Origin of the sequence: Sunxiuqinia elliptica, assembly GCF_900113005.1 — a bacterium.
Taxonomy (GTDB): domain Bacteria; phylum Bacteroidota; class Bacteroidia; order Bacteroidales; family Prolixibacteraceae; genus Sunxiuqinia; species Sunxiuqinia elliptica.
Window position 1 is genome coordinate 230,686 of sequence record NZ_FONW01000001.1, and the last position, 57,671, is coordinate 288,356.

Genomic DNA, 57,671 nt, shown 5'->3' on the forward strand with positions numbered 1-57,671 from the left:
AATAATATTCATGAAGTCGTCAGTGATTTTGATGAGCTGGTCAAAGTCGTCCCCTGTCACCTCGATGTTTACATCAGCTCCAACTGGCGGTCCCTGATCTTCGCGCTCCACAAAAATCTTCGCACCAACAAAGCCCGACAAGTTAGCTGTTAGCTCCTTCATGATATCCGAGGTATTGATATCCCCGCGCAACTTGTATTCTTCGAACGAAATGGAGGTCAACGATTTGTTCGGACTTTGCTCATTCTCAAACATGCCTCCTTTTCCGTTCCCCACCGAAGTGGTAATCGATTTTACAATCCCCATGTACGGCTCCATCGTTGTATTGATGATGCTTTCGACCTTCCGGGATACTTCATCGGTTCTATCAATTGCTGTTCCCAGGGGCAATTCCAAGGTTACATAAATGGTTTGCGGATCGGTTTCTGGAAAGAAAACCACACTCGGCTGGCGCACACTGTAGAACCAGATTGACACAATCAATAGAATAAAGGTTCCACTAAAATAAAGGATCGGTTTCCATCCGGTTAATGCTCGTCGCAACTGACGCTCATAAAGATTCTCTAACCACACCAAGAAACGCAACTGGAACCAGCGTGCTGTTGGTCGAAAAATCAAGACATTCAATACCATCAACAGAGCCACTGTCATCAGAATATTTCCAAGCAGATAAACTCCGATCAAATAGAACACTGCAGCAATAGCAGTCAGAATCCCGGCATTCTTAAATGATTTCTTCCAATCTACTTTCTGCCGGATATCATCAACTTTCATAAAGCGTGCAATAAACGGCGGATTCAGCACCAGCGCAACAAATAACGATGAAGCCAGCACCACGATCAGTGTTTGTGGCAAAATACTCATGAACTCACCAACAATGCCTTCCCAAAACATCAGTGGAAAGAAAGCTGCCAAAGTCGTCAATGTGGATGAGATAATCGGGAACGCGATTTCGCTCACCCCTTTCTTCGTTGCCTTTAAGGTTGAATAGCCCAACACATGCAGGCGGTAAACATTTTCAACCACTACAATGGCATTGTCAACCAACATCCCTAGCGCCAGGATTAATCCATATAACACCATGGAGTTCAGGGTCACCCCAGCTTGCTCCAGGATAATGAATGATAAGAACATTGACATAGGAATGGCCAAGCCGGAGAACAGGGCATTCCGGAATCCCAAGAAGAGGAAAAGCACAAAGATCACCAAGATCATCCCCAAGATGATGCTGTTTTCCAGCGTTGCAATTTCATTCTTCACATAGGTTGACATATCATCAGTGACGGTGATTTCCAGATTTTGAGGCAAATAACCTCGCTCCACTTGTTCTTCCAGTATCTGGTTCACCTTAGCCGTTGCTTCCAATATGTTGGCGCCACTTTTTTTGGTTACCGCCAAGGTAACTACGGGCTTATTGTCCAATCGCGAAATAGTCGACTTCTCCTTGTACCCATCAACAACATCGGCCACATCGCGAATGTAAACCGGCTTCCCGCCATTCAGTTTAATGATGGTATTCCGAATCTGATCCATGTTGGTGTAATCCGCCTCCGTACGCACTACGCGACGAGTCTCGTCAGCGGTAAACTCACCGGCACCAATGGTCACATTCTCTAGCTGAAGCGCCAACGCAATGTCTTCGTAGGTCATTCCACGAGCCTCCAATTTGTGCGGATCAACGTTTACTTGAATCTCGCGATCATCAATCCCTCGGATAGTCGCCTCCGAAATTTCGGACAGACTTTCAAATTCGTCCTGAAGAATCTCGGCATAGTCTTTCAACTCCCGCATACTAAAGTCACCCGAGATGTTGACGTTCAAAATCGGGAATTCCGAGAAGTCCAGATCCAGCACCAACGGATCATTCTCCAAGTCCCCCGGCAAGTCAGAGCGTGCTTTGTCCACGTTATCTTTGGTATCCTGCAGGGCTTGTTTAATTTCAACATTGGTGTTGAATTCCACGACTATAGTACTCACATCCTGGTAGGAAGCAGAAGAGACTTTTTTCACCCCGTCCATTCCTTTAAGCTCTTGCTCAATGGGGCGGGTAATCAGGTTCTCAATATCAACCGGCGAGTTTCCCGGATAAATTGTCTGCACAAAAATGTAGGGCACGACAATTTCGGGGAATGACTCCCGCGGCATTTGGTTGTACGAAAACAAACCAAAGATCACCAGCATCAGCGTAAGAATATAAACAGTCGTTTTATTCTTCAGGGCCAGGTAGACAGGTTTAAATTTTCGTGTTATGTTTTGCGTATTCTCGCTAACTTTTTCTTTGTCCATGTTTCTGTTTTTTCAGCTAAATGACTCTGAACATTTTAATTTGCCTGAAGCAAGCTTCCATCAACCACCTGGCTAAATCCTTCAGCAATCACTTGTTCTCCAGCTTTCAAACCACTTCTCACTTCGGTCATGTTGTTATCGGTTACCCCAGTTTCAACATAAACTTTCCGGGCACGGAGCTTTCCACCTTCGGACTCAGCAACAAAAGTATATGTGCCTTTAAAATCTTCTTTGATCAGCAAAGAAGGAATAACGATCGCTTCATCAGCCACGTAGTCACGCAAGGTAACCACCGCATCCATATTGGGTTTGATGAGTTTATCCTGATTTTGAAGGTCCATCCGAATCCGGAAAGTCCGGTTGTTTGGATCGATGTAGTTTCCAATCATCAACACATCTGTTTTCCGGTCTCTTTCGATTGCCGGAAAACTGATCAATACATCATCTCCTTCTTTAATCTTCGTCAGATATGATTCAGCCACATCAGCATAAACTTTAATTTTCTGGATATTAACCAATTTGGCAAAAGGCATTTGAGCACTGGCAATTTGTCCTTGCTTTTGATAAATGACATCGATGGTTCCATCCACAGGAGCTTTAACTACCGACAGGTCTTTTTGGGCTTTGAGGCTTTCTAATTGTTTCTCCAATGCTTCTTTTGTTGACTTTGCCTGTAAGAATTGTAGCTCCGAACCAATGTTTTGCTCCCACAGGTTCTTTTGCCGATCGAAGGTTGTTTGAGCCAGTTCTAAGCTAATTTTTACTTCCTCGATGTTCCGGTCAATCGTTTCTGAATTTAGAATTGCCAATACCGTTCCTTTTCGAACGCGCTGACCTTCTTTCACGGTGATTTCAAGGATTTTCCCTGAAGCTTCCGGGCTGACATTTACTTCTTGGTCAGCCTCAACACTTCCGGTAACATCGATAAAGTGTTCAAATTTTTGAGTTTGCAATTCCTGTAAAACTACCTGCACTTTGTCAACTGTAGCATCTGCTTTCAGTTCTTTTTCCAGCGCTGCAATTTTCATTTCCAGATCATGCACCTCTTGTTTATATGCTTTAAGTTGAGCCTCCTTCGCTTTATTATCGTTCTCGGCATTTCCGGCTGAGCAGGCAGCCAGAATAACAATCATGACAATCGCTGCCAGTTGATTGATCCGTTTTCTTTCGATTTGAGTCTTCTTCATCGTTTAATTGTTTATAGTTTTCCAATCGCTTTGTCCAGGTTAATTTTTGAATTCAGTAGCTGAATGACCGAAGCCACCCAAGCACCCTGGGCCTGAATGTACTGTGTTTCTGTTTGCGACAACTCGACACTACTGCTGATCCCGTTGTTGTATTTTACGGTTGTTTTGTCGTAAATCCGCTTGGCAAGCTGCTTGTTGTCAACATCATTCTCGAACTGATCAACGGCACTTTCGATGTCGGCAATAGCTGACAAATAATCTTTTTGCAGGGTTTGCTCTGCCAGTCGTTGATCATTCTCAGACTGCTGATAAGCCAGTCGTGCCTGTTGCACCTTGGCATGCTGTTGCCCCGACGTAAAAATCGGGAGTGAGAGCGTCAATCCCCACATCGAAGACTTAAACCAGGGGACGCTGTTTTTAAACAAGTTTGCTTTGTCTCCATAAGCTGTTTTCGACCAGTTGTAGAAACCTGTAAGCCTCGGCAAATAAGCAGACTGTTCCAACTTTAGCTCCTTCATTTTCAATTGACGCTGAGTTTCCAGCATCCGAAAATCAATGTGCGAGGTGTAGTCAAAACCTGCAATATGCTCATTCTTTGCCAACAATGGATCGAGGAAAGAATCCAACGACTGGGCTAATTCAATCGTTTCATCAACATCAATGCCCATCGTGTATTTCAACACAATTCGTGCAACCCGGATTTCCCTTTCAACTTTAAGGATCTCATTTTCGGCTTTTTGAACCAACAGCTTCATTTGATCCACATCCTGCTCTTCGGAGAATCCATTGTTGTATAAAGCACGCGTATCACTCTCCAATTTTTGAGAGTTAGTCAGATTTTCCCTCATGACTTTGAGGTTTTCCTCCGCCGTCAGGACCATGAAATAAGACTGAGCAACGGCATGTTTAATGTCAATCTCTGTTTTCTCTTTGGTTTGACTTGCCATTTGCAGGTAAATCTTAGCCGAGCCAATTCCCACAATGTAGGATCCATCAAAAATTAGCTGGTTCACAGTAAAGCCAAAGTCTGAGTTGTAATCCTGACCAAATTTTACGGGAACGTAAGTTCCCTCATCTTCTCCAAAGAATTGCCCCGGGATAAGTGATACCGGCAGATTTAAGAAGTTTGTGTAGTTTGCTTCACCCGTTACCTGTGGCAAACCAATGGCAATGGTTTCCCACACTTTTTTTCGGGCCGCATCTACATCAAGTCCGCTGTTTTGAATCACATAAGAATTCTTTAGCGCATAAGCTTGAGCTTCCGCTAAAGTAAACTTCAGATCATCTTGCGCTTGCCCATAGCCAGCAAGCAACAAAAACAGCAGCAAGGTAAATAGCTGTTTCGTTTTAGTTTTCATTCTGAACGTTGTTTAATTGTTGTTTGTAGTATTTCAAGCCTGTTTCTGTACAAATTGCATGCATGTGGTAATCCATCATCAAGTCAAACAACCGAATGTCCCTCACCTCTTCATTGCTAAACACCTCATTATCCGGATTGAAAACGAACAGCAAACGTCCTACTGCCAGCCGGGCGACAAAATCGCTATCCAGCTCCTTCCTAAAAAATCCATCTCGTTTCCCGCGTTCTATAATGTCAAGATTATCTGTATAAATCCACTTTCGTTTATAATTGATAATTTTCCGATAAACTTTAGGATATCCTTTCTTTAAATCATATTCGAGGTTGTTATGAACCATCTTGAGCATCTTAACGATGTGCTCCCGGATCCAAAAAAAACGATCAATTGCATTCAACTTCTCCCGCTCTTCACAAATAAAGACCTCATCCCGCATAAAAACATCGGTTACTACTTGATCCACTAGATCCGCCTTATCTTTAAAGAACTGATACAAGGTTTTTTTGGAGACTCCTACCTCAGCGGCTACATCATCCATTGTTACACTTCGGATGCCATGTCGCATGTACAGTTGCCCAACCTGTCCCAGGATATACGCTTTTTTATCTTCTGCCATAACAACAAATATAGAACTTGAATTACCCTCTGGAAACTAAAAAGATGTAAAAAGTTTCCATCGTTTACAAAAAATTAACACACCACATGTTTATTCTTCCGACATGCAAAGCTATTTCATCATCAAATTTTATTGATACAAGAATCGGTGAACACCGAAATAAGTCGAGGAATGGAGAAAAAAGAAATATGAAAAAACGGTCTGGGAAAGTCTTGTTCTACCTAACATTCTGTCTTTAAGAACATCTCAGCAATTTTCAAATCTACCGGAGTCGTAATTTTTATATTTTCTTGGTTTCCATCTACCAAGCAAATGGTATTTCCGGCTGCTTCATAAACCGAGGCATCATCTGTAAAAAAATCACTTTCAGGTTGTTGATAGGCCTTTTGAATACCAGAAACCACAAACGTTTGTGGTGTTTGTACCAAGCGAAACTGGTTCCGATCAATATGTTGTGAGCCCGAAGTAGTAACTTTTCGTAACGATTCAACCACAGAAAAAACCGGTAAAGCATTCCCTTGCTCCATAGCTGAATTAAAACAATTCTCAAGGGTTGCTTTTGAAACCAGTGGGCGAACACCGTCATGTATAAAAACAATGCCTTCTCCGCTGATTGAATCCAATCCATTTTTAACCGATTGAAAGCGGGTAGCTCCCCCCTCAACTAACCGAACAGGCAACTTGAAGTTGTACTCCTGACAAAGGGCTTTCCATACCTCAAACTGATCGGCCGGCAAGACCAAAACAAGCTCAACCTCGGGATCAAACTTGGTAAAACATTCAGTGGTCCACATCAAAACTGGCTTTCCGGCCAAAGCAATAAATTGCTTCGGAACTTCGGCTCCCATGCGCAATCCTCGACCACCTGCTACGATTAATGCAATTTTTCTCATCTCTTTAAAATTGTTTATTGAGCTTGCATTCAAAGCCTACCTGCTCTTCAGACAGGGAACTATCGATGAATTTTCATTCCCTTTTCTAGTAACACAAAAGTAGCATTCAAAATCCAAATCCGGTGCGATGTTTTCAAAAACATTCCCTATCTTCAACAAACTGGATTTACAAATCCAAAAGATACTTGTATCTCCTATTTTGCTAACAAAGGAGAATGTCTCACTCATCCATTGAAAACAAAAACAAATTAAATCGATGAAAACAATTATCTCTTTTCTGAAAGATCTTCAAAAAAATAACAACAAAGAGTGGTTTGATGCCAATCGCGATCGCTACCAAGAAAGCAAAGAACACATGCTTTTCTTTACAGAACTACTTATTCAGGAAATCCACAAAATTGATCCGGAAATCCCATTGTTGTCTCCAAAAGATTGTTTATTCCGTATATTCCGAGACGTTCGTTTTTCAAACGATAAAACCCCCTACAAAACCCATATGGGCAGTTTTATTGCCCGCGGTGGACGCAAAAGCAAACGGGCAGGCTACTATGTTCATATTGAACCTGGCAACTCATTTTTGGGAGGTGGAATTTGGTGTCCCGAACCACCGGAACTCAAGGCTATTCGCTCTGAAATATTTGAACATCCCGAAGACTTTAAGGATATTATTGAAGCACCTGGATTCAAAAAATACTTTCCTGAAATTCAAGGCGAAAAGCTGAAAACAGCCCCCAAAGGGTTTCCGAAAGATTTTGAAGAGATCGAGCTGCTCCGCCCCAAATCTTACGCATTTGGTTTCCAAGTGAATGATCAAAAAGTACTCGGAGAAGATTTTGTTGGGCTAATTGTCGACGCTTTTCAGGAATTAGCTCGCGTAAATCAGTATTTAAACGCCAGTTTGGACAAAAACTAATGAACAATATATTTTCGTTCGTTGTGTCAGAAGGGGGGTTTATCACGAAAAACGTTCAGTTCATACAATTCTCAAGAAATTTGGGTTACATTTTTACCTGAGCCTGAATTAACTAATAGAATAGTTTCTTCCCAATCAACCCATTTTATAATAGAAATGCCGGATTTTACATCCGGCATTTCTTCATTTTAAGAGGTATATAAATATCGTTTGATGTTCCGCTTGGGTGTTTTCTCAAATTCTTCCTCAACAATTTCAATCTGCGAAACCTGACTGTACTTGGGCAGTTCCTTATTCACAACCCTTCGGTTGTGGTCCATCAGCTTTTTCACAGCCTCCTCATCCATTTGCTCTGCATCAACAAGCTCAGAATCAGGAAAAACTAAAGCAACCAATTTGCCATCACGCTCAACCACAACATTCTCCAGAACTCCAGACATATTGCCCAACTTAGCCTCTATTTCCTCTGGATAGATGTTTTGTCCGGATGGCCCCAGCAGCATATTCTTGCTACGCCCTTTGATAAAAATGTAGTTTTGAGAATCAATCAGCCCCAGATCACCGGTTCTCAGCCAACCGTCTTCAGTAAAAGCTTGCTCCGTGGCTTCCTCATTCTTATAATAACCCAGCATGGTATTCATCCCTTTCACCTGAATTTCGCCTACTTGGCGATAAGGATCATCAGAATCAATCCGAACTTGCATCCGATCAACCAATTTTCCGGCTGACGAAGGCTGCGTTGTTTGCCACGCATCATACGAAATCAGAGGACCGCACTCAGTCATTCCGTAACCGATTGTAAAAGGAAATTTAATTTTGCGAAAGAACACCTCAACTTCCTTACTTAGAGGAGCTCCCCCGATCACTATCTCGTGAAAACAACCACCAAAGGTTTCAACCAGCTTTTCGCGAACTTTCTTCCGAATAACCGAAGACAGAATCGGTACCTTAAGCAGAAACTTCATGCTTGGTTTTTCGATCGCTGGCTGAATCCGCTTCTTATAAATTTTCTCAATCACCAAAGGCACCGACAGAATTAGGCGCGGCTTAATTTCAGCAAATGCCTTAATAATTACTTGTGGCGTTGGAGCCTTGGTTAAAAATGTAATGTGACAGCCCAAGGTTGCCGGGAACAAAAACTCAAATAAAAGTCCAAAGACATGCGCCATCGGCAGAAAAGAAACAATTCTGTCGCCCGATTTTAAAGGCATATGCTCACGGGCAAATACAATATTGGATAACAGGCTTCGAACGGGCACCATCACTCCTTTGGTAAATCCAGACGTCCCACTAGTGTATGAAATGACGCAAGCATCCTCGAGTGCTAACTCTTCCAGTTGAAACTCAGTTGGAGAAATTGGCTGAACACTTCCTTCTCTCAAACTTTGACTCCAAGCATCCTTCAACGCCTTCTTCGGAGTTCCTCCAAGCTCAAAGGTGTTTAGCCGAATAATGCCTCTCAAGTCGCCCATTGCCTCAAGATCCAGTTTCTCTAAAAGAGCATCCGTTACAAACAGTAAACTAGATTCCGAATGATTGACAATGTGGTGTACATCGGATGGATTGAAGTCCGGCAATACTGGAACAGCGACAGCTCCATACCCCAATGTTGCTAAAAAAACAATGCCCCAGTTGGAGGAGTTCCTTCCAAGAAGAGCAATTTTATCGCCTTTTTGAATTCCACTTGCTTTGTAGAAAAGGTGAATTTGATGGATTTTTTGAGCTACTTCGCCATACTGGTAACTGATTCCATCGTAATCAGAAAACAAAGGTAAATCCCAATTTTGAAGTAGTGATTCCTGGTAAAGCTTGATCAAGCTTTCAGGAGTAATTTGTTGGTCCATAAGATATTTCTCCATGAATTCTGTCAGCCAGAATTTCTTTTCATTAATCGCATCATGCGTTCAACAGTATCATCAACATATACTGTCTTTTCCATGCCAATCGTCATCGCATGGATGTTTTTACTTTGGCAAGCAAATTTAAGTGATTTTTCACGAAGTTCCTCTTTGGTCAAATCACCAGCCCCATATATCTTCATTCCAATAATCCCTTTTCCATTATTTTTGGCTGTTTTCAGAATATCCATTATTTCTTCCGGAGTTCCATCCATTTTTGCCTGAGCTGGATTAATTCGCGCCAGGATGATGTCGGTCCACGGATCGGTTGCCGCCACCCGAAGCGCATCAATATTATGACAGGAAACTCCAACCTTCCCTACCTGTTTTCGAAGCTTGGCTTCACTCAGCTGCTCCCGGAAAGCTTCTTTCTCCGTTATCCATTGTCCATTGGTCATGCAGTGCAACAGGACAATGTCAAAATAATCTGTTCCCAGCTCTTTCTCAAAACGTCCCAGCGTTTGATCAACCGAAGCAACCGTATTCCAATCGTTATTTTCAGTCCAAATTTTGGTCATCAACTGGAAGTTTTCGCGTGGAACTTCTTCAAACAAGTTCCGAACAAAGCTGTGTGTGCCGTAAAGGTCTGCGGTATCGATAAAAGTGACACCCCGTTCATGAGCATGTCTGGCAACTTTTAAAAACTGACTCAAGCCAGCACGGGTAAATACTGACTTTCGGGCCCAGCTATTGGTTCCACAACCTAAGGCAAGTCGCGAAACCTGCATATTTGTTTCGCCCAGAAGAACCTGATCAACAGTCTCTGAACCTACTCCCTGAAAACCTGGCAAAAGCATTCCTGCAGAAACCGCAGTCACACCAGCAATCCCTTCACAAACAAATTTACGTCTATCAATTTTTCTCATCGGCTTCAGTTTTTTGTTTCAAACAAACCCACAGCACAAAACAAATGCTCTTTCGAGCTCATTCATCCTAATCAAAATTCAACTACCCTTGACACTTGTTAAGATTGTTTATTAATTAAGATAAATCTCATCAAAAAAATAATTTATATCCCCTGTTCAGAGCAAACTGATTCTAAAAAAGATTGATTCCGAAAAATCTGAATTCCAACCAAATACAAAATCAGATATTTAAGTCCTCAATATAAAACAATACTATGAGAATACAAAATGCTCATTGCTAAGTGGTTTAAAGCAATTTTACCTGCTTGTTTTTTATTATTTTAGCGCCTCCTATTTTTCAAAAATTTAAATTAAAACTAAAATGAAGAAACTTTTACTCGCTCTGTTTGTAAGCATGCTTGCCCTGGGTGCTTCTGCTCAGAATGTTCAGACTCATTACGACATGGGAAAAGATCGTGGTTACTTAACCACTACTGTTGAGATGTTCCGACCAGACAGCTGGGGTAGTACTTTTTTCTTTATTGATATGGATTATGGCGTTGGCGACGTTGAAGGTGTTAGCCTTGCTTACTGGGAAATTGCCCGTGCAATTAAGCTTGGTGATCTTCCAGTTGCAGCACACGTTGAATACAACGGTGGTTTTGGCCAATGGAAAGCCGGAGAGTTTGGTGGTGCCTACCAAATCAACGACTCTTGGCTAGCTGGTGTTGAACGCTCATGGAATGCTGCTGATTTTTCAAGAGGGTTCACCCTTCAGGCCATGTACAAAAACATCCGTGGAAAAAACGATGCTTCTTTCCAAATAACCGGAGTATGGTATGTAAACTTTGCAGGCGGTAAAATGTCTTTCACCGGATTTGCTGACTTCTGGCGTGAAGACAATGTATTTGGTACCAACGAAACTGATTTCGTATTCTTATCTGAGCCACAATTGTGGTACAATGTATGCAAAAACTTTGCATTCGGTAGTGAAGTTGAAATAAGTAGTAACTTTGGTGGAATGGAAGGCTTTAATGTAATGCCAACCGTTGCAGCCAAGTGGACTTTCTAATCCTAAACTTCATTTATCATGCAAAATTTCTTTAAGCTAAAAGAAAACAATACCACCGTAAAAACAGAGGTTTTAGCGGGAATCACCACCTTCATGACCATGGCTTATATTCTAGCGGTTAACCCTAGTATCTTAAGCGCCACGGGCATGGATAAAAACGCACTTTTTACAGCGACTGCTCTTTCAGCCGTTGTTGCCACCTTGGTTATGGCTTTGGTAGCTCGCCTACCTTTTGCTTTGGCTCCAGGAATGGGCTTGAATGCCTTTTTTGCTTTTACCGTTGTTCTGGGAATGGGCTACACTTGGCAGTTTGCACTTACAGCGGTCTTCCTTGAAGGACTCATTTTCATTCTGCTAACGGCTTTCAACATTCGGGAATTGATCGTCAACGCGATCCCCTTATCGATGAAGCATGCCGTGTCTGCAGGTATCGGTTTGTTTATTGCCTTTATTGGCTTGCAAGGAGCCGGTGTTATTATTAATAACGATGCCGTTTTGGTTGGTCTTGGCGATATGGGTTCTCCAAGCGTACTCGTTGCATTGGGTGGTGTATTGCTAACCGGAGTGCTGTTGGCCCTGAAAGTAAAAGGAGCCTTGCTCATTGGAATTTTTGCCTCTACAGTTGCAGGTATCCCTTTTGGCGTGACTCAACTACCAGAAGGACACTTGGTATCTTTACCTCCTTCTGTTGAGCCAATCTTCTTCAAATTTGATTTCCACCAAATCTTCACCATCGACATGTTGATCGTTCTGTTTACATTCTTATTTGTAGACATGTTCGATACCGTAGGAACACTGGTTGGTGTATCCTCTAAAGCTGACATGTTAACTGAAGATGGAAAAGTGCCTCGTGCTAAGCAAGCACTATTTGCTGATGCCGTCGGAACTACTTTTGGTTCAATGATCGGTACGAGTACTGTTACAACTTATGTTGAAAGTGCTTCGGGAGTTGCTGAAGGTGGACGAACTGGCTTAACCTCATTGACCGTTGCCGGTTTATTCTTTATCGCTTTGTTTTTCGCTCCATTGTTTATCATGATTCCAGCGGCTGCAACTGCTCCTGCTCTTATTTTGGTAGGGCTGTTTATGCTGTCTCCAATTCTGAAAATAAACATGGATGATTTCACTGAATCAATTCCTGCATTCTTAACCATCATTATGATGCCATTAACTTACAGTATTGCTGAAGGTATTGTATTTGGAATGTTGGCTTTTGTTTTGCTGAAGCTATTTACAGGAAAACACAAAGAAATTTCTCCAATCATGTATGTATTAGCGGTCTTGTTTGTGATCAAGTTTATCATCTAACAAGAGCGACAAACGAATAAAAGAAAAGCTCCATGATTTGATCATGGAGCTTTTTTATGAGGTAATTTTCTTGATTCCTAGTTCAACTTAGCGAAGAGTGCCTTAAAGCTAACTTCATTGGCAATCATGCCTTTCAAATCAGCAATTGCAACACGCTCCTGCTTCATCGTATCGCGGTAACGGATAGTCACAGTCGCATCCTCGAGGGTTTGATGGTCAACCGTTACACAGAAAGGTGTTCCAACGGCATCCTGGCGACGATAGCGTTTTCCGATAGAGTCTTTCTCATCATACTGACATTTGAAATCAAATTTCAAGTCATCAATAATCTCACGTGCTTTTTCGGGCAAACCATCTTTTTTCACCAAAGGCATTACAGCCAGCTTAATTGGAGCCAAGGCAGCGGGTAATCTCAACACCACGCGCGTATCTTTCTTGCCATTGGCAGCTTCAAGTTCTTCTTCATTGTAAGAAGCAGCCATGATCTGCAAAAACATCCGGTCTACACCAATTGAGGTTTCCACAACATAAGGCACATATGATTTGCCTAATTCTGGATCGTAATATTGAATTTTCTTCCCTGAGAACTCTTGGTGTTGTGACAAGTCAAAATCAGTTCTGGAGTGAATTCCTTCAACTTCTTTAAAACCAAATGGGAATTTGTATTCCACATCAACAGCTGCGTTGGCATAGTGCGCCAGTTTTTCGTGCACATGGAAACGGTAATTATCATCGCCAAAACCAAGGGCACGGTGCCATTTCATCCGGGTTTCTTTCCATTGATCAAACCAGTCGAGCTCCGATCCTGGGCGAACGAAGAATTGCATCTCCATTTGCTCAAATTCCCGCATTCGGAAAATAAACTGACGAGCTACGATCTCATTTCGGAAGGCTTTACCTATTTGCGCAATTCCAAAGGGAATCTTCATCCGGCCGGTTTTCTGAACATTCAGGTAATTCACAAAAATTCCCTGTGCCGTTTCCGGACGTAAATAGACCTTCAACGCACCATCAGAAGTCGAGCCCATTTCGGTACCAAACATCAGGTTAAACTGACGAACATCGGTCCAATTACGGGTTCCACTAATCGGGCAAGCAATTTCCTGATCAACAATGATCTGTTTCAATTCAGCCAGGTCATTATCATTCAAGGCTTTTGAAAAGCGGGCATGCAAATCATTCCATTTCTGTTGATTCGCCAATACGCGAGGATTTGTTTCACGAAATTGCGTCTCATCAAAAGCATCGCCAAAACGCTTTTTGGCTTTCGCAACTTCTTTGTTCATCTTTTCCTCAAACTTAGCCAACTGATCTTCGATCAACACATCAGCCCGATAACGTTTTTTCGAGTCTTTATTATCAATTAATGGGTCATTAAACGCATCAACGTGCCCGGAAGCTTTCCAGATTGTTGGGTGCATAAAAATGGCTGAATCCAAGCCAACCACGTTCTCATGCAGCATCACCATGCTGTCCCACCAGTATTTTTTGATGTTATTTTTTAATTCGACTCCATTCTGTCCATAATCATAAACAGCACCAAGCCCATCGTAAATTTCACTTGACTGAAATACAAAACCATACTCCTTACAATGAGCTACCAGCTTCTTAAAAATATCTTCCTGAGCCATAATGTCCTTATTATATATCTGTTTTGAAATTAATCGACTTCTTCAAAATCAACATATTCACCTTCGTCTTTCGGTATTCGCCCTCCGCGTGATCCGTTACTTTCAACCGTAACATCACCCTCAGGCCTTCTTTGACGTTGCTGTTGTTGTTGAAAATTCCGTTGTTGATTTGGCTGACTTATAAACAAAGGGAAAATATACTTTTTCAGAAATTTAAAAAGGTAATAAATCACCACAATAATCAGGATTGTTCTAAACAACCCGGGACCTAAAAATAATATCACATTCAATTGTATCATATCTCTTGAAAATCAGCGGCCGTAAAATTAGCAATTAATTATGAAAGAAAAATCCGTTGCTTTCAATATTCCCGTAGCGATAAGATTCAGATAATACGAGTTGTTAGAATATTTTTACCTTTGCTGCAAATTGAAAAAAAGATGGCTACCTATAAACGTATTCTTTTAAAATTGAGTGGTGAATCACTCATGGGCGATCAGGCGTATGGTATCGACCAAACACGCTTGAGCGATTACGCTGAACAAATCAAAGAAGCGACCGCCTTAGGCGTTCAAATCGGAATTGTTATTGGTGGTGGAAATATTTTCCGCGGACTAAGCGGAGCCGCCAACGGATTTGACCGGGTAAAAGGTGACCAAATGGGAATGCTCGCTACCGTTATCAATAGTTTAGCCCTAAACTCGGCATTAAACGCTTTAGGCGTTAAATCGCGCGTGCTGACAGCTATCCGGATGGAGCCAATCGGAGAGTTCTATTCCAAAGACAAGGCCATCGAATCGCTCGAAAAAGGAGAAGTAGTCATTCTCTCAGCCGGAACAGGAAACCCCTATTTCACAACCGATACGGGCTCATCATTACGAGGCATTGAGATCAATGCAGATGCAATGTTGAAAGGAACCCGTGTGGATGGTGTTTACACTGCTGACCCCGAAAAAGACCCTGCTGCCACAAAATTTGACCGAATTTCATTTGACGACATCTACAATAAAGGGTTAAAGGTTATGGACCTGACGGCCACAACCATGTGCAAAGAAAATGACCTGCCAATTGTGGTATTCAATATGGATCAAAAAGGAAATCTGTTAAAAGTGCTTTCAGGAGAGAATATCGGAACGGTCGTTCATGCCTAAACCTGTTTTTAAAGCATATTTTGATTTAAAAAGTTAAGAAATTTCAAAATTATTTAATTTTTTCTATATTTGCTCACAGCACAAAAATGAACTGATTGCTCAAACATGGAAGAAGAATTAGAACTGATATTAGGAGTTTGTAACGAAAAGATGGAAGCTGCCATTGATCACTTAGAAAGTGAATTGGTTCATATCCGTGCAGGCAAAGCTTCAACAAGAATGTTAGATGGTGTCACTGTAGATTACTACGGTAGTGCAACCCCTATCAATCAAGTTTCGAACCTCAGTACTCCTGATGCTCGAACAATTGCTATTCAACCTTGGGAGAAATCAATGATTGCTCCTATTGAAAAAGCAATCTTAAATGCAAACTTGGGCTTTAACCCCGAAAATAACGGAGAAATTATTCGCATCAATGTTCCACCTTTAACTGAAGAAAGACGTAGAGATCTTTCGAAACAAGTTAACCAGGAAGGCGAAAAAGCTCGTATTAGTATTCGTAGTGCACGAAAAGAAGCCAATGAAGGATTGAAAAAACTCCTGAAAGATGGCTTATCCGAAGACCGCCAAAAAGATGCCGAAGCAGACGTTCAAAAAATGACCGATGGCTTTGGGAAAAAGGTGGAAGGATTACTTGAAGATAAAAATCAAGAGATTTTAACGATATAATTGTTTCTAGTTTTCTGTTTTCTGAACATTGTTTAATTGTTTTCATGGCTTTGAGGCAGCTTGTTGAAGCTGCCTTTTTTTTGTCTATTTTTTTAGATTGACAAAGCACATTAAACAATTCATTCTCAGTAGAAGACATTCAACACAGCCCTCAAAACTCCCTTTCCTAGCCAAGCACGAATCACTCATTCATTTTTATATTCGTCGACTTTAACTAATTTTAGAAAGATAAATTTAAAAGACAATTTCTGTCACACCGGTCGGTGATTTCACATCAAGTCTCGGATCGAAAGAACCTAAGAATCAACACCCCCCGGAATAAGCAGACAAAAGAATTAAACCTATGAAAAACATCTTCTTGGTGGCTTTAATGTTCGTGAGTACCATCGCTTTTGGACAAAAAAAGATCAACAAACTCAGCAAACAAGAAAAGAAAGATGGCTGGGAATTACTTTTCAACGGACGTAACTTCGATGGGTGGCGCGCGTTTAAAGGAGATAAAATCAGTGGTTGGAAAGTAATCGACGGCGTTTTGAATAACTCTGGCGTTGGAAGCGACCATGGAGGCGACATTATAACAACAAAAAAATACCAAGACTTTGAACTATATGTGGAGTGGAAAATAACAGCTGAAAGCAACAGCGGGATCTTTTTCCACGCCGATGAAGACAAAGGGAAAGCCATTTACGAGACAGCACCTGAATACCAGCTTTTAGATGATAAAGGATGGCCAACCGAGTTTGCTGATCATCAGTATTCAGGTGCCAACTACGCCATGCACGTGCCACAAAATGCCAAGGTTAAACCACTCGACAAGTGGAATACAACCAAAATTGTTGTAAAAGGCTCTCACGTTCAACACTATTTGAATGGTAAACTCGTTGTAGAATATGAATTGTGGAGCGACGACTGGAAAGCACGTAAAGCAAAAGGCAAATGGAAAAACTACCCCAATTATGGGATGTCAAAAACAGGGTACATTGGCCTACAGGATTACGGAGGTCTGACCCAGTTCAGAAATATTAAAATTAAAGAATTATAGATCATGCTAGGATTGGTAGACTACCACATGCACAGCATTCTCTCGGATGGCAAACAGACCTACGAAGAAATGATAAAAAAGGCCATTGAAATTGGTCTTGAGGAAGTTGGATTTAGTGATCATGTTTGCTTAAAAACAGTCGAATGGGCAGTCTCTCCAATCGATATTCCGGTAATGACTGAACAAATCCTGGAACTTCGGGAAAAATTCCAGGATCAAATTACCGTCCGCTACGGTATTGAAATGGACTATTTCCCCGGAAAAGAAAAAGAAATTCAGGAGATCATCAGCCAATTACCCTTAGATTATGTCATTGGGTCAGTTCATTTTATTGGTGACTGGAACTTCGATACCGATAAGTCACTTTATGGGAAGTGGTCCAATGACGAATTATACCACATGTACTACGAGCTTATCCAGCAAGCTGTAAAATCCGGCTTGTTCGACACGATTGGTCACCTTGATATCATCAAGAAATTTAGAGTTTATCCCGAAAATGACCAGTCACAACTCATTGAAGACACCTTGAAAGTCATTAAACAAAACGGACTGGTTGTTGAACTCAACACCGGAGGACTCGATCGACCATGTGCTGAACTCACGCCTAGCCCGGAGATTGTTGAGCAATGTTACTTTCACCATATACCGATGACTATTTCGTCCGACGCCCACAGTACAGCCCAATTGGCACGCCACTACGAAACAGCCCTCAACCTGATGAAAAAAATTGGTTTTGAAGAGATTGTTACTTTTGAAAACCGAACCCGTAAAATGACTCACATCTAAACCAAAATAATCCAAATGCTTAATAACAACTTAAGCCTCTAAGCGCAATAACTATTTATTGAAGGCAATAAGTCACAGAAGTTGTATATTTGAGCCCTAATTTTTTTTCATGGACGAATCTGTGGGAAGCATATTGAAAAGCATTAACAGTCCGGCGGACTTAAGACAGTTACCTACTGAGCAACTGACAGCATTGTGTGATGAACTACGACAGTTTATCATTGATGAGGTATCCTCCAATCCTGGTCACCTGGGTGCCAGCTTGGGAGTAGTTGAGTTAACCGTAGCCTTGCACTATGTGTACAATACTCCTTACGATCAATTAATCTGGGATGTTGGGCACCAGGCTTACGGGCACAAAATTTTGACTGGAAGAAGAGATCAATTCCACACCAACCGGAAATATGAAGGAATTAGTGGTTTTCCAAAACCTTCGGAAAGCGAATACGATGCCTTTGGTGTTGGACATGCCAGCACCTCGATTTCGGCTGCACTGGGCATGGCTCTGGCAACATCGATAAAGAAAGAAGATGATCGAAAAGTTGTAGCAGTTATAGGTGATGGCTCCATGACCGGTGGAATGGCCTTTGAAGGATTAAACAATGCAGCTTCCAGCAACTCCGATGTGTTAATCATCCTGAATGACAACAACATGGCCATCGACCCAAACGTTGGAGGTGTAAGTAACTACCTGCTAAATATTTCCAAGTCAAAGCCTTACAATAAACTCAAAAATGAAGTTTGGGAAGCTTTGGGCAAACTCAATGGTTTTGGGCCTAAAGCGCGTCGTTTGGTTCAAAAGACTGAAGGAGCATTAAAATCGTACCTGCTTAAAGAATCGAATCTATTCGAGAGCTTGGGAATTCGCTATTTCGGACCGATTGATGGTCACGATGTCGAATATTTATCCAAAGTTTTACGAGACTTGAGAAATATTAAAGGGCCAAAGCTTCTTCATATTATCACCAAGAAAGGAAAAGGCTTTAAAGTGGCCGAATTGAACCAAACGGTTTACCACGCCCCTGGAAAGTTTGATAAGAATACCGGTGAAATTATTGGTTGCGAGTGCGACTTAAATAAACCGCCTAAGTTTCAAAATGTATTTGGCAACACCATTGTTGAGCTTGCTGAGCAAAACCCCAAAATTGTAGGGGTTACCCCTGCCATGCCTACTGGAAGTTCGCTCAATATTATGATGGAAAAAATGCCGGATCGAGCTTTTGATGTAGGCATTGCAGAACCACATGCAGTAACTTTTTCTGCAGGCATGGCCATTCAAGGCTTGGTTCCTTATTGCAACATCTACTCGACGTTCATGCAACGGGCTTACGATCAAATCATTCATGATGTCGCCATTCAAAAACTAAACGTCATATTCTGTCTCGACCGCGGAGGCTTGGTTGGCGCCGATGGAGCCACTCACCATGGCGTTTTCGATCTGGCTTATATGCGCAACATCCCAAACATGATTGTATCAGCCCCGATGGATGAAATCGAACTGCGCAACCTCATGTTTACAGCACAACAAGATAACATGGGACCTTTCTCTATTCGCTACCCACGAGGCTGTGGCTGCAAGGTCGAATGGCGACAGCCATTTGAACAAATACCTATTGGCAAAGGACGACAAATTAGCGAAGGAAAAGACCTAGCCATCCTGACCATCGGCACTACCGGAATTCATGCCACAAGAGCCGTAAAATCGCTTGCAAACAAAGAAATCACAGCAGCCCATTACGACATGCGATTTGTCAAGCCACTAGACGAGGAACTGCTTCACGAAATCTTCCAAAAATTCGATCGGGTTATTACGGTTGAAGATGGCGTCATTCAAGGCGGATTTGGATCAGCTGTTCTTGAGTTCATGGCTACACACGGCTGCAAATCCAAGCTAGTTCGTTTGGGGGTTCCCGATCGGTTTATTGAGCACGGCACACCCGAAGAGCTCCAACGAGATTGTGGATTTGATCAGAAAGGAATCTATCAGGCAGCTCTTGAAATCCTTCAGGGATAGTTGTAAATTCACCAAGTAATCATACTTTTTAACCTGATGATTCGTTTAGCATGCAGAACTAATCTCAATAATCTTGGAACTCTATTTTAAAAAACGACGTTGGAAGTTTCTGCTATTATTAGCAGCCATCCTGATAGGAGCTGGCTCCCTTTTGTATACCAATTGGCTCGTCAGGCAAATGTCAGTTCAGGAAAGAAAGAGTGTCGAGCTGTGGGCTGAAGCAATGAAACGCATCGCCGACACTGAAAACACCTCCAATCAAGACCTTACTTTTCTGCAGACGATTATCGAAAACAACACATCAATTCCAATCATCTGGACCTCTGCAAGTGGAGAGGTTATGGGGGATCGAAACATTGCATACAACGAGAAAAAAAGAGACATTGCTTTACGGAACGAGCTGGAGAAGATGAAGGAGCAGAAAACTCCCATCGCCCTAATTATTTCTGAAGATATTACCCAATACCTTTATTACCGCGACTCGAAACTACTCCAGAACCTGCGCTATTTTCCAATTGCCCAGTTTGGCGTTATCATGCTATTTATCGTAGTTTCCTATTTGGCATTCAGCTCCTCCCGAAAAGCCGAACAAAACCAGGTTTGGGTTGGAATGTCCAAAGAAACAGCCCACCAACTGGGGACTCCAATTTCCTCCCTGATGGCGTGGGTCGAACTTCTAAAAATGAAAGACATTGATTCAAACACAGTTTCTGAAATTGAAAAGGATGTATCCAGGCTGGAAAAAATTACCGAACGCTTTTCCAAAATTGGCTCAGCCCCTGAGCTACTAAATGACGATTTAAAGAAAGTACTAAAATCCTCGATTAGTTATCTCGAAAACCGCTCCTCGAAAAAGGTAAAATTCATTCTGGACCTGGATGAAAACACTAACTACTACGTTCCACACAACGCTGCACTTTTTAGTTGGGTCATCGAAAACCTTTGTAAGAACGCAATTGATGCCATCGAATCAGATGGAGTGATTCTGCTCCAGCTATCGCAAAAAAATAAACACCTGATTCTCGACATCTCCGACAATGGCAAGGGAATTCCTAAATCGCAATTCAAAACCATCTTCGAACCCGGATACACCACCAAAAAACGAGGTTGGGGACTGGGACTCTCTCTTGTAAAACGAATTATCGAAAATTACCATCGTGGAAAAATCTTCATTAAACACTCTGAATTGGGGAAAGGAACGACCTTCCGGATAACCCTCCAAACCGCTTGATTTTTCAACATTTTAGCTCAGCTTAATAGCTTGAAGCAAAGAAATTTGGATAAAAGGGGCGAATCATTGTTAAAAAAATCAGATAATTTTCTTGGTTTGTTTATTTTTTATACTTTTGCAACACTTTTTTCTGGGCAATGGCAAATTTGAAAGCATACAACATTGCACTCAAAGGACTTGGGGTCGGGAAGCATGAGTTTGACTATGAGGTAGGACAAACGTTCTTTGAGTATTTCGACGGAGGAATCGCCGAAAACGGGCATGTTGATGTCAAGCTGGAGCTTGAAAAACAAAGTGCGTTACTGGTTCTTAATTTTCATGTAAAAGGAACTGTACAAATACAATGCGACCGCTGTTTAGACCTGTTTGACCAACCGGTTGAAAATGAAAACACGGTTTTTGTAAAGTATGGTGAGGAGAAGTTTGAGGAAGGTGATGATGTCATTTGGATCACTCCAAATGAAACTCATTTAAATGTAGCCAAGCTCATTTATGACTTCATCCTTTTAGCAATTCCGATTAAACATGTTCATCCGGAAGATGAAGCTGGCAACAGCCAATGCAACCCCGAGATGTTGGAACGATTGAATCAATTTACAGCACATGAACCATCCGAAGAGGAAACGCCGGAAACGGATTCCAGATGGGATGAATTGAAAAAATTATTAGATAACAAATAAAGACTTTTTAAAATGGCACATCCAAAACACAAAACATCAAAATCCAGAAGGGATAAGAGAAGAACACACTATAAAGCAACGCCAACAACATTGGCAACGTGTTCAAATTGTGGAGCTACTGTAAAATACCACACTGTTTGTTCAGAATGTGGATACTACAGAGGTAAGCTTGCAATCGAAAAAGACGTAACAGTTTAATCCTCTATTATACGATCAGAAGACAAGCTCTTCTGATCTTTTTTTGCCCTTTCGCCAAACTTTTCGACCGTTTTAATTGATTGTTTTAAAACGACTTACAGGGGATTCTTTTGTCCTTTTTTCTTTGCCATTAGATTTTTTCACCCTATCTTTCGCGATTATTTTTTAATTAGTTTTTGTTACTCCATTACAACTGCCTTTCATTCAGTTAATGAAAGCGCTATTTGATTGATCTAAAGTTTACATTTATGCGAGAGATTCGTGCTGCAATCACAGGCATTGGAGCCTACTTACCTGAGTACCGGCTTACCAATGAAGAAATAAGCACTATGGTTGATACCACCGATGAATGGATCATGCAACGCATCGGAATTAAGGAAAGACGTATCCTGAAAGAAAAAGGCAAAGCCACATCAGATATGGGTGTTGAAGCAGTGAAAGAGCTGCTCGAAAAAACCAATACCCACCCCGATGAGATTGACTTGCTCATCTGTGCAACGATCACACCCGATCGTCCATTTCCAGCTACAGCAAATATTATTAGCCGAAAAGCGCGTTTAACCAACGCATGGAGTTTCGACATCAGTGCTGCTTGCTCTGGTTTCGTATTTGCACTAACCACAGGGGCTCAGTTCATTCAAAGTGGTCAGTACAAAAAAGTCGTTATCGTTGGTGCCGACATGATGTCAGCAATAACAGACTACACTGATCGTACAACTTGTCCGCTTTTTGGAGATGGTGCTTCGGCAGTGCTGTTGGAACCAACAACAGAAGATGTCGGTGTTATTGACCACCTCAATCATACCGACGGAAAAGGACGCCACTACCTCCGCATGAAGGCAGGAGGCTCTAAGCTTCCGGCATCTGTTGAAACGGTTGAAAAAAGAATGCACTACGTACACCAAGACGGACAGACCGTTTTTAAGTACGCCGTTTCGCGTATGGCTGATGTTGCTGTCGACATTATGAACAAGAATGACATTACGCCGGAAAATCTAGCTTGGCTGGTACCTCATCAGGCTAACATGCGTATTATTGATGCGGTTGCCCGCCGAATGAAAATAAGCCCGGATCAGGTGATGATCAACATCCAGAAGTACGGAAATACGACAGCGGCCACCATTCCGCTATGCCTTTATGATTACGAAAAACAGCTGAAGAAGGGGGACAATATTATTCTGGCAGCTTTTGGAGCCGGATTCACTTGGGGCTCAATTTACCTCAAGTGGGCCTACGACACCGATAAATAACTATTTACCAAATATTAAAGACACATTCTCATGAGCAGACTGTTAATTCAAAGCCACCAGGAATTTGAGCAATACCTGGGCAAAAAGTTAGGCTCTTCAGAGTACCATACGGTTACTCAGGAACAAATTAATCAATTTGCCGATGCTACCATCGACCATCAGTGGATTCACACTGATCCGGAACGAGCAAAAGCCGAAGGAGCTTTTGGAAGCACCATCGCTCATGGCTACCTAACCCTTTCTTTGCTGCCATACATGTGGGAGCAAGTGATTGAGGTTACGAATTACAAAATGTTGGTTAACTACGGTATTGATCAATTAAAATTTGGAGCCCCCGTATTAGTTAACAGCCGAATTCGCACACATGTATGGTTGGAAGAATGTACCAACCTTCGCGGAATTAGCCGGGTAAAACTTAAAGTTAAGATGGAAATTGAAGGAAATAAGAAACCAGCTTTCGATGGTTTCATCACCTTCCTTTATCATTTCAACAACTAGTTGAAATTTCATCTGAACCGAACAGAATAAAACCCGAATCCTTGCGTTAGACACGATAAGGACTCGGGTTTTTCAGTACCAACGGGAGCGGCCGGCAACAGCCAGCACAGTTGAAGTAAAAGTTATTTTCACCCATGGTTCAAGACACGATCCCCAAGGAATAATGAGTTTAACCAGTTTCTTTTAGTATATTTGATGCTCCTCAAAAAATCGAAAAGCATGGCAAAGACGAATAATGAGATTGATTCCCAAGGAATTAACTTAGTAGGTAAAGGCACGCAGATTACCGGTGATATTAACTCTGACGGAGATATCAGAATTGACGGTGAACTAACGGGAAACCTCAATTGTTCAGGAAGAGTCGTGATTGGAATTACAGGGAAAGTGACTGGTGAGGTTAGCTGCAAAAACTCTGAGATTTCTGGCTATCAAAAGGGGAAACTTCAGATTGAACAGCATTTAAGTCTGAAAGCTTCATGCAAAGTGTATGGAGAAATCAGCACGGGTAAATTAAGCATTGAACCTGGAGCAGTATTTTCGGGCTCGTGTGCGATGGGTGAACAAGCAAACCATGATAAACCCAAAGAACTTAAAAAAACCTAGAAAAAAGTTCGATCATTTTATTCGCTACTCCAGCCTAGCATTTGAAATGGTTGCAATTATGGCTTTGGGCGTTTTTGCCGGCTATAAAATCGACCATTGGCTAGACCTATCTTTTCCTGCGTTCACGTTTGGGCTAATGATCCTATCGGTCATCGGCGCCATATATCATGCAATTAAAAATTTTTTGAAATGAATGCATTAATGAAGCGGTTCTTAATCCGCTCTACATTGCTCGCAATTGTCTTTTTCCTAATTGGTTGGGTTATCTCCCCACAAGTTGCTCCTCAATACCAACTGGATATTTTTCCTTTTATCCTGATTTTTTTCTTTTTAGCAACAAACCTTGTGCACGCTTATTTGTTAAGAATTGCCGGAAAAGACATTGCAAAGTTCTCAACTCGATACATGGCAACAAGCATGCTAAAAATGCTCTTTTACCTGCTCGTTGCTGTTGCATACATGATGATTGGCCAAGAACAGCTCAAACTGTTCCTGATTAATTATTTAATCATGTACGCCGGGTTTACAATTTTAGAAGTCGCTGAAATCAGCCGTGTCGTTAAAATGAAGAATTAGCTTGAAGCGATTGATTTTTTTAGTAATTTGGGAAGAACTTTTTTTAAAGTGACTATTCAGAATGATATTAACTTTATGAAAGCACAAAAAAGCCAACAATTCGCCGCTTTTATTTTATTTTTTCTTTTGACTTTTAGCCTCGCCTCCGGAACTGTTTTCGCCGACGACAAAGCCAATGACCATCAAAATACCGTACCCACCGAAAAGACATTTGATCCGGGAGAATTCGTTATGCATCACGTTTCCGATGCTTTTGAATGGCACATTGCAACATTTGGAGAGACGCATGTAAGTATCCCTCTTCCAATTATTTTACACAGCGAAAATAGTGGATGGCATTGCTTTTGGTCCTCCAAATTCCATCATGGAGAGTCAACCTACAAGAATTTTCGGATTGCCCACCATGGTGAAAATGCCGGAAAAATAGAAGAAGTCAATGAACAGGGTGAAGTCATCGGACTACCGATTGACCTTTCAATTACCAAAGCTGTAGCAGGTGCGATGTTTAGCGTCGTTCTCCTGCTTTGGATTTTCCTATCGGTGGCCAAACGTTCGCAGCAAAATCCAGATCAAGCGCCACGCGGTATTCAGAATTTGGTTGAACCCATCATCCTGTTTATCCGTGACGAGGTTGCAAAACCAGCCATCGGAGAGCATAAGTATGAAAAGTTCATGCCGTTCCTGTTGACCCTCTTTTTCTTTATTTTAATCAACAACTTCATGGGGCTAATCCCCATTTTCCCGTTTGGGGCCAACGTAACAGGAAATATTGCTGTAACCATGGTTTTAGCTCTTTTTACTTTTTCAGTTACAAACCTGAAAGCAAATAAGCATTATTGGAAAGAAATCTATAACCCTGACGTTCCATGGTGGCTCAAATTTCCAATTCCTTTGATGCCCATCGTTGAACTATCAGGTGTAATCACCAAACCATTTGTATTGATGGTTCGTCTTTTTGCCAACATGATGGCCGGACACATGATTGTGACCGTGTTTATTAGCCTGATTTTCATATTTGCCCAACTAATGGGGCCAGTTGCCGGATTTGCAATTAGCCCTGTATCTATGGCATTTTCGGTATTCATCTTGCTTTTAGACATTTTGGTCTCATTTATTCAGGCTTATGTTTTTACCTTGTTGTCAGCTCTTTATTTTGGCATGGCAAATTCAGAACATCACTAGTTTTTAAACAAATAAATTCAAGCTTATGTTAACAGTAATTTTGACAGTGATTTTGCAAGCAGCTTCCGGTGCAGCTATCGGAAAACTGGGTGCTGCATTAGGAGCAGGAATTGCAGCTCTTAGTGCTGGAATGGGAATTGGTCGTATTGGCGACAGCGCTATGCAAGCAATTGCACGTCAACCAGAAGCTGCAGGCGACATTCGTTCAAACATGATTGTGTCTGCTGCATTGATTGAAGGTGTAGCTTTTTTTGCTGTAATTACCTGTGCTCTTGTAATTTTCATTTAAAGGAAATTCAATTACCTGTCGTCCGCTCCCGGGATTGCCGGGAGGCTGGATGACAAAATTTTTAAAAACAAGCATTATGGGATTTGTTACTCCGGATTACGGAACCTTGTTTTGGATGGTTATTGTTTTCGGAATCGTATTAGTCATTCTGAAAAAATTTGCGTGGAAACCAATCCTGAAGGCATTAAAAGACCGGGAAAACTCGATTGCCAATGCTCTCTCATCGGCTGATAAAGCACGCCAAGAGGTAAAAGGACTCAAAGCCGACCACGAAAGGATCATTGCAGAGGCTCGCCGTGAAAAAGAAGACATGCTGAAAGAGGCGAACGCAATCAAAGAAAAACTGCTTATAGAGGCCAAAGGTCGAGCAGAAGTTGAAGGACAGAAGATTATTGAATCGGCACGTCAGCAAATTGAAACAGAGAAAAAAGCAGCCATTGCAGAGATGAAAAAGCAAGTGGCCGAGCTATCTGTTTTAGTCGCTGAAAAAGTCATTCAAAAAGAACTGAAAGACAAGAATGCCCAAGAAACCATGGTCGAAGACCTTCTGAAAGATATAAAACTGAAGTAATCCTATGGATCAAAGTAAAATAAACGTTCGCTACGCCAAAGCCTTTTTTAGTCTGGCCAAAGAAAAGCAGTTGCTTGACGGGCTAAAAAAAGATGTGGACCTGGTTCTTCAGCTAACCAAAGACAGCAAAGAGTTTCAACTCTTGCTCGAAAGTCCGGTGGTTAAAACAGCGCAAAAGAAAAAGCTGATAAGCCAGATTTTTCAGAATCAGTTAAGCGAACTGACCATCCAATTTTTAATACTGATTACACAAAACAAGCGTGAGGCATATATCCCTGGAATTTGCCGTAATTTCATTGACCTGTATCGCAAAGACCAAGGCATAAGAACAGCAACAATTACCAGTGCTATGCCTCTGCAAAAAGATATTCTTACCCAAATTCAGCAAAAGCTCGCAAGTGAGCTCAATGCTAAAATTGAACTCAGCGAACGGGTAAACAGTGACCTAATCGGTGGTTTTGTTCTTCGCGTAGACGACCGCCAGGTAGATGCCAGCGTATCAACCCAGCTGCGCAAGGTCAAAGAGAAACTTTTACAAACTGAAAACAATAAGTAAAAAAGATAAACAATGGCTGATATTAAACCCGCTGAAGTATCCGCGATTCTAAAACAACAACTTGAAGGCTTTAAGTCGGAGACCGAACTGGAAGAAGTTGGAACAGTACTCCAAGTAGGCGATGGTATTGCCCGCATCTACGGGCTTTCGAATGTCGAAGCAAACGAAATGATTGAGTTTGCAGACGGCATGAAGGGAATTGTTTTGAACCTTGAAGAAGACAATGTTGGAGCAGTACTTCTAGGCCCTTCCGAAAACATTAAGGAAGGAGACACAGTCAAACGGCTGCAACGCATTGCCTCAATTGATGTTGGCGAAGGTTTGCTCGGACGTGTTGTTAACACGATTGGCGAACCCATTGATGGAAAAGGAGCTATTCAGGGTGAAAAATTTGAAATGCCCTTGGAACGAAAAGCTCCCGGAGTTATTTACCGCCAGCCTGTAAACCAGCCATTACAAACGGGGCTTAAAGCCATCGATGCCATGATCCCGATTGGTCGTGGACAGCGTGAGCTGATTATCGGTGACCGCCAAACAGGAAAAACAGCTGTTGCCATTGACACCATTATCAACCAGCGCGAAAATTTTGAAGCAGGCAATCCGGTCTACTGTATTTATGTTGCTATTGGTCAAAAAGGATCAACGGTAGCTAACATTGCTTCTACATTAGAAAAACATGGCGCCATGGACTATACGGTTATTGTATCAGCTACAGCTGCTTATCCAGCAGCATTACAGTACTACGCACCATACGCCGGAGCCTCTATTGGTGAATACTTCCGGGATACCGGACGCGATGCTCTGATCATCTATGATGACTTGTCTAAGCAAGCCGTATCCTACCGTGAAGTATCCTTGCTGCTTCGTCGTCCACCAGGTCGTGAAGCTTACCCTGGGGATGTATTCTATTTGCACAGCCGCTTATTGGAGCGTGCCGCTAAGATCATCGCTTCTGATGAAATTGCAGCACAAATGAACGATTTGCCCGAGTGCTTAAAAGATAAAGTAAAAGGAGGCGGTTCGCTAACAGCACTCCCGATTATTGAAACGCAGGCCAGTGACGTTTCAGCCTACATTCCGACCAACGTTATTTCAATTACCGATGGTCAGATTTTCCTGGAATCAAACTTGTTTAACTCAGGAGTTCGGCCAGCAATTAACGTTGGTATTTCCGTATCGCGTGTAGGAGGTAATGCCCAAGTAAAAGCGATGAAAAAAATTGCAGGTACCTTGAAACTCGACCAGGCCCAGTTCCGTGAGCTGGAAGCATTCTCGAAGTTTGGGTCCGATTTGGATGCTGCAACCATGCGCGTACTTGATAAAGGACGCAAGAACGTTGAAATCCTGAAACAAGGGCAATATGCACCAGTAAAAGTTGAGCACCAGATTGCAATCATCTACTGCGGAACAAAAGAACTGTTGCGCGAAGTACCTGTAGAGAAAGTTAAAGATTTTGAGAAAGATTTCATTGAATTGCTGGAGCTACAGCATCGTCCAACGCTGGATCAACTGCGCAAAGGAATTTTGAACGACAAAATTTCCGGTGTATTGGAAACTGTTGCCAAAGAAGTAGCAGAGCGCTTTAAATAAGCACTGAAATCTGAAATGCTGCCCCGTCAGCATTGTCATTCAATTACATTGAAAAATGACTAGTTTAAAAGAAATACGAACCCGAATCTCATCGGTAAAAACCACAAGACAGGTTACCAGTGCCATGAAAATGGTCTCGGCAGCTAAGCTAAAAAAAGCCCAGGACTCGATCCTGCAGATTCGCCCTTACGCGGATAAGCTGCACGAAATACTAACAACACTTAGTGCCAGCCTTGAGAATAGTGAAGATTCGGCATTTACAGAACAACGGTCTCCTGAAAAAGTCCTGATTGTCCTAATCAGTTCAAACCGGGGATTGTGTGGAGCTTTTAACTCAAGCATTGCAAAAACAGCCTACGAGCTGGCTATTAACAAATACAATCGTCAACTGAAGGAAGGGAATTTGGAGTTTCTGGTCATTGGAAAGCAAGGAGAAAAATACCTGAAATCGCGCAAAATGCCGATTGCTGGCGAGGCCAACGACTTATTTGACAAACTAAGCTTTGAGGAGAGTTCAGTTATCGCCTCTTCGCTGATGCAAGATTTCATTGTTAAAAAATACGACCGGATTGAACTCGTATACAACCAATTTAAAAATGCAGCGGTTCAGCTTTGTTCTGCTGAGCAGTTTTTACCAGTTGAAGTTAACGATGAAATTGATGAGCTACATCATTCCAGTTACCACTTCATTTATGAACCATCCAAAGAGGAAATTGTGAAAGAATTAATTCCTCGCTCCTTGAGAATTCAGTTTTACAAAGCTCTGCTTGACTCAAACGCAGCAGAACACGGCGCTCGAATGACGGCCATGCACAAGGCAACCGACAATGCAACCGACTTGATTAAAGAGTTAACGCTAACCTTCAATAAAGCTCGTCAAGCTGCCATTACCAACGAAATTTTGGAGGTTACCAATGGAGCTGAGGCTTTGAATGGCTAATCTCCCAAAAAGCTTTAAAATCGCTTAAAACGACTATTTCAGATAGATCCAAAAAAAGAGAAAGGGCTCAACAAAAATGTTGAGCCCTTCTTCGTATCTCAGTTTATTTCTTAGTCTGAAAAACGAGCTTTCAAGAACTCACGATTCAATCGAGAGATATTTGAAATAGAAATGTTCTTAGGACATTCTACTTCGCAAGCTCCGGTATTTGTACAACCTCCAAAGCCTAACTCGTCCATTTTAGCAACCATTGCCTTTGCACGGCGCTTAGCTTCTACTTTACCTTGTGGTAACAAAGCCAGCTGGCTAACCTTAGCCGATACAAACAACATAGCTGATGAGTTTTTACAAGCTGCAACACACGCACCACAACCAATACAAGAAGCAGCATCCATTGCTTCGTCAGCAGCTACTTTTGCAATTGGAATAGCGTTAGCATCAGGAATACCTCCCGTATTAACTGAAACATATCCACCTGCTGCGATGATTGTATCAAAAGCGGTACGATCAACGATCAAGTCTTTGATAATTGGGAAAGCAGCAGCACGCCATGGTTCAATGGTTACTGTCTCGCCATCTTTAAACTTACGCATGTGCAACTGGCAAGTGGTAATATCTTCGTCTGGTCCGTGTGGACGGCCGTTAATGTATAGCGAACACATTCCGCAGATTCCTTCACGACAGTCGTGATCGAAAGCAATTGGCTCCTTGTTTTCGCTAATTAACTGCTCATTCAAAATATCCATCATCTCCAGAAACGAGCTATCAGTAGAGATGTTGCTAACTTGATAGGTTTCGAACCGGCCTTTCTCTTTGGGACCGTTCTGACGCCAAACCTTAAGCGTGAGATTTATTGTTTTTTCCATGATTGATCTCCTTTTAAAAGCCGTTATTTATAATTACGTTGAAGCATTTCTACATACTCGTATACCAAATCTTCCTTGTCCATCTTAGGTTCTTTTTCAGTACCTTGATACTCCCAACAAGAAACATAGGCAAATTTATCATCCTGACGTAAAGCTTCTCCTTCGCCGGTTTGGTACTCTTCACGGAAGTGACCACCGCAAGATTCTTCACGGTTCAACGCATCATGCGCCATCAATTCACCAATTTCAATGAAATCGGCCAAACGGCTGGCTTTCTCCAATTCAATGTTCATTCCTTCTTTGTTTCCAGGAATGCGAACATTCGTCCAGAACTCTTTCTTAACCTTAGCGATTTTTTCGATGGCTCCCTGCAAACCTTCTTTGTTACGGGCCATTCCAACGAAATCCCACATCACCAATCCAAGTTCTTTATGAATGCTATCAACTGAACGATTTCCTTTGATGCTCAACAATTTTTCGAAGCGATCTTTCACTGATTTCTCAGCTTCAACAAATTCTTTCTCTTCAGTTGTCATTCTTGGTGTACGAATATCGTCAGCCAAGTAGTTCTGAATGGTATAAGGCAATACGAAATAACCATCAGCCAATCCCTGCATCAAAGCTGATGCTCCCAAACGGTTAGCACCGTGATCAGAGAAGTTAGCTTCACCAGCAGCAAACAATCCAGGAATGTTCGTTTGCAATTCATAATCAACCCAAAGTCCACCCATAGTATAGTGGATCGCTGGATAAATCATCATTGGTGTTTCGTATGGATTTTCGTCAACGATTTTTTCGTACATCTGGAACAAGTTACCGTAACGAGCTTCAATAGCATCGCGTCCTAAACGGTCGATTGCCGATTTGAAATCCAGGTAAACCGCCAATCCGGTACCAACACCAAAACCTGCATCGCAACGTTCTTTGGCAGCACGTGAAGCAACGTCACGAGGTACCAAGTTTCCGAATGCTGGGTAACGACGCTCCAAGTAGTAGTCACGATCGTCTTCTGCAATTTGTGTTGGCTTCAATTTTCCAGCGCGAATTGCTTCAGCATCTTCTTTCTTTTTAGGAACCCAGATACGTCCATCGTTACGCAACGACTCAGACATCAAGGTCAATTTACTTTGGAATTCACCGTGAACAGGAATACATGTTGGGTGAATTTGAGCCATACATGGGTTGGCAAACAAAGCACCTTTGTGGTATGCTTTAACAGCAGCCGAACCATTTGATCCCATCGCATTTGTTGATAGGAAGAAGGTGTTTCCGTAGCCTCCGGTTGCCAATACAACAGCATGTCCAAAGTGGCGTTGTAGTTCGCCGGTTACCAAATCGCGGGTAATAATACCACGAGCTTTTCCATCGACAACAACAATTTCAACCAACTCGTTACGCGTGTACATGGTTACGCTACCTTTGTTCACCTGACGCATCAAAGCTTGGTAAGCTCCCAACAACAACTGCTGTCCGGTTTGGCCTTTAGCGTAGAATGTACGGCTAACCTGAGCACCACCGAAAGAACGGTTGTCCAACAAGCCACCATATTCGCGTGCAAAAGGAACACCTTGAGCAACACATTGGTCGATGATGCTGTTACTCACCTCTGCCAAACGGTAAACGTTTGCTTCGCGAGCACGGTAGTCACCACCTTTAATTGTATCGTAGAACAAACGGTAAACCGAGTCACCGTCGTTTGGATAGTTTTTCGCAGCATTGATTCCTCCTTGAGCAGCAATCGAGTGTGCACGACGAGGAGAATCCTGGATGGTAAAGTTCTTTACATTGAAACCCATTTCACCAAGCGAAGCAGCAGCTGACGCTCCAGCCAAACCTGTTCCTACAATGATGACATCCAGTTTACGTTTATTTGAAGGGTTCACCAATTTTTGGTGATTCTTATAATTTGTCCACTTCTGGGCCAATGGCCCTTCAGGAATTTTTGAATTTATTACGCTCATAATTTCGTGTCTTTTCAATTAAAACTTAATCTGGAAATACAATGGGATAACTGAAAATCCAATAGCAATAATGATTGCAAATACAGCTCCTACTACCTTTAATCTTTTCAGCCAAATTTGATTGGCAAATCCAATGGTTTGGAAAGCTGACCAAAACCCATGTACTAAGTGCATTCCTAACAAAATAGCACCAACAACATAAGCAATACTGTAAAGCAGGCTCTCTTTAAACAAAGTCGCTACCAAAGCGTAAGTGTTTTCCATTTCTTCGCCGCCAACCGTTACATGTTGCAACAGCGGGTCGCCTGTTACCTTAATTTTCCAAAAGAACTGAATGATGTGCATTACCAGGAATACAAAAATCAATGCTCCCAAAATCAGCATGTTGCGTGAAGCCCAAGAACTTGATTGCGAGTTGTTCAGTTGTTTGTACCCAATTGGACGCGCTTTCATGTTTTGTAAACTAACAACCAACGACCAAATAATGTGAACCAAAAAGCCTAATGCCAAAACTGGTTCCATAATTTTGATAGCCGGATTAGTAGCCATAAAATGTGCCCCTTGGTTGAAAAGGTCACCACTATCATCGAAAATCAATAACAAGTTGATGGTCAGGTGAACCATAATAAACATCATCAGGAAAAGTCCTGTGACGCTCATTAAGAACTTTCTTCCAATAGAGGTAGTCAGAAAATTGCTCATAGGATTATCGTTTTATTTAAAAATTAATGAATCTGTTAAAGTCCACAAAAGTAGAGTTAAGTGGAGTCATCAGCAATAAAAGCATCATCAAAAATAGTTAATTTAAAACGTTTCTAAGAAAAAACAAGCAACTATAATAACAAGAGACTATTAACCACCGAATTACATAATAACTTGCTGTGAACTTTAAGTTAACGGAAAACCGAATTATGGGGTAATGTCAATGTCCAAGAGCTCAGTTTAAAACAAAAACCAAAAGGTGATCCTCGTAGCGCTTCTTAGGTTCCTCTTTATAGCGCTCAATTTCGTTTTTGATTCCTAAGGCTTTTTCCTATTTTTGCAAAGCTTTTACAAAAGGCTATCCTTTAAAAGCATGGTCCCGTAGTTCAACGGATAGAATAGCAGTTTCCTAAACTGTAGATATGGGTTCGATTCCCGTCGGGACTACAAAGCCCTGTCGTAAATTCACGGCAGGGCTTTTTGATTTAATAGATGTCAACAAAGAAGACCGCTTCAGGAAGCATCTCCTAAAGCGGTCTTTTATAATATTAGATAACCTTTGGCCCGACTGGCACAAGTCAGGCATCAAACAGGCCTTCCCAGGCCAACGGCACCAATTCGGCAGCTGCCGGCAGGGCTTGAATATTCATTGAAATAATCTTTCCCTTGGTAAACACCGAACCAAAAGCTTGCGGATTATGCAAGATTTCTTTGGCTTTATCGATGCCTTTATCCTCGCGAATGGCCGACTTGATTGCACCTTTCTGGTAATAATAACGGGTCACAATTTCATCGGTCAACATTTCTTTAACTTCTTCTTTGAAAGACTCAAGATCTTTATCCAGTTCGTGTCCAATTTTCACTTTGAGCGCTTCAAACTCGCCTTCAGCAACATCATAGTAACGTTCCTCCTTTGCTGTTTCAAGCAGTTTCTTAAACATCTCTTCGGTTTCCGATTGGTAGGAGAACTTACGCTCTTTCACAAAAGTCTTAAAATCATTGAAAATAGCATCGGTGATTTCGAACTCTTCTGGTGCCGCAATTGACTCATGCTCATTCGCAAATTTGGTCGCATAATCGAAAAACATAAAATCACGCACCAGGTTAATGCTTAAGCTACTCAATCGGTCAAGGTCAATTTTTTGGTCAGGTACAATTCCACCACCATCGTAAACTTTGCGCCCTTTCTTGGTTGTAAACTCAGTAATTAACGAATCTGGAATTGTTCCCACACTGCCATCTTCATTCCGATGAGAGTAATCCAACGCTTGAATACAGCGTCCGCTTGGAATGTAATATTTGGCGGTTGTTACCTTCAACTTCGTATTGTAGCTCAAATCACGAGTTGTTTGAACCAACCCTTTCCCAAAAGTGCGGGTTCCAATAATAACTGCCCGATCTAAGTCTTGCAGAGCTCCGGCAACAATCTCCGAAGCCGACGCCGATCCCCGATTCACCAATACAGCCATCGGCATAACGGTATCAATTGGGTTTTCGGTAGCTTTATACGTCTTATCCCATTGTTTAACCTTTCCTTTGGTACTTACAACTTCTGAGCCCTTAGGGACAAACAGGTTAACGATTTTCACCGACTCCATCAACAAACCTCCAGGGTTCGACCGCAAATCAAGCACTAAAGACTTCGCTCCCTTTTGCTCTTTTAACTCAACAAATGCCTTTTTAACCTCATCACCACAATCCTTGGTGAAATTAGACAAGCGAATATATCCGGTTTCATTATCCAGCATACCATAATAAGGCACCGCATCAATCTGAATTTTTTCACGAAGAATATCAATCTCCAGGTTCTTCTTTTTCCCCGGACGCTCTACCTTTACGCGCACCACCTTATTTGCAGGACCTTTTAGCAAGTTACTTACATCCTCGGTCGACAACTTCTCCGTCGATTTACCGGCCACTTCGCGCAAAATATCTCCGGCTTTTAATCCTGCCTTTTGAGCAGGGAAACCTTCATAAGGCTCAGCAATAACGACTTCATCGCCATGCTTACTAATCAGCGCTCCAACTCCGGCATACTCACCAGTCGTCATAAACCGAAAATCCTCCATATCCGATTCCGGGATGTAGTTGGTATAAGGATCCAAGGATTCCAACATCTTATCAATGCTAGTTTTTACCAAATCTGTCGGATTTATTTCATCCACATAGAATAAATTCAATTCCCTCACCAACGTATAATAGATGTCCAGGTTTTTATCAACCAGAAACAGTTTCTCGTCACGGTTAAAGCTACTCAACACCAAGGCAAAAACCACCAGCACAGCAGCTATTGAAATTCCTGTTTTAATTTTTCTGTTTCGTTTCATTGGCAATGTTTTTTATTGACAAACCACAAAAATAATAAAGCTTTGCTTAAAAGCTGTTGTCATTTTCAAGTAATTAGTTAAATAATCTTAACTGGCATTACAGTCCAAAAGTTGATTTTTAGATTTACATGGTCAAAAAAAATGCAATGCTCAAGTTTTCACCGAATACTCAAGAAGCTGATACTACTAAAACTCAATTAAGTTCTGATCAAGCATAACCGAAAATCCGAGATCTTCTTGCATATCCCAAAAACTTCATTTACTTGCAATTCCAAACTAAAAACAGTGCATGTATTTAATTAGTTCGTGTTTGGTCGGTATTAATTGCCGTTACAATGGAGGCAGTACTTGTCATCCAAAACTTGAGGAATTATTAAAAAAGGGAGTAGCAATTGCTGTTTGCCCAGAAATATTGGGCGATCTTCCCATTCCCCGAGACCCATGCGAGATTCAGGCAAACAAAGGGCAACTCTCGGTTTGCACCAAAAACGGATGCGACTACACCAAAGCATTTCGCCAAGGAGCACAAAAAACTTTAGACATATGCCAAACGACCGGAGTTACTCAAGCAATTCTTCAATCAAGAAGTCCATCCTGTGGCTCGGGACAAATTTATGATGGTTCGTTCACTGGCAAACTGATTGATGGAAACGGACTAACAGCAGAGCTCCTTCAGAATAACGGAGTCAGCGTCTACACGGAAACCGAATGGCTCAAGCAATTTGAAGACTAACCACCGGAACAAGCAATCCAACGAAAAAACTTTTTTACCATGAACGCTACGCCCAAACGATTAACCGCTGACTTTTTCAGACGAGATACGCTAAAAGTTGCCCGGGAACTTCTTGGCAAAACCCTCGTTCGGGCTTTTAATAATGGAGAACTTCGCTACTATCGAATTACTGAGACTGAGGCTTATTGTGGGCAGGAAGACTTAGCTTGCCACGCCAGCAAGGGGCGCACCAAACGAACTGAAATCATGTTTCATCCCGGAGGATTGGTTTATGTGTACCTCATTTATGGACAGTACTGGCTGCTCAATTTTGTTACCGAAGACAAAGATCAAGCTTCCGCCGTTCTTATCCGAGGACTGGAAGGTTTTAATGGCCCCGGACGTCTGGGACGTGAATTACAACTGGACCAAACCTTTTATGGCGAAGATTTAACTCATTCCCCACGACTTTGGCTTGAAGATGCTCCCATTCCAAAACAACTACAAACCACTCCCCGAGTTGGAATTGACTACGCCGGCGAACCCTGGACCAGCCATCCTTGGCGGTTTTGCTTAATCAACCAATAAGCTCACCCCAAAAATCAATACCAATAGGCCAGACAAATCTCTCCATTGAACAGAAGATCCATCCATCCGCTACTATTCATTAAATATTGGAAATCTTAGTGTTAATTTTGTTTTTGGTGTCATTTTCTGTTTGGTTTTTCAGAAAAAAGAAATACTTTTGCAGTCCCGATTATTGTCCGTACTTGCAGTTCTTATAAATAATTGATAATGTTGACGGTAGAAAGTTTATCAACATGCCCGATGTTAATAAGCCAGAAGCCGACCAACCAATTGAAATGTAAGTTTTTGCAACTTTTAGTGTTAATTTAAAAAATTAAAGGCAAGTGGATACTTTATCTTACAAGACCGTCTCGGCCAATAGTGCCACGGCAAATAAGGAATGGGTTGTTGTTGATGCAACAGATATGGTACTGGGTCGTTTAGCCAGTGCAGTTGCTAAGATGCTGAGAGGAAAACACAAACCCAACTTTACACCTCACGCTGACTGTGGGGACAATGTAATTGTAATCAATGCAGAAAAAGTGCGATTGACAGGTAAAAAAATGACTGACAAAATTTACCTGCGTCACACAGGCTACCCAGGTGGACAGCGTTCACAAACACCTGCTGATGTTTTAGCCAAGTACCCAGAACGTATTGTAGAGTCTGCTGTTCGCGGCATGCTTCCTAAAAATCGTTTGGGCCGTAAGGTTTATGGAAACATGAAAGTGTATGTTGGTGCTGAGCACAAACAAGAAGCTCAAAACCCAAAAGTAATTGATTTAAACAAGATTAAATTATAACAATGGAAGTAGTAAATACCCTAGGACGTAGAAAATCTGCTGTGGCTCGCGTATACATCAGCGAGGGTAAAGGAAATGTTACCATCAACAAAAGGGATTTAAAAGAATATTTCCCAAATGGAACACTACAGTATATTGTTATGCAACCATTAAACCTGCTTGGTGTAGCTGATCAATATGATGTAAAAGTAAATCTTGATGGTGGTGGTATTAAAGGTCAGGCTGAAGCGTTGCGTTTAGCCATTTCAAGAGCTTTAATCGAAATTGATGCTGAATCAAGACCAGTACTGAAACAAGCCGGCTTCCTGACACGTGACCCACGCGAAGTGGAACGTAAGAAACCAGGTCAACCAAAAGCACGGAAACGTTTCCAGTTCTCAAAACGTTAATCGATATTTTCAATCTAAATATGACTGTGGATCTGAAACCATTGAGACTCCCAGCTTTAGGCCAGGGGCTACTCAAAGGTTGCTTTTCAACAAATTATTTAAAAAAGTAAAAAGATGCCAAGAACAAATTTTCAAGAATTATTGGATGCAGGTGTACACTTTGGTCACCTGAAAAGAAAGTGGAATCCAAACATGGCTCCATACATTTTCATGGAGAAAAACGGAATTCACATCATCGATCTTCAAAAAACAGTTGTGAAAATCGATGAGGCTGCTGCCGCCTTGAAACAAATCGCCAAATCGGGTCGCAAAATTCTATTCGTAGCAACAAAGAAACAAGCTAAAGACATTGTTGCTGACAACGTAGGTAATGTAAACATGCCTTACGTAGTAGAGCGTTGGCCAGGTGGTATGCTAACAAACTTCCCAACAATCCGCAAAGCGGTCAAAAAAATGATCTCCATCGATAAAATGATGAAAGACAATAGTTGGGATAACTTGTCAAAACGCGAAAAGTTGCAAATTACCCGTCAACGTGCAAAACTGGAAAAAGTACTCGGTAGTATTGCTGACCTGACTCGGCTTCCAGCAGCACTATTTGTTGTTGACGTATTGAAAGAAAAAATCGCTGTACGCGAAGCTCAAAAACTGGGTATTCCTGTTTTTGCAATGGTAGATACAAACTCTGATCCAGAAGGTCTTGATTTTGTTATTCCAGCTAACGACGACGCTTCTCAATCAATCCGTTTGATTACTCGCATCATGTGCGATGCAATCGGCGAAGGCTTGAACGAACGCAAAGTTGAACGCGAAAAAGAAGGTGACGACGAAAAACCTAAAAAAGCGAAAAGCAAAAAATCAGCTGCAAAAGCAGAAACTGAAAAGGTTGACGTTGAAAACGACACCAAAGAAAAAGAATAATTGCTCTTTTAACATATAAAAAACACAAACAATTATGGCAATCTCTGCTGCAGATGTAATGAAGTTGCGTAAAGCAACAGGTGCCGGCATGATGGACTGTAAAAATGCCCTTGCCGACGCAAATGGTGACTTTGATGCCGCGGTTCAAATTATCCGCGAAAAAGGTAAACTAGTAGCAAACAAGCGTTCTGACCGCGAAGCCTCTGAAGGTGTTGCCCTTGCCGGTGTAAGTGAAGACAATCAATTTGGAGCAATTGTAGTTCTTAACTGCGAAACTGACTTCGTAGCTAAAAACGAAGATTTCGTTAAAACAACTCAAAAATTCCTGGATGCTGCACTTGCCAACAAGCCAGCTGATTTGGAAGCTTTGAAAGCAATTGAAGTTGAAGGACGTACCATTGAGTCTCATGTAACTGAACAAACTGGTGTTATCGGTGAAAAAATCGAATTGTCATTCTATGGCAAAATTGAAGCCGGTGCTGTTGTTCCTTACATCCACCCAGGAAATAAACTAGCTACTTTAGTTGGTTTCAACAAAGGTGGAGTTGACACGCAGGTGATGAAAGATGTTGCTATGCAAGTAGCTGCAATGAGCCCTGTAGCTGTTGATAAAGACAATGTTGCTCCTGAAGTCGTAGAGAAAGAGTTGGAAATTGCTAAGGAAAAATTCCGTCAGGAAGGAAAACCAGAAGCAATGCTTGACAAAATTGCTCAAGGTTCATTGAATAAATTCTTCAAAGAAAATACGTTGTTGAACCAAGCTTTTGTTAAAGACAACAAACAAACAGTGAAAGAATATTTAGTATCAGCTGACAAAGATCTTAGCGTTACTGAATTCATTCGCTTTGCACTTTCTGAATAAGCTATATACAGCATAAATAAAAAGGAGTTTCCAGCTGGAAACTCCTTTTTTTGTGTCAAAATCAATATCTAATACCTGTAAACATCTCCACCACTTGACTCGTTAATATCTTTCCTTTTTGGGTCACCTTTATACCGAATATCCCCACCACTGCTCGCAGAGGCTCTCAATTCTTCTGTGGCATGAACTTCAGCATCAGCTCCGCTGGAAACACTCACCTTACAATATTTAGCGACAAAATCATCGCAAGAAATATCGGCACCACTGGAGGAGGATGCTTCAAAACGATCTGTTCTCCCTGAGATCTCAGCGTCAGAGCCACTGCTTGTATCAAGCCATACAGCCTTAGCTGTTACATCGTCTAGTTCAACATCAGCTCCAGCGCTTACGGCAATCTTTAGTTCATCGAGTTTAAACGCATTTTCCGATTCAACATCAGCACCTGCTGAAACATCTAAGCGAGTCAGATCATCAAACGTGACATAACAAGAACGCTCCTTATTCCACATCCAGTTTCGGTTCTTTTTCATGTAAATGTGCAAAATTCCATTCCGCACCTCGGTAATGATATCATCAATAAGATCTGGATCAGCTTTCACAACCACTTCTTCGGCGTTTCCTTGAGTCAGGTATAAGTCGATACCACTACTAACAGAGATTCCATGAAACGCTGCCGTATTACGCTGCTGGGTATTTCTTTTCTCACTATAGCCATGCCCGGGCATTAAGAAAAACAGGCCTACCAGAAAAGCCATTGCTAAGTACAAATGTTTTTTACTTGTGTTCATCGCTCTCTACTATTTTAATCTATTAATATTTCTTCTATCTCTTTAAAACATTCCCGCCTGAAGATGTGCTAATTTCTACTGTTTTCGGATTTCCTGAGTAGAAAACATTTCCTCCACTCGATGCTTCTCCCTCAAACTTCCTAGTCGCCTTAATATGAATATTAGCCCCACTGGAAGCATCAGCAAAACAGGCATCAGCAGTAAGCTCTCCCGCTTTTAGAATTGCTCCGGAGGAAGCCTTCAAGTTCACTGATTGCGCCTTTCCAGCTAACTTCATATTAGCTCCTGAAGACACTTTCCCTTCCAAATGATCCAGATTTATTTTCAGATCCTGGCTGCTTCCTGAACTCGATTTTGTCTCCAGATTTTTCAGCTGCAGCATGCCATCAGAAGAAACACTTGCACCAGCATTCGTATGCAAAGCATCAATATCTTTAAACTCTACAATAATTGACATTTTAGTCGCATTCTTAATTCGTTGATCCGTGTACAAGCGAAGTTCATCTCCTCGAACTTCACTTTGGATAACATCATGCAAGTTTTCATCGGCTTCAACAATCACTTGATTTCTATCTGTTTGTTTTAAGATAACCTTTAAGCCGGTAGACACTTTTAATTGTTCAAAATCGCCAACATCTCGATAAGAAGTTGTTACATTCCCATTTCCTTTAATCGATGGACCAAGAAACATACAGGCTGAAAAAGCCACGATAAAGGTCAAAAAAGATAGGGTTAGGATAATTGTTTTTTTCATTCTCTAAGTATTGTTTGCAGGTTATAAATAGCACATCTTCTGCATTCTTCTTTTATCCAGGAAAGGGTAAGAAGTAAGACCAATGCAAAATCATTTCAAAAACCTGTTCATCTAATGGACGAACAAATTTGTTTTTCGTTACACAAGATAAAAATGACTCAGGGGAATATCCTTGAATTTTCGTTAAACACCCGGAAATAATCGGTGAAAACGTTCGATAGAAGTAATCATCTAGAAATAAAGCGAATAAAAAAACTCGAAGCACCCGACGATTATTGAGCGATAAACTCACCAATAATCATCAGTCCATCCAATGTCAAATTCTCTTCAACATGATTGATGCGCGAAGACTCTTTGTTAAAGATTCCTGACAAACCTCCTGTTGCAATCACATTGAGCTTCTCGCCCAGCTCTTTTTCCGTCTGTTCAATCATTCGGTCAACCAGCCCCGTATAACCAATCATAACTCCAGATTGAATAGCATGAACCGTATTACGGCCTAAAACAGACGGCGGAACAGACAGCTGCACATGAGGAAGTTGTGCGGTGTTCCCCGCCAAAGAATTTACAGCAGTTCCTAATCCTGGGGCAATAGCAACCCCCAAAATTTCTCCAGTACCCGACAAGGTCAGAAATGTAAGTGCCGTTCCAAAATCAACCACCATACAGGGCTTTTCAAATTTAGTAAACGCCGCAGTTGCATTTGCCACCAAGTCTGTACCGATTTGGTATGGATTTAAAATACGAATCGGGAGCCGGTGATAAATACCGGGTTCAATCACCAACACTTTCAACTTAAGAAGTCCCTCAAAAAGCTCTTGAAAATCATCATTCAACGAAGGCACAACGCTACTTAACACTGCTCGCTGAATTGCTCCAATCTCCACTTGGGCATTCCCAAACAAAGAGCGAAAAATCACTTCATACTCGTCAGCGGTTTTTCGTGCGTCAGTCCTTATCCTCCAGATGTGTTTCCAACGATCTTGAGCTTTAAGCCCCAGAACAATGTTGGTATTGCCGATATCAATAGCTAATTGCATAACATAGAATATTGAAACAAATAAACTAAAAATCCTTCAAAACAACAGGAACAAAAAGAAAGACTAAGCTTCATTTTTTATACTTTTATTGCCAAATAAGAGGCTACAACGGAATTGTGTCTATTTTTTTACTAATTTTAACAAAGCTAAACGTGCTACTCCCAGACCAAAAGCATGATTAACCTATATTATTCTTGAGTTATGCAAAATAACAAAGGGCCACTAATTTTTGTAGTAGAAGACAACCCCGTTTACAGCAAGCTAGTCGTTAGCTACCTGAAGACCAATAAATTCCTTAACGTAGAAGCATTTTCAACCGGCGAAGAAGCCATCAAAGCGATGGAACGCCAACCCCGGATTGTCATTCAGGACTACCTTCTAGATGGAATGAATGGAATCGAGGTCTTAAAAAGAACCAAGAAAATAGCTCCCGAGGCGCAGTTTATCTTTCTGTCCGGACAAGACAGCATTGATATCGCCATTAATACCATGAAGTATGGAGCTTACGATTATATCGTTAAAGACCAGATGGCGTTGAAAAAGCTTGTTAACAAGATGACCAAAATCCTATCCATCACACAACTGGAAAAGAGCAATAAGCGCTACCGAACTGGCGTGATCCTGTTTTTTATCTTTTTGTCACTGTTTATTGTTGTCATCATTGCCATGGCGATCATGTATCCTGAAACATTTGGCCTAAGCTTTTAAACGACTCACTCTAAACACGGTACTGCATTTCTGACGAATACCTGCTATTCTTCAGTTGTGGCTAAATGCACACAACCATTCCTCAAATAAGCCTACCACAAACAATGCTGTAAAAAATAAACATGCTTGATAGCCTAGATTTTATATTTTTGCAGCATGAACTATTATTCATACGTTTTATACAACCAGGAGCATCATCGCTTTTACTACGGGTTCTGCATGGACCTGAAAAAGGCGGTGCAAGCTCACAACCAAGGAAAAGTTGAGCTAACAGCAAACTATTCCAACTGGGTTATTCTCTATGACGAAGGGTTTCATAGTAAGCAGGAAGCCATTCGTCGGAGTCGGTTCTATCGTAGTGTTGCCGGACAACGCTATCTGAAAAACATTCTGAATTATTAGATTTTAACACCAATTCGTTAATAACCTGTTACACAAAGCACAATAAGCACTCGTGCTTTTTCGTATTTTTGAAAGTTAAACATGTAAATCAACAAGTCATGAAGAAAATAATGATGGCGGTTTTAGCCTTGGGACTTTTAAGCTCAAGCTGTAAGGTATTTCAAAAAGTTAAAAAGGAGGATAAACCTGCAACTGAAACCGTGCAGGATGATACTCAAACCAAAGTGTTTTCTGTTCCATCAACTCAAACTGAAGTAAGAGAAGCTCCAAGCTCTGATCGCATGTATGAGCAGGCTGAGAAAACAGAAAAGCCCGTTCGTATTCAATCGGAGACATTCACTTTTGCTCAAAAAGAAGATCAGGCAAAAAATGAGAATAACAGCTATTTTGTCATCATCGGAAGTTTTAGCAGCAATGCGAACGCCAATCGCTACAAGCAAGAGTTGATTCCTCAAGGATTCAATCCAATTGTACTACACAGCGAAACTGGCTACTACCGCGTGTGTGTTAATTCATTTACTGATGAGTTTGAAGCTCGCAAACGAGTTTACCAAATCAGAAATGATTTCCCTCAATATGCCGACACTTGGTTGTTGATCAAGAAATAAGCTAAATACTTGTATTAGCTGAAAGAGAAGAAAAAACTTAGGGTTAATAAGTACCTGTTCCATTCTAAGGACAGCACTTATTAACCCTTTTTATTTTTGTAACGAGTCGACAGACTCTTGCTATTTTCTTTTCAATACTCGCCTACAGCGCAGTTGTTGAAGGCACTTGTAATAAACGCTCGGCAGCTTGCTCTAGCGTGCTGTTTTCCTTAGCAAAACAAATACGCACATACCTCGACTTACCTTTTTCGTGGTAAAAGGCCGAGGCCGGCATCGTTGCTATTCCAAAATCACGTGCTAAACGCTCCGAGAATTCAACATCTGTCTCATCCGAGATATTTGAATAATCCAACAGCTGGAAATAACCGCCCTGAGCAGGAATAACCTGATACAAGCTTCCGTCCAGCAAGCGATTAAAATAATTCCGTTTGCCCTGATATAACTCTGAGGTATCTTCAAACGACATGTTTTTGGGGAGAAAATCGGCCAAAGCATATTGCAATGGCGTATTCACGTTGTAAATCTGAATTTGCTGCATTTTCCGAAATTCGCGCATCAGCTTCTCGGGTGCGACACAGTATGAAATCCCCCAACCATTAACGTTGTACAACGGTCCAAAAGAGGATACAATAAAGCTTCGCTCGATCAACTTCTCGAAACGCGAAACACTCTGATGAATCTGATTGTCAAAAATGATCGATTCGAAAATTTCATCACTCAACACGATGATGTTTGTTCCATTAGTCAACCGCTGAAGCTGCAACAAATCATTCTCAGAAAGCACTGAGCCTGTTGGGTTGTGTGGAGAATTCAGAATAATCATTTTGGTTTTCGAAGTCACCATTTTCCGCAGTTCCTCCCAGTCAATCTTAAAAGCCGGAGCTTTCAACCTGACATAAACCGGGCGTCCACCATTCAATACAATTGAAGGAGCAAACGACTCAAAAGCGGGCTCGAAAATGATGACCTCATCATCATCTTTTACCACAGAACTAATGGCTGTATGAATCGCCTGAATCGTTCCTGCAGTAACTGTTACTTCAGTTTTGGGATTAAATTCGTGACCATAATGCATTTTTATCATGTCACTAATCCCTTTCCTTAACGGATAAATACCTTCAAGAGGAGCATAATTGTTGTAACCTTCATTGAAGTATTTTACAGCCAAATCAAGCAACTCCTGAGGACATTTAAAATCGGTTTTCCCGATGGCCATATCCAACGCACCTGTTTCCTCGATCAACTGACAGATTGAAGAAAATGAACTAGAAGTTGTATTTGGCAATTTAGACTGTACCATATCACAAAAAGTAAGTTCGCAAAAATAATAAAAGTGCCGTTAGTCCACCGATAATAAAATCAAAATTAAAGAATTATTCTTCATGAGTCGTTATCCGAGCACTTCTTTTAAAACAGCTAACGACTTTAACTCCTCAACAAAATCGAGGTGGGTTCGGTAATAATTAAGTAGTTGAGTGAGCAAAGCAGCTCGCTGGCGGTTATCCAGCTTCAACTGTTCAACTTTGCTAATATCAAATTGAAAAAGCTTTTTAAAATTTGAGGTCGTTTCAACATCCATGTAATGGTTGTGTAGCGGCTCAGCACCCGAGAAATTGGCTGTTTCCAAATCGAAGAACATGGCCCCCCCATTGGTTGGCAACTGCGGGAAAATGCCTAAAAACCGGGTTAAATGAAACAGAAAAGCCAAGTGGAAGTTTGCAATTCCATCTTGCTTCATGTCCAACAGCGCAATAGCGTGGTAAAGAAAGTCGAACAATTCCTCGTTTGCCTCTTCCTCCTTCAAGCATTTCAGCAGCACCTCGGACAGGAAAATGGCTTGAGAACTCTTGGTAATCTCAAACGGAATATGCTCAAAAGGCATGCACAAACGAGCATCTTTAATTCGCTGCAGATCCTTTCCTGGCCGATAATAAACCTCCAAGTCCAACAAAAACAACGGCTGAAAAAGACTCTTCTTAAAGGTCGGCCTTTTTTTCCGTATGCCTTGAACCAAGTAGGATTGATGGCCAAACTTCTCAGTATAAAAACGAGCAATAATACTTGTTTCTGAATAATTGATATGATGAAGATAAATGCCCCTGGTTTTCTCTTGCACGGCTCGCTAAACTTGATTAATGGATAAAAAGAATTTTAGTTGAAAATGTCTTTTCGCCGGATTTATCATTTCCAAGTACGAGGTAAACCCCGGTACTCACACGCTTTCCATTCAGGTTTTTACCATCCCAAACAGCCTGCCCTCCCAAAGAGGTTGTTTCATGCACCAGGTTCCCACTAATATCCGTTATTTTCACATCGGTATCAGCAATCAGTCCTGTAATCACAATATCGCCTTCATAGGTTTCCCGCACTGGGTTTGGAAAAGCATATACATCTGCATATTCCTGTCCTCCCTGTGTAGCCTCCCCCCGATACGAAATAATTCCTTCGGGAGTGCCAAAAAAAACTTCCCCTGTTTTATCATTCACGGCAATACTCTGAATGGAGTTGGAAAGTAATGGACTATTGGAAACGTTAAAGTTTTTCAACTCATTTTGCCCATCTTCCGACACCAAAAACACGCCAGAACTTTTAGTTCCCAGCCATTTCCGGTTACCACCATCTACAGCAATGGCAGTTACGGTTTCGGTTTCGAGCAACGGATGGTAAACACCATCATTCAAATCTAAACCGGGTTGAGTGGCATAAAAAGAAGCGCCATCCCAAACATCTTCCGGGTTGAAATAAACAGCAACTCCCTCAGAAGTTCCAACCCAAATCGCACCTTCCTGATCAAGCGCAATCGAATACACGTCATTCATCCGGTTAAAGTCTTCCTGTTCACCATTATTGAAATAGGAAATTAACTTCAGGTGCTTACCGTCGGAACCATCTCCTTTGCGAACATACAAATCACGTCCACGAGGAAGGATGATCCACTGATCATCATTCGGAGTAATTACAATTTCGCCAACATCGACTCCCTCAACATCTTCAAGGGTAAAGGACTCCCAACTTCCTGCTGCAGTATAAACCGACAAGGGCCTTCCGACCAAGGAATTGGTCACCCACAAGTTATTTTCTGAATCGAAAGCCATGCCGCCAATGCGAACAAAATTTGGACTATTATCATCGGGCAATGCCGACTGAAGACTGCTGTTAAACTGATTAAAACGTTCTTCAAACGCCCCTTCGCGAAGCTCAACAACTCCTCCGCCCCAAGAGCCCAGGAAAACATGATTCGGATCGGTTGGATCAACAACTACATTCACAATGTCGTGCAAATCATTCAATTCCGAAATATTAGTCCGACTAAAACTGGACCATTCTCCATTTCGAAATAGCTTTGCCTCCGGCGTATTAAAAACATTGTTCCAAATATCTGTTCGCCCTCCGGAAGTTACCCAAAGGTCATCGTCATGAGCTAGCATGGAGAACACCCGGTTATCAGATGGCCCAACGGGAATTAGCTTGTCAAAGTTGCCCCCCTGCTTTCTCACCAAGCCCGTTTTTGCATCAGCCAGCCAAAGTGTTCCATCTGCCGAACAAGCAGCATCGCTGAAATCCGGATTATGAATTGTCTCTCCTGCTGTTGTGTATCCGTTTACTTCAGTCTCCAACGCTCCCGAAGCATCATAAACATGCAGTTTTCCATTCATGGCAACAAGCAATCGGTCATGACAAGCCCGAACTTCCTGAATCTTATCCAATCCAGGAAAAATCCGTTCCCAAACATTTCCATTTTGCTGGTAGAGTTCTTGTTGCCCCGAACTTTCATCGGAATAACAAGCAATCACAGCACCATTGAAAAACTCAAGACTAGCAAATGTTTGATTTGAATTTGGAACAGCATCAACGTGCACCCAGGCTTCAAAATCCTGTAGGTTGGGAGAATCTTGATCAGCCCGATAGATGCCGTTTTCAGTAGCCGCATACAGATAGTTTCCATCAAAAGTCATGTCCATCACCCGAAGCGATGTACCGTTCTCTCCAATATAGTAAGTGTCTTTAATCTCCCGTTTTTCCAGGTTGACGGCAACAATTCCAAAGCCACATGATAGATAGGCCGTTTGCCCAACAACCAAAACGGAGTAGATCTTTTTATCGCCTTGAATCTGTTTCCGCTTAATCGCAGAAATATTGAAAACCTCCTGTTCAAAAATCAAATCCAGATTACTATTTTCATAAGCCAGCACAACCACTTCAGCAGCCTCACCATAAGCCATCTGAACCGGGCGAACATCAGACAAACCATTGATCTGATTGAACTTCTGCAAGCTATTATCGGCTAAATCATAAGTGAACAAACCTCCTGTTGTTATACAGTAAACCTTGTTATTTGCTTCAATAGTCTGCAAAGCAGAAGTGTAAGACAAATGATCACGCCACTCACCAACACCTATTTGAGCTTGCACTCCAAAGGATAAGCAAACGAGACAGAGTAAAAGGTAAAATTGTTTCATCCGTTTAGTTTTGTTTATTTTTTCATGGTCAGCCCAACGGGGCAACTCCATGTACTTTTCATCTATTCAGAGACTTCAGATAGTCAACCAGCTTGCGAACCGCACGCCCACGATGGCTGATCTCATTTTTCTGGTTAGCGTCCATCTCAGCAAATGACTGGCTGAATCCTTCAGGCTGGAAAATCGGATCATAACCGAAACCATCCACTCCGCGACCTTCATTCAAAATCGCCCCTTCTACCCGTCCTTCAAACTGAGTTTCAAGCCCATCAATCACCAACGAGATTACGGTTCTAAAACGAGCATTCCGCAATTTTATTTCTTTCATTTTATCCAGCACCTTCGCCATATTGTCACCAGCGTCGCGCGCAGGACCAGCATATCTCGCCGAGTAAACACCAGGCTCACCATTTAATGCATCAATTTCTAAACCAGTATCATCTGCAAAACAATTGTAACCGTACTTATTGTAGATGAAAAAAGCCTTCTCCGATGCATTTCCTTCCAAGGTTTCCTGGTTTTCAGGAACCTCCTCCTCGCATTGAATATCCTGTAAACTTAAAAGATGAATTTCATCTCCTAAAATTTGTTGTAACTCTCTTAATTTATGTTGATTGTTGGTTGCAAATACAAGTTTCATAGTTCACTGTTTCCATTTGATTTCAGAAATAGTCTAATTAGGGAATTCATCTTCTCCGGCTATTTCTTATTACCTTTAAAGCATTCAAATTTACAAAAACCTATTGATGACCAACACAGAAATCATAACGATGCTTATTGAAGAGCTTAAAAAGGTGTCAACGCCTGAACGCCAAGAACAAGCACAAGCTAATTTTCCATCACGCCTCCATATTCTTGGAGTGCGGGCACCAGACCTGAAAGCTATTGTTAAAACATGGAGCAACATTTTATATGATTTTAGCCCCCAGCAATGGATTCAATTGTGTTTGGAATTGAGCCATCATACTATTTTTGAATGCCAGACATTGGCTTTCGAACTACTGTGGAAGAATAAAAAGGCCTTAAAAGCTTTAACTGAAGAACAAATCATTGCCCTTGGAAATACCTTGGACAACTGGGTGTCGACCGATACTTACTCGACGATGATTGCCGGCTGGCATTGGCGCGAAGACACCTTATCCGACAAGCAAATCAAGACTTGGCTTGCAAGCCCGGACCGATGGCTAAGGCGGACGGCAGTAGTGTGTACCGTTCCGCTAAATTTGCGCGCCAAAGGAGGAACTGGCGACACCGAACGCACATTAATGGTATGCGAACAGGTCATTGATGACCGGGATGATATGGTAATTAAAGCTCTTTCGTGGGCATTAAGAGTACTTTCAAGATCAGACAGGCTGGCCGTTGAGCAATTCATGGAAAAGCACTGGGAACGTCTTCACGGGCGCGTTCGCCGCGAAGTAACCACCAAACTGACGACTGGCCGAAAGAATGGCTAATGCTGATTCAACCAGTTTCAGGCAAAAGAAAGACGCCTTTTACTCAGCAGCCACCAACTGACGATCCTCACGAACCAGCCCATCTTCCAGACGAACCAAACGGGAACCATAGTGTGCAAATTTCTCGTTGTGTGTCACCTGGATAATGGTCATTCCCTGCTCATTCAATTCCCGAAGGACTTCCATAATCATCTCCCCTTGCGACGAGTGTAAATTTCCAGTCGGCTCATCGGCCAGTAACAAACGTGGCTTTCCTACGATGGCACGAGCAATACCCACCAACTGTTGTTGTCCCCCTGAAAGCTGGGCAGGAAATAAGTCCTTCTTGGCAACCATGTTAAACCGATCCAACAAATCGGCTACCATGGCTTTCCGTTCTTTCCCTTTCACTCCTTTGTAAATCAATGGAGTTTCAATATTCTCATAAACCGTCATTTCCTCGATTAAATGATAGGCCTGAAAAATGAACCCCATGAAATTACGATGGTATTCCACCTTTTTCTTCTCTTTGAGCTCATTCACAGGCGCATCATAAAAAAACAAACTCCCGGCTGATGGGGCATCCAGCAAGCCAATAATATTCAGAAGGGTGGATTTACCGGAACCACTAGGTCCCATAATACTAACAAACTCTCCTTCTTCAACTTGCAGGTTAATCCCTTTCAGCACAAATGTCCGTTGAAACTTTGAATCGAAGTAACGGTCAATATCATTTAGTCGAATCATATTCTTTGTTTTTCACAATTGGTTCAGAAAACGTACCACAATGATACCTATATGAATTACAAACAGTTAACAAAATACAGTTCAGGAAAACTGTCAAATAAATTAACAAGTTCTGTCAATTTTTTTGACAATTCACGGCATCTTTATTCCAATGAGATGAAAAAAAGGGAACCACATGCATGGTTCCCTTGGAGTTATTTCTTAAAGTCTTATTCAGCCGCTTCGCCCGGCACAGGAACTTTGGCATTCGGCACAATACCAACATCGCCCATAATGTACGTATCCGGTCCAAGTTTCACGTCTGAGTTCATCAATTCTTCATAAGTCACTTCCTTGCCCGTGTAAGCTGAGGTACGTCCCATAATTGCACACAGGTTGGTAATGGCTGTTTGCTCGGCTTCATTCACCGAAATATTCTGACGTATGCAGGTAACCAGATCAATGTGCTCCTGTACGTAAGGACTGATCTTCACATTGCGCTCCGGCTGCCCGTTCTCATCCAGCGGATAAGGATACTTGTACAACTCTGCTCCGGTGGCATCCCAAATCGTATTCTTACAATTGGACGAGCCTTTTGTGCCCATCACAAACTCCGACACATTGTTGACACATCCGTTGATCTGACGGCACATGCTATGCGTATGCATCTTATCATCGTAAGTAAAGTCGACACTGAAGTTATCAAACTGATCGCCTGTTACCCGGCGCTGGCGAGAACCAAAAGCAACAGCTTTGGTCGGGTGTTTGCCCGAGAACCAGTTAATCACATCAATATTGTGAATGTGCTGTTCCACAATGTGATCGCCCGACAACCACAACCAGTTCACCCAGTCGCGGATCATGTACTCCATTTCGCTCCAGTCGGCATTCGGGTTGCGATGCCACAGTTTCGACTGGTTCCAGTAGCAGTTGGCACTTACAATCTCACCAATGGCTCCATTGGCCACCTGCTTGTACACTTCAATGTAGTCGCGCTGGTGACGGCGCTGCGTTCCGGTTACAATTTTCAGGTCCAGCGATTCGGCTTTCTTAGCAGTAGCCATCACCGAGCGGATACCAACCGGGTCTACAGCCACCGGTTTTTCCATGAATACATGCTTACGGGCCTGTACGGCTGCCTCGAAATGCTGAGGACGGAAGTGAGGCGGTGTAGCCAGAATCACCAGGTCAACGCCCGAGTCAATCACTTTTTCAAAAGCATCAAAGCCCAGGAAAATATTTTCGTCAGGCACTTCATGATTGGCTTGGTCTTTCAGTTTCTTGCGGCAGTCATCAATCCGGTCCTGGAATACATCGCCCAGCGCATGGATCACCAGGTTAGGACCAGCATTCAAAAAGTCGAGCGCTGCTCCCGAGCCACGGCCGCCACAGCCGATCACACCCGCTTTTATTGGTTTTCCATCCGGAGCCTGGTCCAGTAGTGGTGGCAGGTTCAGTTCCACGGCCTTTTGTTTTTCGGCACAGGAAACCAGCGCATTTGCGCCAATGACGCCAACAGCTCCGACTGCTGCGGCACTGGTTAAAAATCTTCGTCTTGAATAGTTCGATTTGTCTGTCATGATATCTAGATTTAGTTATTGATTACCGGTTTTTTCATCAAATTCACACACAACACGGAAGCCAACCATATTGGCATCAGAATACCACCAAATACTCTTTGGCATTTGTGGGTCAGTCTTCATCCAAGCTTCTGTTTTGGTATAATCACGAGTGGCTGAGCGAACGTCAGCAGCAGAACTCTTAAACGAACCACCACGAACAACATGTTCTGTTCCTGTTGCCGGCCCTTTGGGATCTTTTACACCATCGGTTAGCTTAGCGTAAGCGTCCGGAGCATACCAATCCTGACAGAATTCAGCCACGTTGCCGAGCATATTTTTCAGTCCAAAAGGATTCGACCGAACGGCAGATGGCAATTGTGTTTTCATCATGCTATTGGCCTCATAAATAATGAACGAATTGATATTGGTTGTATCTGCTCCAAACAGTTTATTCCATAGTTTATCTTGAGAGAAATCTTTCGGGTTACCTTCAAAAAAGTATGGCGATTGCGTTCCTGCACGACAAGCATACTCCCACTCAGCTTCTGTCGGCAAGCGGTAAGTTTTTCCGGTAACTTGCGACAACCATTCGCAATAGGTCAAAGCGGCTTTATGACGCATGGTAATCGCTGGCCGGTTCCCCATTCCCCAGTTCTGATCGGGCTGTCCATACGGAGGTGTTGGCCCCGTAATGGCATCTACCTCGCCATCCATTCGGGTTCCTTCGGTATCAGTACTTCGGCCTTCAGCCCCGGTTTGCCCGTAAAATGCTAAGAACTCATTCCAGGTCACCTCAACTTCAGCCATAAAGAATGGGCTGATTTCAACTTGTTTCTGGGGTCCTTCATCCTCGTTCCGATAAGGCTCATTCTCCGGACTTCCCATTGCAAATGATCCTCCAGGAATGGCCACCATTTTAAATGATACTGGCGTATTGGGGATTTTCTCTGTAAATGTTTCGTGCTTGCTAACTGCTGTCGCTTCCTGGTAAATCTCACGATTTTCCTGCATGTCTTTTCCAAAGCCAACATTGCTTTCATGCGTCGCATTTGGATCAAAGTGCCCAACGTGCAAGTGACAGTTAATACAGCTCAACTCCTCCTCATTCTGAGAATAATACAAGTGAGCATCCTGCCCCTCAGCAGATAAGGTCAGCGGGAATAAGTTAGCATGGCATTGCACACACGAAGCTTTGTAAGTAAAATGTTGCGCCTGTTCCACCGTTGACTTAGCTTCCCAGTTGAAACTCTCATGATCTTTGAACAAATAGCCATAAATGTCTTTTGCTCCCAGGCGGGCTTTCTCAACCAGATAACCTTCTCCTTTGGGAGGCAAGTGACAGTCGACACAACCGACCTGAATCCCACTTTTATTATCATAATGGGTTGATAATTTCCAAGACTCGGTTACATGTGGATGCACGTGACATGATTCACAGAACTCGTTGGTCGACGTATACTCCACCGATCGGTTAAAGCCAATCAGGACCAAAAGCCCCAATGCAAATCCAATAAATAGTACAAGAAGAATCTTTTTTTGAAAGAATTTTCGTAGCCTTCCAGCCATGACGTTTAGCGTTTTAGTTAGTTTAAATTAGAGCAGTTGCCTACAAATTTAATAAAAACAAGCACTCAAAATACTTTTTAACTCTAGTAAAAAAGAATAAAGGTTGCCGGGCAGCAACCTTTTTCAAGGGAAAAATCAAAATGGGAAAAGGAAATTGAAAATGAAACGGTTAACAAAGGACTAGCAAAAGTTTAAATTAACAGAGCCATTTTCGTACAAACTCACAAGTGTTTCTATGAAATAAGCAAGTAAAAGACTAACTTATATGGTGTTAAAAATACACGAAAAGAAACAGCCCGAGCTTATGCTTGATTTACGAAAGCATTAAGCGATCATTAACGATCATCCGAAATAAGATCTGAATTATTAGCATAACTTTAACACAACCTGACGACAATTGGTCCAGTATTTAATCATGTCACAACTAATTACATACCTTCAAGCTTTTGCCGAACTTTTCTATCCTCGGATTTGTCTGGTTTGCAATGAGAAACTGATTGCAACAGAGAAGCACTTATGTCTGACCTGCCTGCTGCACTTGCCACGTACCAACTATCATGAGCAAGCCGAAAACAAGCTTGAGGAGCTCTTTTACGGACGTGTTCAGATTCATCGGGCAAGTGCTTATTTTGAATTCAAAAAAGGAAGTTCCTACCAAAAAGTGCTCCATCATCTAAAGTACAGGGGACAAAAAGATTTAGGGGAGTTTATGGGAAATCGATTTGCTGAAGAAATCAAACAAGCCGACTGGATTCGGAAGGCAGACCTGCTTTGTCCGGTTCCGCTTCATCCTAAGAAGGAGCGCAAACGAGGCTACAACCAAAGCTTTCACATTGCAAAAGGGATGGCTCAATCGCTACAAATACCGATCTCCCGGCAAGATTTAATTCGGAAGAAATTCTCTTCAACACAAACCCGAAAAGCACGTTACGAGCGGTGGGAAAATGTAAGTGAGATCTTTGAACTCAAAAACCCAGCAGTTTTTGAAGGAAAGCATGTTATTCTTATTGACGATGTCGTGACTACTGGCTCGACACTAGAAGCATGTGCACAAACCATTTTAAACAAATGCCAGTGCCAAATAAGTGTTTTGACACTGGCAATTGCCTAGGCCAAGTAGCGATTTATTTATCAGCGACTTCGCCTTGATAAATTGTGGAGCCCCGACTTAAGCCATAGGCTGCAAAAAAGCCCAACGCGCCATCACTAATATTCCCCTTTAAGTTAGCCGACGGGCCGCTAAACAAAGGAATTTTCTCGTTCGTTTCAAGCTTTGCACCATTTATAAATGTGTAGTACTCCTCTGTAATTGCGGCCATTTCAAGTGTGATTGTATCTCCTTTCTCGACCAATTCTCCTTTTTCTTCATCAAAATATTGGACGATTGGACCATTGATCGCACTACCATTAAAAAAGCGATCTTCAATGACCCAATAATTATGGAGTGAATCGGTATAAAGCTCGCCATTCTTATAAACTTTAAACAAGTAGTAATCTTCGACATCCGGATTGTCTTGGCCAAAGACACCAACTTCCCAGCCATCCCAATCAGAATTATAAACGACTGCTACCCCCTCAACTTCGGAGTAAGGCTTCATTTCTGTTTTTGCCCAGTAGGTTTCCATTTGTCCATCCTCATTGGCATCTACATTGCTAATATCAAGTCGGTATTGTCTGCCAACAACTCCATGGTAAGTTGCAGGGGTCAAATAAACTCCGGGGCGTTGCTCATTTTCGGTCAAAAGAATGGCTTCTTCTCCATCATCAAGCATCACCTGAGCATTCGAGATCATTGAAGGAGCTTGATTACTGAAATAAGCAGCTGAACGGCTCAATGTAATTTCATGTACCTTGGTTTCATTGGTTAGCTCGCCAAAAACGATCAAACGAGCTTCTCCGGCTTCCTCCAGATCAATATCCACCCGTTCGGTACAAGACGCCAAGCCCCCAATCAACACAAACAAAATATATAAATAACTGTATTTCATGACTAATTAGAATTTAAAGTTGTAGGTTACTGCCGGAATGATTGGAAACAGGTAAGTTTTCTCAGCGTAGGTCTCCGTTGGTTTTTCACTATCCTGAATAAAACTCATGGCCCAGGTATTCTTCCTGTTGTAAGCGTTGTAAATAGAGAACACCCATTCACCACTCCAAGGCCGGTTTTTCCGGTTTCTCGATTTCAGAGCCAATGATAAATCCAAACGATGATAATCGTCGTAACGCGATCCATTGCGTTCAGAATAATATGGAATTACGGTCCCATTTACCTCGTAACGCTGAATTGGTAAGGTTACCGGCTGACCTGTTGAATAAACCCAGTTGGCAGACAACGATACCCGTTCGCTTAATTGATAGTTCAGCACCGTGCTGATGTCATGCGTTTTATCGAAAGGAGCAACATAGGTTTTCCCATCGTTGATCCCCGGGATAGTTCGTTCAGCCCGCGACAGGGTGTAGCCCACCCATCCGGTCAAATCTCCTTCTGTCTTTTTCAAAAGAAACTCAAGCCCATAAGCTTTGGAATCGCCCACCCTCAGTTCTCCTTCCAGGTATTTGTTGAGCAATAAATCAGCATGATCAGCAAAATCAATTGTATGCTGCATATCCTTATAATAGCCCTCTACAGACAGCTGGTACCGATCGTTTTGAAAGTTGTGAAACACGCCCAAAGCAAGCTGATCGGCAACTTGTGGTTTCACATTGGGACTAGATGGAAACCAAATATCAAGCGGACTACCAGCTGTAGTATTGGTTGCTTGCTGAATGGTTTGACGTGAACGATTGTAATTAAACTTCAAAGACCAGTTGGGGGCAATCATGTAGTTGACTCCCAAGCGAGGTTCCAGTCCCCAATAGTTTTGATACACCTCACCCGAAGCATAAAGTGTAGAATCCACCACCTGGTAGTTCTCATCATAGTCGTACACTGTTCCTTCGCCGATACTTTGGAAAAGTGAAACACGCAAACCATACTTCAGCACCAGCTTATCTCCAATTTTGTGTTGATGAGAAAGGTAAGCAGCATGCTCCAAGGCATAGTTCTTATCAACGATATACTCATTGAAAATGGATTGCTCTCCAGTTCCTTTGGCTGCCCCGGGATTAAACGTATGGTAGAAGCTTTGAGCTCCAAATTTTAAAACATGCTCAGGCGTAATGTAGAGGCCAAAATCGGCCTTCACCCCAATATCTTCCAAGTCGGATTCCCATAAAAATGAATCTGGCTCATCCTCTGCAGTTCCCAACTCATAGTCGTAGCGGCTCCACACGGTTGTCAGGTTCATAAACAGTTTTTGGCTGAAAATATGATTCCAGCGTGCCGTAAAAGTCCGGTTTCCAAACCCCATCCTGAAATAGGGGCTTTTCATCACATCCCGTCCCAAGTAACTACTGATGTACAAGCGGTTGTTATCATTGAACCGATGGGTTAACTTCAGGCTGGCATCATAAAAGTAAAGCCGGCTATCCCGAACATTCTCATCCGAAGAAAGTGGCAGGAAAAGGTCCATGTAAGTTCTTCGTCCTGAAAGCAGCATGGTAGTTTTATCCTTTTTCAAAGGACCTTCCAAGGTCAACCGACTCGAAATTGTTCCGATACCTCCAGCTCCAGTAAACTCTTTTGAGTTCCCATCTTTCATTCTCACATCAAGCAAGGAAGATAAGCGCCCCCCGTAT

The 57,671-nt window shown here is 42.0% G+C and carries 58 protein-coding genes and 1 tRNA gene (2 of these 59 only partly in view); 34 read left to right on the plus strand and 25 right to left on the minus strand.

Annotated elements, in window-relative coordinates; genetic code table 11:
• The 5 genes from BM156_RS00835 to BM156_RS00855 form a co-directional block, all read right to left on the minus strand.
• Positions 1–2,286, minus strand: partial view of an efflux RND transporter permease subunit gene (locus BM156_RS00835; RefSeq protein ID WP_093917924.1) — the 5' portion only. Its footprint begins 1,155 nt before the window's first position; 2,286 of the gene's 3,441 nt are visible here — the first part of the coding sequence; its start codon is at positions 2,284–2,286; its stop codon lies off the left edge, out of view.
• A 35-nt stretch (positions 2,287–2,321) separates the two neighbouring features.
• Complete coding sequence (locus BM156_RS00840) at positions 2,322–3,473, minus strand: efflux RND transporter periplasmic adaptor subunit (RefSeq protein ID WP_093917925.1); 1,152 nt, start codon at positions 3,471–3,473, stop codon at positions 2,322–2,324.
• Between the two features lie 11 nt (positions 3,474–3,484).
• Positions 3,485–4,831 carry a TolC family protein gene (locus BM156_RS00845; RefSeq protein WP_093917926.1) on the minus strand — a complete coding sequence of 449 codons (1,347 nt, stop codon included), beginning with the start codon at positions 4,829–4,831 and terminating at the stop codon, positions 3,485–3,487.
• Positions 4,821–5,447, minus strand: coding sequence for a TetR/AcrR family transcriptional regulator (locus tag BM156_RS00850; protein ID WP_093917927.1), 627 nt, complete (start codon positions 5,445–5,447; stop codon positions 4,821–4,823). Before BM156_RS00850 ends, BM156_RS00845 begins: the two co-directional genes overlap by 11 nt.
• Positions 5,448–5,668: 221 nt before the next feature.
• Entirely contained in the window at positions 5,669–6,340 is a 672-nt protein-coding gene (locus BM156_RS00855; RefSeq protein WP_093917928.1) for a 2-C-methyl-D-erythritol 4-phosphate cytidylyltransferase, read from the minus strand.
• Between the two features lie 256 nt (positions 6,341–6,596).
• Here BM156_RS00855 and BM156_RS00860 point away from each other — a divergent pair, with 256 nt between their 5' ends.
• Positions 6,597–7,253: a DUF2461 domain-containing protein gene (locus tag BM156_RS00860; protein WP_093917929.1), complete on the plus strand. Its 657-nt coding sequence runs from the start codon at positions 6,597–6,599 to the stop codon at positions 7,251–7,253.
• A gap of 188 nt (positions 7,254–7,441) precedes the next feature.
• On the opposite strand, the gene BM156_RS00865 is transcribed toward BM156_RS00860, so the two are convergent.
• Together BM156_RS00865 and BM156_RS00870 are read right to left on the minus strand one after the other, a co-directional pair.
• Positions 7,442–9,112: an AMP-binding protein gene (locus BM156_RS00865; protein ID WP_244525702.1), complete on the minus strand. Its 1,671-nt coding sequence runs from the start codon at positions 9,110–9,112 to the stop codon at positions 7,442–7,444.
• A gap of 8 nt (positions 9,113–9,120) precedes the next feature.
• On the minus strand, positions 9,121–10,017 hold the full coding sequence (locus tag BM156_RS00870) for an aldo/keto reductase (protein ID WP_093917930.1): 897 nt from the start codon (positions 10,015–10,017) through the stop codon (positions 9,121–9,123).
• Positions 10,018–10,378: 361 nt separating this feature from the next.
• Here BM156_RS00870 and BM156_RS00875 point away from each other — a divergent pair, with 361 nt between their 5' ends.
• Together BM156_RS00875 and BM156_RS00880 are read left to right on the plus strand one after the other, a co-directional pair.
• On the plus strand, positions 10,379–11,068 hold the full coding sequence (locus BM156_RS00875) for a DUF5020 family protein (RefSeq protein WP_093917931.1): 690 nt from the start codon (positions 10,379–10,381) through the stop codon (positions 11,066–11,068).
• An 18-nt stretch (positions 11,069–11,086) separates the two neighbouring features.
• Positions 11,087–12,376 carry an NCS2 family permease gene (locus tag BM156_RS00880; RefSeq protein ID WP_170846814.1) on the plus strand — a complete coding sequence of 430 codons (1,290 nt, stop codon included), beginning with the start codon at positions 11,087–11,089 and terminating at the stop codon, positions 12,374–12,376.
• A gap of 77 nt (positions 12,377–12,453) precedes the next feature.
• Here the strand turns inward: BM156_RS00880 and BM156_RS00885 are convergent, their stop codons facing one another.
• Together BM156_RS00885 and BM156_RS00890 are read right to left on the minus strand one after the other, a co-directional pair.
• Positions 12,454–14,007 carry a glycine--tRNA ligase gene (locus BM156_RS00885; RefSeq protein ID WP_093917933.1) on the minus strand — a complete coding sequence of 518 codons (1,554 nt, stop codon included), beginning with the start codon at positions 14,005–14,007 and terminating at the stop codon, positions 12,454–12,456.
• A gap of 29 nt (positions 14,008–14,036) precedes the next feature.
• Positions 14,037–14,306, minus strand: a complete 270-nt coding sequence (locus BM156_RS00890; RefSeq protein WP_093917934.1) for a hypothetical protein — start codon at positions 14,304–14,306, stop codon at positions 14,037–14,039.
• Positions 14,307–14,447: 141 nt separating this feature from the next.
• Here BM156_RS00890 and pyrH point away from each other — a divergent pair, with 141 nt between their 5' ends.
• From pyrH to atpG, 19 genes are all read left to right on the plus strand, one after another.
• Complete coding sequence (gene pyrH, locus BM156_RS00895) at positions 14,448–15,158, plus strand: UMP kinase (RefSeq protein WP_093917935.1); 711 nt, start codon at positions 14,448–14,450, stop codon at positions 15,156–15,158.
• Between the two features lie 105 nt (positions 15,159–15,263).
• A complete protein-coding gene (frr, locus tag BM156_RS00900) occupies positions 15,264–15,827 on the plus strand; it encodes a ribosome recycling factor (protein ID WP_093917936.1) in 564 nt (187 codons plus the stop codon).
• 343 nt (positions 15,828–16,170) lie between these two features.
• Positions 16,171–16,869 (plus strand): 3-keto-disaccharide hydrolase, encoded by a 699-nt coding sequence (locus BM156_RS00905; RefSeq protein WP_093917937.1) that lies wholly within the window; start codon positions 16,171–16,173, stop codon positions 16,867–16,869.
• 3 nt (positions 16,870–16,872) lie between these two features.
• Positions 16,873–17,655, plus strand: coding sequence for a histidinol-phosphatase HisJ family protein (locus BM156_RS00910; protein WP_093917938.1), 783 nt, complete (start codon positions 16,873–16,875; stop codon positions 17,653–17,655).
• Positions 17,656–17,764: 109 nt separating this feature from the next.
• On the plus strand, positions 17,765–19,669 hold the full coding sequence (gene dxs / locus BM156_RS00915; RefSeq protein WP_093917939.1) for a 1-deoxy-D-xylulose-5-phosphate synthase: 1,905 nt from the start codon (positions 17,765–17,767) through the stop codon (positions 19,667–19,669).
• A gap of 73 nt (positions 19,670–19,742) precedes the next feature.
• Positions 19,743–20,900: a sensor histidine kinase gene (locus BM156_RS00920; RefSeq protein ID WP_212733381.1), complete on the plus strand. Its 1,158-nt coding sequence runs from the start codon at positions 19,743–19,745 to the stop codon at positions 20,898–20,900.
• A 137-nt stretch (positions 20,901–21,037) separates the two neighbouring features.
• Positions 21,038–21,580, plus strand: a complete 543-nt coding sequence (locus BM156_RS00925; protein WP_093917941.1) for a YceD family protein — start codon at positions 21,038–21,040, stop codon at positions 21,578–21,580.
• A gap of 12 nt (positions 21,581–21,592) precedes the next feature.
• Positions 21,593–21,778 (plus strand): 50S ribosomal protein L32, encoded by a 186-nt coding sequence (gene rpmF, locus BM156_RS00930; RefSeq protein WP_093917942.1) that lies wholly within the window; start codon positions 21,593–21,595, stop codon positions 21,776–21,778.
• Positions 21,779–22,026: 248 nt separating this feature from the next.
• The gene (locus BM156_RS00935; RefSeq protein WP_093917943.1) at positions 22,027–23,028 is read left to right on the plus strand and encodes a beta-ketoacyl-ACP synthase III; all 1,002 of its coding nucleotides are present in this window, start codon (positions 22,027–22,029) and stop codon (positions 23,026–23,028) included.
• Between the two features lie 30 nt (positions 23,029–23,058).
• A complete protein-coding gene (locus BM156_RS00940; protein WP_093917944.1) occupies positions 23,059–23,526 on the plus strand; it encodes a MaoC family dehydratase in 468 nt (155 codons plus the stop codon).
• 219 nt (positions 23,527–23,745) lie between these two features.
• A complete protein-coding gene (locus tag BM156_RS00945) occupies positions 23,746–24,129 on the plus strand; it encodes a bactofilin family protein (protein WP_093917945.1) in 384 nt (127 codons plus the stop codon).
• Complete coding sequence (locus BM156_RS20915; RefSeq protein ID WP_093917946.1) at positions 24,098–24,322, plus strand: AtpZ/AtpI family protein; 225 nt, start codon at positions 24,098–24,100, stop codon at positions 24,320–24,322. Before BM156_RS00945 ends, BM156_RS20915 begins: the two co-directional genes overlap by 32 nt.
• Positions 24,319–24,705 (plus strand): hypothetical protein, encoded by a 387-nt coding sequence (locus BM156_RS00955; RefSeq protein ID WP_093917947.1) that lies wholly within the window; start codon positions 24,319–24,321, stop codon positions 24,703–24,705. Before BM156_RS20915 ends, BM156_RS00955 begins: the two co-directional genes overlap by 4 nt.
• Positions 24,706–24,780: 75 nt before the next feature.
• Complete coding sequence (gene atpB, locus BM156_RS00960; RefSeq protein WP_093918656.1) at positions 24,781–25,887, plus strand: F0F1 ATP synthase subunit A; 1,107 nt, start codon at positions 24,781–24,783, stop codon at positions 25,885–25,887.
• Between the two features lie 25 nt (positions 25,888–25,912).
• Positions 25,913–26,176, plus strand: a complete 264-nt coding sequence (locus tag BM156_RS00965; RefSeq protein ID WP_093917948.1) for an ATP synthase F0 subunit C — start codon at positions 25,913–25,915, stop codon at positions 26,174–26,176.
• A gap of 76 nt (positions 26,177–26,252) precedes the next feature.
• On the plus strand, positions 26,253–26,747 hold the full coding sequence (locus tag BM156_RS00970) for a F0F1 ATP synthase subunit B (protein WP_093917949.1): 495 nt from the start codon (positions 26,253–26,255) through the stop codon (positions 26,745–26,747).
• Positions 26,748–26,751: 4 nt separating this feature from the next.
• A complete protein-coding gene (gene atpH, locus BM156_RS00975) occupies positions 26,752–27,303 on the plus strand; it encodes an ATP synthase F1 subunit delta (protein ID WP_093917950.1) in 552 nt (183 codons plus the stop codon).
• 12 nt (positions 27,304–27,315) lie between these two features.
• Positions 27,316–28,893: a F0F1 ATP synthase subunit alpha gene (atpA, locus tag BM156_RS00980; RefSeq protein WP_093917951.1), complete on the plus strand. Its 1,578-nt coding sequence runs from the start codon at positions 27,316–27,318 to the stop codon at positions 28,891–28,893.
• 55 nt (positions 28,894–28,948) lie between these two features.
• Positions 28,949–29,833 carry an ATP synthase F1 subunit gamma gene (gene atpG / locus BM156_RS00985; RefSeq protein ID WP_093917952.1) on the plus strand — a complete coding sequence of 295 codons (885 nt, stop codon included), beginning with the start codon at positions 28,949–28,951 and terminating at the stop codon, positions 29,831–29,833.
• A gap of 110 nt (positions 29,834–29,943) precedes the next feature.
• On the opposite strand, the gene BM156_RS00990 is transcribed toward atpG, so the two are convergent.
• Genes BM156_RS00990 through BM156_RS01000 form a run of 3 tightly spaced genes read right to left on the minus strand, consistent with a single transcriptional unit; the run spans position 29,944 to position 33,362 of the window.
• Positions 29,944–30,699, minus strand: a complete 756-nt coding sequence (locus BM156_RS00990) for a succinate dehydrogenase/fumarate reductase iron-sulfur subunit (protein ID WP_093917953.1) — start codon at positions 30,697–30,699, stop codon at positions 29,944–29,946.
• A 23-nt stretch (positions 30,700–30,722) separates the two neighbouring features.
• The gene (locus BM156_RS00995) at positions 30,723–32,660 is read right to left on the minus strand and encodes a fumarate reductase/succinate dehydrogenase flavoprotein subunit (RefSeq protein ID WP_093917954.1); all 1,938 of its coding nucleotides are present in this window, start codon (positions 32,658–32,660) and stop codon (positions 30,723–30,725) included.
• A gap of 18 nt (positions 32,661–32,678) precedes the next feature.
• A complete protein-coding gene (locus tag BM156_RS01000; RefSeq protein WP_093917955.1) occupies positions 32,679–33,362 on the minus strand; it encodes a succinate dehydrogenase cytochrome b subunit in 684 nt (227 codons plus the stop codon).
• A 375-nt stretch (positions 33,363–33,737) separates the two neighbouring features.
• On the opposite strand from BM156_RS01000, the gene BM156_RS01005 reads away from it, so the two are divergent.
• A tRNA-Arg gene (locus BM156_RS01005) sits at positions 33,738–33,809 on the plus strand.
• 131 nt (positions 33,810–33,940) lie between these two features.
• On the opposite strand, the gene BM156_RS01010 is transcribed toward BM156_RS01005, so the two are convergent.
• Positions 33,941–35,689, minus strand: coding sequence for a S41 family peptidase (locus tag BM156_RS01010; protein ID WP_093917956.1), 1,749 nt, complete (start codon positions 35,687–35,689; stop codon positions 33,941–33,943).
• 289 nt (positions 35,690–35,978) lie between these two features.
• Between BM156_RS01010 and BM156_RS01015 the strand changes: the two genes are divergently transcribed.
• The 6 genes from BM156_RS01015 (at position 35,979) to tsf (ending at position 39,943) form a co-directional block, all read left to right on the plus strand.
• Entirely contained in the window at positions 35,979–36,422 is a 444-nt protein-coding gene (locus BM156_RS01015) for a 2-thiouracil desulfurase family protein (RefSeq protein WP_093917957.1), read from the plus strand.
• 39 nt (positions 36,423–36,461) lie between these two features.
• Positions 36,462–36,989 (plus strand): DNA-3-methyladenine glycosylase, encoded by a 528-nt coding sequence (locus BM156_RS01020; protein WP_093917958.1) that lies wholly within the window; start codon positions 36,462–36,464, stop codon positions 36,987–36,989.
• A 323-nt stretch (positions 36,990–37,312) separates the two neighbouring features.
• Positions 37,313–37,771 (plus strand): 50S ribosomal protein L13, encoded by a 459-nt coding sequence (rplM, locus tag BM156_RS01025; RefSeq protein ID WP_093917959.1) that lies wholly within the window; start codon positions 37,313–37,315, stop codon positions 37,769–37,771.
• A gap of 2 nt (positions 37,772–37,773) precedes the next feature.
• Entirely contained in the window at positions 37,774–38,160 is a 387-nt protein-coding gene (gene rpsI / locus BM156_RS01030; protein WP_093917960.1) for a 30S ribosomal protein S9, read from the plus strand.
• 114 nt (positions 38,161–38,274) lie between these two features.
• On the plus strand, positions 38,275–39,081 hold the full coding sequence (rpsB, locus tag BM156_RS01035; protein ID WP_093917961.1) for a 30S ribosomal protein S2: 807 nt from the start codon (positions 38,275–38,277) through the stop codon (positions 39,079–39,081).
• 34 nt (positions 39,082–39,115) lie between these two features.
• Positions 39,116–39,943 (plus strand): translation elongation factor Ts, encoded by an 828-nt coding sequence (gene tsf / locus BM156_RS01040; protein ID WP_093917962.1) that lies wholly within the window; start codon positions 39,116–39,118, stop codon positions 39,941–39,943.
• A 68-nt stretch (positions 39,944–40,011) separates the two neighbouring features.
• Here the strand turns inward: tsf and BM156_RS01045 are convergent, their stop codons facing one another.
• The 3 genes from BM156_RS01045 to BM156_RS01055 all read right to left on the minus strand — a co-directional run bounded on the left by BM156_RS01045 (position 40,012) and on the right by BM156_RS01055 (position 42,525).
• On the minus strand, positions 40,012–40,731 hold the full coding sequence (locus BM156_RS01045) for a head GIN domain-containing protein (protein ID WP_093917963.1): 720 nt from the start codon (positions 40,729–40,731) through the stop codon (positions 40,012–40,014).
• Positions 40,732–40,765: 34 nt separating this feature from the next.
• Positions 40,766–41,485, minus strand: a complete 720-nt coding sequence (locus tag BM156_RS01050; RefSeq protein WP_093917964.1) for a head GIN domain-containing protein — start codon at positions 41,483–41,485, stop codon at positions 40,766–40,768.
• A gap of 272 nt (positions 41,486–41,757) precedes the next feature.
• Positions 41,758–42,525 carry a type III pantothenate kinase gene (locus BM156_RS01055; protein WP_093917965.1) on the minus strand — a complete coding sequence of 256 codons (768 nt, stop codon included), beginning with the start codon at positions 42,523–42,525 and terminating at the stop codon, positions 41,758–41,760.
• 201 nt (positions 42,526–42,726) lie between these two features.
• On the opposite strand from BM156_RS01055, the gene BM156_RS01060 reads away from it, so the two are divergent.
• From BM156_RS01060 to BM156_RS01070, 3 genes are all read left to right on the plus strand, one after another.
• Complete coding sequence (locus BM156_RS01060) at positions 42,727–43,233, plus strand: response regulator (protein ID WP_093917966.1); 507 nt, start codon at positions 42,727–42,729, stop codon at positions 43,231–43,233.
• Positions 43,234–43,389: 156 nt separating this feature from the next.
• Complete coding sequence (locus tag BM156_RS01065) at positions 43,390–43,635, plus strand: GIY-YIG nuclease family protein (protein WP_093917967.1); 246 nt, start codon at positions 43,390–43,392, stop codon at positions 43,633–43,635.
• 98 nt (positions 43,636–43,733) lie between these two features.
• Positions 43,734–44,243: an SPOR domain-containing protein gene (locus tag BM156_RS01070; protein ID WP_093917968.1), complete on the plus strand. Its 510-nt coding sequence runs from the start codon at positions 43,734–43,736 to the stop codon at positions 44,241–44,243.
• 142 nt (positions 44,244–44,385) lie between these two features.
• Here the strand turns inward: BM156_RS01070 and BM156_RS01075 are convergent, their stop codons facing one another.
• The 4 genes from BM156_RS01075 to BM156_RS01090 all read right to left on the minus strand — a co-directional run bounded on the left by BM156_RS01075 (position 44,386) and on the right by BM156_RS01090 (position 49,343).
• Complete coding sequence (locus BM156_RS01075) at positions 44,386–45,543, minus strand: methionine aminotransferase (RefSeq protein WP_093917969.1); 1,158 nt, start codon at positions 45,541–45,543, stop codon at positions 44,386–44,388.
• Positions 45,544–45,633: 90 nt separating this feature from the next.
• Entirely contained in the window at positions 45,634–46,359 is a 726-nt protein-coding gene (gene recO, locus BM156_RS01080; RefSeq protein ID WP_093917970.1) for a DNA repair protein RecO, read from the minus strand.
• 16 nt (positions 46,360–46,375) lie between these two features.
• Positions 46,376–48,703 (minus strand): type IX secretion system anionic LPS delivery protein PorZ, encoded by a 2,328-nt coding sequence (gene porZ, locus BM156_RS01085; RefSeq protein WP_170846815.1) that lies wholly within the window; start codon positions 48,701–48,703, stop codon positions 46,376–46,378.
• Positions 48,704–48,761: 58 nt separating this feature from the next.
• Positions 48,762–49,343: a non-canonical purine NTP diphosphatase gene (locus BM156_RS01090; protein WP_093917972.1), complete on the minus strand. Its 582-nt coding sequence runs from the start codon at positions 49,341–49,343 to the stop codon at positions 48,762–48,764.
• Between the two features lie 106 nt (positions 49,344–49,449).
• On the opposite strand from BM156_RS01090, the gene BM156_RS01095 reads away from it, so the two are divergent.
• A complete protein-coding gene (locus BM156_RS01095) occupies positions 49,450–50,160 on the plus strand; it encodes a DNA alkylation repair protein (protein WP_093917973.1) in 711 nt (236 codons plus the stop codon).
• Between the two features lie 39 nt (positions 50,161–50,199).
• Here BM156_RS01095 and BM156_RS01100 read toward each other — a convergent pair whose 3' ends face one another.
• The 3 genes from BM156_RS01100 to BM156_RS01110 all read right to left on the minus strand — a co-directional run bounded on the left by BM156_RS01100 (position 50,200) and on the right by BM156_RS01110 (position 53,993).
• Entirely contained in the window at positions 50,200–50,886 is a 687-nt protein-coding gene (locus BM156_RS01100) for an ABC transporter ATP-binding protein (RefSeq protein ID WP_093917974.1), read from the minus strand.
• A gap of 209 nt (positions 50,887–51,095) precedes the next feature.
• A complete protein-coding gene (locus tag BM156_RS01105) occupies positions 51,096–52,445 on the minus strand; it encodes a Gfo/Idh/MocA family oxidoreductase (protein ID WP_093917975.1) in 1,350 nt (449 codons plus the stop codon).
• 15 nt (positions 52,446–52,460) lie between these two features.
• Complete coding sequence (locus tag BM156_RS01110; protein ID WP_093917976.1) at positions 52,461–53,993, minus strand: SUMF1/EgtB/PvdO family nonheme iron enzyme; 1,533 nt, start codon at positions 53,991–53,993, stop codon at positions 52,461–52,463.
• Positions 53,994–54,408: 415 nt separating this feature from the next.
• Between BM156_RS01110 and BM156_RS01115 the strand changes: the two genes are divergently transcribed.
• Complete coding sequence (locus BM156_RS01115; RefSeq protein WP_093917977.1) at positions 54,409–55,104, plus strand: ComF family protein; 696 nt, start codon at positions 54,409–54,411, stop codon at positions 55,102–55,104.
• A gap of 13 nt (positions 55,105–55,117) precedes the next feature.
• Here the strand turns inward: BM156_RS01115 and BM156_RS01120 are convergent, their stop codons facing one another.
• Together BM156_RS01120 and BM156_RS01125 are read right to left on the minus strand one after the other, a co-directional pair.
• On the minus strand, positions 55,118–55,981 hold the full coding sequence (locus BM156_RS01120; protein ID WP_093917978.1) for a DUF4249 domain-containing protein: 864 nt from the start codon (positions 55,979–55,981) through the stop codon (positions 55,118–55,120).
• Positions 55,982–55,987: 6 nt separating this feature from the next.
• Positions 55,988–57,671 carry the 3' portion of a TonB-dependent receptor gene (locus BM156_RS01125; protein ID WP_093917979.1) on the minus strand. 671 nt of this gene lie beyond the right edge of the window, so 1,684 of the gene's 2,355 nt are visible here — the last part of the coding sequence; the start codon falls outside the window, past its right edge; its stop codon occupies positions 55,988–55,990.

Excerpts from the sequence above, each read along its gene's own strand:
- rpmF (WP_093917942.1), top strand. The coding sequence starts at position 21,593 with ATGGCACATCCAAAACACAAAACATCAAAATCCAGAAGGGATAAGAGA.
- BM156_RS01075 (WP_093917969.1), bottom strand. The coding sequence starts at position 45,543 with ATGGTACAGTCTAAATTGCCAAATACAACTTCTAGTTCATTTTCTTCA.
- BM156_RS01060 (WP_093917966.1), top strand. The coding sequence starts at position 42,727 with ATGCAAAATAACAAAGGGCCACTAATTTTTGTAGTAGAAGACAACCCC.
- BM156_RS00860 (WP_093917929.1), top strand. The coding sequence starts at position 6,597 with ATGAAAACAATTATCTCTTTTCTGAAAGATCTTCAAAAAAATAACAAC.
- atpB (WP_093918656.1), top strand. The coding sequence starts at position 24,781 with ATGAAAGCACAAAAAAGCCAACAATTCGCCGCTTTTATTTTATTTTTT.
- BM156_RS00945 (WP_093917945.1), top strand. The coding sequence starts at position 23,746 with ATGGCAAAGACGAATAATGAGATTGATTCCCAAGGAATTAACTTAGTA.
- porZ (WP_170846815.1), bottom strand. The coding sequence starts at position 48,703 with ATGAAACAATTTTACCTTTTACTCTGTCTCGTTTGCTTATCCTTTGGA.
- BM156_RS01010 (WP_093917956.1), bottom strand. The coding sequence starts at position 35,689 with ATGAAACGAAACAGAAAAATTAAAACAGGAATTTCAATAGCTGCTGTG.
- BM156_RS00925 (WP_093917941.1), top strand. The coding sequence starts at position 21,038 with ATGGCAAATTTGAAAGCATACAACATTGCACTCAAAGGACTTGGGGTC.
- BM156_RS01050 (WP_093917964.1), bottom strand. The coding sequence starts at position 41,485 with ATGAAAAAAACAATTATCCTAACCCTATCTTTTTTGACCTTTATCGTG.
- BM156_RS00855 (WP_093917928.1), bottom strand. The coding sequence starts at position 6,340 with ATGAGAAAAATTGCATTAATCGTAGCAGGTGGTCGAGGATTGCGCATG.
- BM156_RS01095 (WP_093917973.1), top strand. The coding sequence starts at position 49,450 with ATGACCAACACAGAAATCATAACGATGCTTATTGAAGAGCTTAAAAAG.
- BM156_RS00880 (WP_170846814.1), top strand. The coding sequence starts at position 11,087 with ATGCAAAATTTCTTTAAGCTAAAAGAAAACAATACCACCGTAAAAACA.
- BM156_RS01015 (WP_093917957.1), top strand. The coding sequence starts at position 35,979 with ATGTATTTAATTAGTTCGTGTTTGGTCGGTATTAATTGCCGTTACAAT.
- rpsB (WP_093917961.1), top strand. The coding sequence starts at position 38,275 with ATGCCAAGAACAAATTTTCAAGAATTATTGGATGCAGGTGTACACTTT.
- BM156_RS01110 (WP_093917976.1), bottom strand. The coding sequence starts at position 53,993 with ATGGCTGGAAGGCTACGAAAATTCTTTCAAAAAAAGATTCTTCTTGTA.
- BM156_RS00905 (WP_093917937.1), top strand. The coding sequence starts at position 16,171 with ATGAAAAACATCTTCTTGGTGGCTTTAATGTTCGTGAGTACCATCGCT.
- BM156_RS00885 (WP_093917933.1), bottom strand. The coding sequence starts at position 14,007 with ATGGCTCAGGAAGATATTTTTAAGAAGCTGGTAGCTCATTGTAAGGAG.
- rpsI (WP_093917960.1), top strand. The coding sequence starts at position 37,774 with ATGGAAGTAGTAAATACCCTAGGACGTAGAAAATCTGCTGTGGCTCGC.
- BM156_RS01055 (WP_093917965.1), bottom strand. The coding sequence starts at position 42,525 with ATGCAATTAGCTATTGATATCGGCAATACCAACATTGTTCTGGGGCTT.
- BM156_RS00965 (WP_093917948.1), top strand. The coding sequence starts at position 25,913 with ATGTTAACAGTAATTTTGACAGTGATTTTGCAAGCAGCTTCCGGTGCA.
- BM156_RS00890 (WP_093917934.1), bottom strand. The coding sequence starts at position 14,306 with ATGATACAATTGAATGTGATATTATTTTTAGGTCCCGGGTTGTTTAGA.
- BM156_RS01120 (WP_093917978.1), bottom strand. The coding sequence starts at position 55,981 with ATGAAATACAGTTATTTATATATTTTGTTTGTGTTGATTGGGGGCTTG.
- BM156_RS01000 (WP_093917955.1), bottom strand. The coding sequence starts at position 33,362 with ATGAGCAATTTTCTGACTACCTCTATTGGAAGAAAGTTCTTAATGAGC.
- BM156_RS00840 (WP_093917925.1), bottom strand. The coding sequence starts at position 3,473 with ATGAAGAAGACTCAAATCGAAAGAAAACGGATCAATCAACTGGCAGCG.
- BM156_RS20915 (WP_093917946.1), top strand. The coding sequence starts at position 24,098 with ATGATAAACCCAAAGAACTTAAAAAAACCTAGAAAAAAGTTCGATCAT.
- BM156_RS00910 (WP_093917938.1), top strand. The coding sequence starts at position 16,873 with ATGCTAGGATTGGTAGACTACCACATGCACAGCATTCTCTCGGATGGC.
- BM156_RS01045 (WP_093917963.1), bottom strand. The coding sequence starts at position 40,731 with ATGAACACAAGTAAAAAACATTTGTACTTAGCAATGGCTTTTCTGGTA.
- BM156_RS01100 (WP_093917974.1), bottom strand. The coding sequence starts at position 50,886 with ATGATTCGACTAAATGATATTGACCGTTACTTCGATTCAAAGTTTCAA.
- pyrH (WP_093917935.1), top strand. The coding sequence starts at position 14,448 with ATGGCTACCTATAAACGTATTCTTTTAAAATTGAGTGGTGAATCACTC.
- BM156_RS00870 (WP_093917930.1), bottom strand. The coding sequence starts at position 10,017 with ATGAGAAAAATTGATAGACGTAAATTTGTTTGTGAAGGGATTGCTGGT.
- atpA (WP_093917951.1), top strand. The coding sequence starts at position 27,316 with ATGGCTGATATTAAACCCGCTGAAGTATCCGCGATTCTAAAACAACAA.
- dxs (WP_093917939.1), top strand. The coding sequence starts at position 17,765 with ATGGACGAATCTGTGGGAAGCATATTGAAAAGCATTAACAGTCCGGCG.
- BM156_RS01105 (WP_093917975.1), bottom strand. The coding sequence starts at position 52,445 with ATGACAGACAAATCGAACTATTCAAGACGAAGATTTTTAACCAGTGCC.
- BM156_RS00990 (WP_093917953.1), bottom strand. The coding sequence starts at position 30,699 with ATGGAAAAAACAATAAATCTCACGCTTAAGGTTTGGCGTCAGAACGGT.
- BM156_RS00850 (WP_093917927.1), bottom strand. The coding sequence starts at position 5,447 with ATGGCAGAAGATAAAAAAGCGTATATCCTGGGACAGGTTGGGCAACTG.
- tsf (WP_093917962.1), top strand. The coding sequence starts at position 39,116 with ATGGCAATCTCTGCTGCAGATGTAATGAAGTTGCGTAAAGCAACAGGT.
- atpG (WP_093917952.1), top strand. The coding sequence starts at position 28,949 with ATGACTAGTTTAAAAGAAATACGAACCCGAATCTCATCGGTAAAAACC.
- BM156_RS01065 (WP_093917967.1), top strand. The coding sequence starts at position 43,390 with ATGAACTATTATTCATACGTTTTATACAACCAGGAGCATCATCGCTTT.
- BM156_RS00955 (WP_093917947.1), top strand. The coding sequence starts at position 24,319 with ATGAATGCATTAATGAAGCGGTTCTTAATCCGCTCTACATTGCTCGCA.
- BM156_RS01020 (WP_093917958.1), top strand. The coding sequence starts at position 36,462 with ATGAACGCTACGCCCAAACGATTAACCGCTGACTTTTTCAGACGAGAT.
- BM156_RS00865 (WP_244525702.1), bottom strand. The coding sequence starts at position 9,112 with ATGGAGAAATATCTTATGGACCAACAAATTACTCCTGAAAGCTTGATC.
- frr (WP_093917936.1), top strand. The coding sequence starts at position 15,264 with ATGGAAGAAGAATTAGAACTGATATTAGGAGTTTGTAACGAAAAGATG.
- BM156_RS00995 (WP_093917954.1), bottom strand. The coding sequence starts at position 32,660 with ATGAGCGTAATAAATTCAAAAATTCCTGAAGGGCCATTGGCCCAGAAG.
- BM156_RS00935 (WP_093917943.1), top strand. The coding sequence starts at position 22,027 with ATGCGAGAGATTCGTGCTGCAATCACAGGCATTGGAGCCTACTTACCT.
- BM156_RS01090 (WP_093917972.1), bottom strand. The coding sequence starts at position 49,343 with ATGAAACTTGTATTTGCAACCAACAATCAACATAAATTAAGAGAGTTA.
- BM156_RS01070 (WP_093917968.1), top strand. The coding sequence starts at position 43,734 with ATGAAGAAAATAATGATGGCGGTTTTAGCCTTGGGACTTTTAAGCTCA.
- BM156_RS00970 (WP_093917949.1), top strand. The coding sequence starts at position 26,253 with ATGGGATTTGTTACTCCGGATTACGGAACCTTGTTTTGGATGGTTATT.
- atpH (WP_093917950.1), top strand. The coding sequence starts at position 26,752 with ATGGATCAAAGTAAAATAAACGTTCGCTACGCCAAAGCCTTTTTTAGT.
- BM156_RS01115 (WP_093917977.1), top strand. The coding sequence starts at position 54,409 with ATGTCACAACTAATTACATACCTTCAAGCTTTTGCCGAACTTTTCTAT.
- BM156_RS00845 (WP_093917926.1), bottom strand. The coding sequence starts at position 4,831 with ATGAAAACTAAAACGAAACAGCTATTTACCTTGCTGCTGTTTTTGTTG.
- BM156_RS00875 (WP_093917931.1), top strand. The coding sequence starts at position 10,379 with ATGAAGAAACTTTTACTCGCTCTGTTTGTAAGCATGCTTGCCCTGGGT.
- BM156_RS00940 (WP_093917944.1), top strand. The coding sequence starts at position 23,059 with ATGAGCAGACTGTTAATTCAAAGCCACCAGGAATTTGAGCAATACCTG.